The 56,902-nt window shown below is 46.5% G+C and carries 55 protein-coding genes, 1 other RNA gene and 1 riboswitch (1 of these 57 cut by a window edge); of the genes, 16 read left to right on the top strand and 40 right to left on the bottom strand.

Going from position 1 to position 56,902, the window contains the following annotated elements; all coding sequences use genetic code 11:
- On the top strand, positions 1-1,172 hold the 3' portion of the coding sequence (locus ACQ4M5_RS03130) for a glutathionylspermidine synthase family protein (protein ID WP_430674140.1). It extends 76 nt beyond the left edge of the window; the window shows 1,172 of its 1,248 coding nt (coding positions 77-1,248); its start codon lies beyond the left edge, outside the window; its stop codon occupies positions 1,170-1,172.
- Here ACQ4M5_RS03130 and ACQ4M5_RS03125 read toward each other — a convergent pair.
- Positions 1,169-2,161 carry an ABC transporter permease gene (locus tag ACQ4M5_RS03125; protein WP_430674139.1) on the bottom strand — a complete coding sequence of 331 codons (993 nt, stop codon included), beginning with the start codon at positions 2,159-2,161 and terminating at the stop codon, positions 1,169-1,171. The two genes, ACQ4M5_RS03130 and ACQ4M5_RS03125, sit on opposite strands and share 4 nt — an antisense overlap.
- A 118-nt stretch (positions 2,162-2,279) precedes the next feature.
- Between ACQ4M5_RS03125 and ACQ4M5_RS03120 the strand changes: the two genes are divergently transcribed.
- The 3 genes from ACQ4M5_RS03120 (at position 2,280) to ACQ4M5_RS03110 (ending at position 10,931) form a co-directional block, all read left to right on the top strand.
- Positions 2,280-4,706, top strand: coding sequence for a filamentous hemagglutinin N-terminal domain-containing protein (locus ACQ4M5_RS03120; protein ID WP_430674138.1), 2,427 nt, complete (start codon positions 2,280-2,282; stop codon positions 4,704-4,706).
- Between the two features lie 150 nt (positions 4,707-4,856).
- On the top strand, positions 4,857-8,363 hold the full coding sequence (locus ACQ4M5_RS03115; RefSeq protein ID WP_430674137.1) for an FG-GAP-like repeat-containing protein: 3,507 nt from the start codon (positions 4,857-4,859) through the stop codon (positions 8,361-8,363).
- A 393-nt stretch (positions 8,364-8,756) separates the two neighbouring features.
- Positions 8,757-10,931 carry a SulP family inorganic anion transporter gene (locus ACQ4M5_RS03110; RefSeq protein ID WP_430674135.1) on the top strand — a complete coding sequence of 725 codons (2,175 nt, stop codon included), beginning with the start codon at positions 8,757-8,759 and terminating at the stop codon, positions 10,929-10,931.
- Here ACQ4M5_RS03110 and ACQ4M5_RS03105 read toward each other — a convergent pair.
- Together ACQ4M5_RS03105 and ACQ4M5_RS03100 are read right to left on the bottom strand one after the other, a co-directional pair.
- The gene (locus ACQ4M5_RS03105) at positions 10,917-11,081 is read right to left on the bottom strand and encodes a hypothetical protein (RefSeq protein WP_430674134.1); all 165 of its coding nucleotides are present in this window, start codon (positions 11,079-11,081) and stop codon (positions 10,917-10,919) included. The two genes, ACQ4M5_RS03110 and ACQ4M5_RS03105, sit on opposite strands and share 15 nt — an antisense overlap.
- 103 nt (positions 11,082-11,184) lie before the next feature.
- On the bottom strand, positions 11,185-11,745 hold the full coding sequence (locus tag ACQ4M5_RS03100) for an HdeD family acid-resistance protein (protein WP_430674133.1): 561 nt from the start codon (positions 11,743-11,745) through the stop codon (positions 11,185-11,187).
- Positions 11,746-11,961: 216 nt separating this feature from the next.
- On the opposite strand from ACQ4M5_RS03100, the gene ACQ4M5_RS03095 reads away from it, so the two are divergent.
- A complete protein-coding gene (locus ACQ4M5_RS03095) occupies positions 11,962-12,330 on the top strand; it encodes a response regulator transcription factor (RefSeq protein WP_430674132.1) in 369 nt (122 codons plus the stop codon).
- Positions 12,331-12,393: 63 nt separating this feature from the next.
- On the opposite strand, the gene ACQ4M5_RS03090 is transcribed toward ACQ4M5_RS03095, so the two are convergent.
- Positions 12,394-13,101 carry a response regulator gene (locus tag ACQ4M5_RS03090; RefSeq protein WP_430674131.1) on the bottom strand — a complete coding sequence of 236 codons (708 nt, stop codon included), beginning with the start codon at positions 13,099-13,101 and terminating at the stop codon, positions 12,394-12,396.
- 308 nt (positions 13,102-13,409) lie between these two features.
- Here ACQ4M5_RS03090 and ACQ4M5_RS03085 point away from each other — a divergent pair, with 308 nt between their 5' ends.
- Positions 13,410-14,990, top strand: coding sequence for a hypothetical protein (locus tag ACQ4M5_RS03085; RefSeq protein WP_430674130.1), 1,581 nt, complete (start codon positions 13,410-13,412; stop codon positions 14,988-14,990).
- Between the two features lie 165 nt (positions 14,991-15,155).
- Here ACQ4M5_RS03085 and typA read toward each other — a convergent pair whose 3' ends face one another.
- Together typA and ACQ4M5_RS03075 are read right to left on the bottom strand one after the other, a co-directional pair.
- Positions 15,156-16,952, bottom strand: coding sequence for a translational GTPase TypA (gene typA, locus ACQ4M5_RS03080; protein ID WP_430674129.1), 1,797 nt, complete (start codon positions 16,950-16,952; stop codon positions 15,156-15,158).
- Positions 16,953-17,031: 79 nt separating this feature from the next.
- A complete protein-coding gene (locus tag ACQ4M5_RS03075; RefSeq protein ID WP_430674128.1) occupies positions 17,032-17,484 on the bottom strand; it encodes an EVE domain-containing protein in 453 nt (150 codons plus the stop codon).
- Positions 17,485-17,641: 157 nt separating this feature from the next.
- Here ACQ4M5_RS03075 and ACQ4M5_RS03070 point away from each other — a divergent pair, with 157 nt between their 5' ends.
- Entirely contained in the window at positions 17,642-18,463 is an 822-nt protein-coding gene (locus tag ACQ4M5_RS03070; RefSeq protein ID WP_430674127.1) for a squalene/phytoene synthase family protein, read from the top strand.
- 272 nt (positions 18,464-18,735) lie between these two features.
- Here the strand turns inward: ACQ4M5_RS03070 and ACQ4M5_RS03065 are convergent, their stop codons facing one another.
- The 6 genes from ACQ4M5_RS03065 to uraH all read right to left on the bottom strand — a co-directional run bounded on the left by ACQ4M5_RS03065 (position 18,736) and on the right by uraH (position 24,584).
- The gene (locus ACQ4M5_RS03065) at positions 18,736-20,211 is read right to left on the bottom strand and encodes a hypothetical protein (protein ID WP_430674126.1); all 1,476 of its coding nucleotides are present in this window, start codon (positions 20,209-20,211) and stop codon (positions 18,736-18,738) included.
- Between the two features lie 199 nt (positions 20,212-20,410).
- Complete coding sequence (locus tag ACQ4M5_RS03060) at positions 20,411-20,626, bottom strand: DUF2281 domain-containing protein (RefSeq protein WP_430674125.1); 216 nt, start codon at positions 20,624-20,626, stop codon at positions 20,411-20,413.
- 27 nt (positions 20,627-20,653) lie between these two features.
- The gene (locus tag ACQ4M5_RS03055) at positions 20,654-21,562 is read right to left on the bottom strand and encodes an AAA family ATPase (RefSeq protein WP_430674124.1); all 909 of its coding nucleotides are present in this window, start codon (positions 21,560-21,562) and stop codon (positions 20,654-20,656) included.
- Positions 21,563-21,630: 68 nt separating this feature from the next.
- On the bottom strand, positions 21,631-22,548 hold the full coding sequence (locus tag ACQ4M5_RS03050; RefSeq protein ID WP_430674123.1) for a bifunctional riboflavin kinase/FAD synthetase: 918 nt from the start codon (positions 22,546-22,548) through the stop codon (positions 21,631-21,633).
- Positions 22,549-22,689: 141 nt separating this feature from the next.
- Positions 22,690-23,940: a glycoside hydrolase family 10 protein gene (locus tag ACQ4M5_RS03045; protein ID WP_430674122.1), complete on the bottom strand. Its 1,251-nt coding sequence runs from the start codon at positions 23,938-23,940 to the stop codon at positions 22,690-22,692.
- Between the two features lie 290 nt (positions 23,941-24,230).
- A complete protein-coding gene (gene uraH / locus ACQ4M5_RS03040) occupies positions 24,231-24,584 on the bottom strand; it encodes a hydroxyisourate hydrolase (protein ID WP_430674121.1) in 354 nt (117 codons plus the stop codon).
- Positions 24,585-24,625: 41 nt separating this feature from the next.
- On the opposite strand from uraH, the gene ACQ4M5_RS03035 reads away from it, so the two are divergent.
- Together ACQ4M5_RS03035 and ACQ4M5_RS03030 are read left to right on the top strand one after the other, a co-directional pair.
- Positions 24,626-25,291 (top strand): endonuclease domain-containing protein, encoded by a 666-nt coding sequence (locus ACQ4M5_RS03035; RefSeq protein WP_430674120.1) that lies wholly within the window; start codon positions 24,626-24,628, stop codon positions 25,289-25,291.
- 312 nt (positions 25,292-25,603) lie between these two features.
- Complete coding sequence (locus ACQ4M5_RS03030) at positions 25,604-27,064, top strand: PP2C family protein-serine/threonine phosphatase (protein WP_430674119.1); 1,461 nt, start codon at positions 25,604-25,606, stop codon at positions 27,062-27,064.
- On the opposite strand, the gene ACQ4M5_RS03025 is transcribed toward ACQ4M5_RS03030, so the two are convergent.
- Positions 27,031-27,207, bottom strand: coding sequence for a hypothetical protein (locus ACQ4M5_RS03025; RefSeq protein ID WP_430674118.1), 177 nt, complete (start codon positions 27,205-27,207; stop codon positions 27,031-27,033). The two genes, ACQ4M5_RS03030 and ACQ4M5_RS03025, sit on opposite strands and share 34 nt — an antisense overlap.
- 166 nt (positions 27,208-27,373) lie before the next feature.
- On the opposite strand from ACQ4M5_RS03025, the gene ACQ4M5_RS03020 reads away from it, so the two are divergent.
- The 5 genes from ACQ4M5_RS03020 to ACQ4M5_RS03000 all read left to right on the top strand — a co-directional run bounded on the left by ACQ4M5_RS03020 (position 27,374) and on the right by ACQ4M5_RS03000 (position 29,413).
- Positions 27,374-27,610: a helix-turn-helix domain-containing protein gene (locus ACQ4M5_RS03020; RefSeq protein WP_430674117.1), complete on the top strand. Its 237-nt coding sequence runs from the start codon at positions 27,374-27,376 to the stop codon at positions 27,608-27,610.
- Between the two features lie 235 nt (positions 27,611-27,845).
- Complete coding sequence (locus tag ACQ4M5_RS03015) at positions 27,846-28,064, top strand: type II toxin-antitoxin system HicB family antitoxin (RefSeq protein ID WP_430674116.1); 219 nt, start codon at positions 27,846-27,848, stop codon at positions 28,062-28,064.
- A 62-nt stretch (positions 28,065-28,126) separates the two neighbouring features.
- The gene (locus ACQ4M5_RS03010; RefSeq protein WP_430674115.1) at positions 28,127-28,711 is read left to right on the top strand and encodes a hypothetical protein; all 585 of its coding nucleotides are present in this window, start codon (positions 28,127-28,129) and stop codon (positions 28,709-28,711) included.
- Positions 28,712-28,802: 91 nt separating this feature from the next.
- Positions 28,803-29,054: a hypothetical protein gene (locus tag ACQ4M5_RS03005; RefSeq protein WP_430674114.1), complete on the top strand. Its 252-nt coding sequence runs from the start codon at positions 28,803-28,805 to the stop codon at positions 29,052-29,054.
- Positions 29,051-29,413 (top strand): aspartyl protease family protein, encoded by a 363-nt coding sequence (locus ACQ4M5_RS03000; protein ID WP_430674113.1) that lies wholly within the window; start codon positions 29,051-29,053, stop codon positions 29,411-29,413. The genes ACQ4M5_RS03005 and ACQ4M5_RS03000 overlap by 4 nt, the downstream gene beginning before the upstream one ends.
- A gap of 34 nt (positions 29,414-29,447) precedes the next feature.
- On the opposite strand, the gene ACQ4M5_RS02995 is transcribed toward ACQ4M5_RS03000, so the two are convergent.
- The 23 genes from ACQ4M5_RS02995 to ACQ4M5_RS02885 form a co-directional block, all read right to left on the bottom strand.
- Entirely contained in the window at positions 29,448-29,921 is a 474-nt protein-coding gene (locus ACQ4M5_RS02995) for a hypothetical protein (protein WP_430674112.1), read from the bottom strand.
- Between the two features lie 148 nt (positions 29,922-30,069).
- Positions 30,070-30,480: an ATP synthase F1 subunit epsilon gene (gene atpC / locus ACQ4M5_RS02990; RefSeq protein WP_430674111.1), complete on the bottom strand. Its 411-nt coding sequence runs from the start codon at positions 30,478-30,480 to the stop codon at positions 30,070-30,072.
- A 62-nt stretch (positions 30,481-30,542) separates the two neighbouring features.
- On the bottom strand, positions 30,543-32,000 hold the full coding sequence (gene atpD, locus ACQ4M5_RS02985) for a F0F1 ATP synthase subunit beta (protein ID WP_430674109.1): 1,458 nt from the start codon (positions 31,998-32,000) through the stop codon (positions 30,543-30,545).
- A gap of 241 nt (positions 32,001-32,241) precedes the next feature.
- The gene (locus tag ACQ4M5_RS02980) at positions 32,242-32,610 is read right to left on the bottom strand and encodes a clan AA aspartic protease (protein WP_430674108.1); all 369 of its coding nucleotides are present in this window, start codon (positions 32,608-32,610) and stop codon (positions 32,242-32,244) included.
- Positions 32,607-32,879 carry a hypothetical protein gene (locus ACQ4M5_RS02975; RefSeq protein WP_430674107.1) on the bottom strand — a complete coding sequence of 91 codons (273 nt, stop codon included), beginning with the start codon at positions 32,877-32,879 and terminating at the stop codon, positions 32,607-32,609. Before ACQ4M5_RS02975 ends, ACQ4M5_RS02980 begins: the two co-directional genes overlap by 4 nt.
- 77 nt (positions 32,880-32,956) lie before the next feature.
- Positions 32,957-33,547, bottom strand: a complete 591-nt coding sequence (locus ACQ4M5_RS02970) for a DUF3885 domain-containing protein (RefSeq protein ID WP_430674106.1) — start codon at positions 33,545-33,547, stop codon at positions 32,957-32,959.
- A gap of 143 nt (positions 33,548-33,690) precedes the next feature.
- Positions 33,691-34,083: a type II toxin-antitoxin system VapC family toxin gene (locus tag ACQ4M5_RS02965; protein WP_430674105.1), complete on the bottom strand. Its 393-nt coding sequence runs from the start codon at positions 34,081-34,083 to the stop codon at positions 33,691-33,693.
- The gene (locus tag ACQ4M5_RS02960; RefSeq protein WP_430674104.1) at positions 34,084-34,326 is read right to left on the bottom strand and encodes a DUF2281 domain-containing protein; all 243 of its coding nucleotides are present in this window, start codon (positions 34,324-34,326) and stop codon (positions 34,084-34,086) included.
- Between the two features lie 143 nt (positions 34,327-34,469).
- Positions 34,470-34,841, bottom strand: coding sequence for a DUF433 domain-containing protein (locus ACQ4M5_RS02955; protein ID WP_430674103.1), 372 nt, complete (start codon positions 34,839-34,841; stop codon positions 34,470-34,472).
- Positions 34,842-34,984: 143 nt separating this feature from the next.
- Entirely contained in the window at positions 34,985-35,548 is a 564-nt protein-coding gene (locus tag ACQ4M5_RS02950; RefSeq protein ID WP_430674102.1) for a hypothetical protein, read from the bottom strand.
- A 14-nt stretch (positions 35,549-35,562) separates the two neighbouring features.
- Positions 35,563-36,231: an urease accessory protein UreF gene (locus ACQ4M5_RS02945; protein ID WP_430674101.1), complete on the bottom strand. Its 669-nt coding sequence runs from the start codon at positions 36,229-36,231 to the stop codon at positions 35,563-35,565.
- Positions 36,215-36,703: an urease accessory protein UreE gene (gene ureE, locus ACQ4M5_RS02940; protein ID WP_430674100.1), complete on the bottom strand. Its 489-nt coding sequence runs from the start codon at positions 36,701-36,703 to the stop codon at positions 36,215-36,217. The genes ACQ4M5_RS02945 and ureE overlap by 17 nt, the downstream gene beginning before the upstream one ends.
- 11 nt (positions 36,704-36,714) lie before the next feature.
- The gene (locus ACQ4M5_RS02935; RefSeq protein ID WP_430674099.1) at positions 36,715-37,698 is read right to left on the bottom strand and encodes a Gfo/Idh/MocA family protein; all 984 of its coding nucleotides are present in this window, start codon (positions 37,696-37,698) and stop codon (positions 36,715-36,717) included.
- A 37-nt stretch (positions 37,699-37,735) separates the two neighbouring features.
- The gene (gene rnc / locus ACQ4M5_RS02930; RefSeq protein WP_430674098.1) at positions 37,736-38,452 is read right to left on the bottom strand and encodes a ribonuclease III; all 717 of its coding nucleotides are present in this window, start codon (positions 38,450-38,452) and stop codon (positions 37,736-37,738) included.
- Positions 38,453-38,512: 60 nt separating this feature from the next.
- On the bottom strand, positions 38,513-39,121 hold the full coding sequence (locus ACQ4M5_RS02925; RefSeq protein WP_430674097.1) for a hypothetical protein: 609 nt from the start codon (positions 39,119-39,121) through the stop codon (positions 38,513-38,515).
- Between the two features lie 252 nt (positions 39,122-39,373).
- Positions 39,374-39,852, bottom strand: an RNA gene (gene rnpB / locus ACQ4M5_RS02920) — RNase P RNA component class A.
- A gap of 31 nt (positions 39,853-39,883) precedes the next feature.
- Positions 39,884-40,576, bottom strand: coding sequence for a hypothetical protein (locus ACQ4M5_RS02915; protein ID WP_430674096.1), 693 nt, complete (start codon positions 40,574-40,576; stop codon positions 39,884-39,886).
- 115 nt (positions 40,577-40,691) lie between these two features.
- Positions 40,692-42,098 carry a pyridoxal phosphate-dependent decarboxylase family protein gene (locus ACQ4M5_RS02910; RefSeq protein ID WP_430674095.1) on the bottom strand — a complete coding sequence of 469 codons (1,407 nt, stop codon included), beginning with the start codon at positions 42,096-42,098 and terminating at the stop codon, positions 40,692-40,694.
- A gap of 46 nt (positions 42,099-42,144) precedes the next feature.
- Positions 42,145-42,840, bottom strand: a complete 696-nt coding sequence (locus ACQ4M5_RS02905; RefSeq protein ID WP_430674094.1) for a Crp/Fnr family transcriptional regulator — start codon at positions 42,838-42,840, stop codon at positions 42,145-42,147.
- Between the two features lie 48 nt (positions 42,841-42,888).
- The gene (locus ACQ4M5_RS02900) at positions 42,889-44,541 is read right to left on the bottom strand and encodes a hypothetical protein (protein ID WP_430674093.1); all 1,653 of its coding nucleotides are present in this window, start codon (positions 44,539-44,541) and stop codon (positions 42,889-42,891) included.
- Between the two features lie 2 nt (positions 44,542-44,543).
- Positions 44,544-45,515: an ABC transporter ATP-binding protein gene (locus ACQ4M5_RS02895; protein WP_430674092.1), complete on the bottom strand. Its 972-nt coding sequence runs from the start codon at positions 45,513-45,515 to the stop codon at positions 44,544-44,546.
- A gap of 18 nt (positions 45,516-45,533) precedes the next feature.
- Complete coding sequence (locus ACQ4M5_RS02890; RefSeq protein WP_430674091.1) at positions 45,534-47,177, bottom strand: dynamin family protein; 1,644 nt, start codon at positions 47,175-47,177, stop codon at positions 45,534-45,536.
- Between the two features lie 5 nt (positions 47,178-47,182).
- A complete protein-coding gene (locus ACQ4M5_RS02885) occupies positions 47,183-49,237 on the bottom strand; it encodes a dynamin family protein (protein ID WP_430674090.1) in 2,055 nt (684 codons plus the stop codon).
- Between the two features lie 255 nt (positions 49,238-49,492).
- Here ACQ4M5_RS02885 and ACQ4M5_RS02880 point away from each other — a divergent pair, with 255 nt between their 5' ends.
- On the top strand, positions 49,493-49,972 hold the full coding sequence (locus ACQ4M5_RS02880) for a hypothetical protein (RefSeq protein ID WP_430674089.1): 480 nt from the start codon (positions 49,493-49,495) through the stop codon (positions 49,970-49,972).
- 410 nt (positions 49,973-50,382) lie between these two features.
- Here ACQ4M5_RS02880 and uca read toward each other — a convergent pair whose 3' ends face one another.
- The 4 genes from uca to ACQ4M5_RS02860 all read right to left on the bottom strand — a co-directional run bounded on the left by uca (position 50,383) and on the right by ACQ4M5_RS02860 (position 56,485).
- Positions 50,383-53,976, bottom strand: a complete 3,594-nt coding sequence (gene uca, locus ACQ4M5_RS02875) for an urea carboxylase (protein ID WP_430674088.1) — start codon at positions 53,974-53,976, stop codon at positions 50,383-50,385.
- A complete protein-coding gene (locus ACQ4M5_RS02870) occupies positions 53,976-54,617 on the bottom strand; it encodes an urea amidolyase associated protein UAAP2 (RefSeq protein ID WP_430674087.1) in 642 nt (213 codons plus the stop codon). The genes uca and ACQ4M5_RS02870 overlap by 1 nt, the downstream gene beginning before the upstream one ends.
- A gap of 13 nt (positions 54,618-54,630) precedes the next feature.
- Positions 54,631-55,332, bottom strand: coding sequence for an urea amidolyase associated protein UAAP1 (locus ACQ4M5_RS02865; RefSeq protein WP_430674086.1), 702 nt, complete (start codon positions 55,330-55,332; stop codon positions 54,631-54,633).
- A gap of 63 nt (positions 55,333-55,395) precedes the next feature.
- A riboswitch (guanidine-I (ykkC/yxkD leader) is annotated at positions 55,396-55,497 on the bottom strand.
- A gap of 223 nt (positions 55,498-55,720) precedes the next feature.
- Positions 55,721-56,485, bottom strand: a complete 765-nt coding sequence (locus ACQ4M5_RS02860; protein ID WP_430674085.1) for an SDR family NAD(P)-dependent oxidoreductase — start codon at positions 56,483-56,485, stop codon at positions 55,721-55,723.
- Positions 56,486-56,559: 74 nt separating this feature from the next.
- Here ACQ4M5_RS02860 and ACQ4M5_RS02855 point away from each other — a divergent pair, with 74 nt between their 5' ends.
- Complete coding sequence (locus ACQ4M5_RS02855; RefSeq protein ID WP_430674084.1) at positions 56,560-56,778, top strand: isochorismatase family protein; 219 nt, start codon at positions 56,560-56,562, stop codon at positions 56,776-56,778.
- Positions 56,779-56,902 lie beyond the last annotated feature (124 nt).

Genomic DNA, 56,902 nt, shown 5'->3' with positions numbered 1-56,902 from the left:
TGGTGAACGACCTCTCATCTGTTCCTAGTCCTTACGCGCTCTATCATTGTCATCCGGTCACAGAAAGTCAGATTGCTGAGATGAATCGATCGGCGAAACGGGTCGGAGAAGTTCTTTTATATCTCTGGTCGGTCATCCGAAAATTCGATGCGGAAACTTTGCTCGAATATGGCTTTCCAGAGGAAACAATTCGAGTTGTGAAATTCGACGGATTAGCTCCGTTTTGTATGCGATTGGATTGGTGCTGGAATGAAACGACAGGTGTTCACAAAGTCATCGAAGCGAATGTTCAGACACCGAGCTTTTGGTTTGAATGTATTGAAGGAAATGCCAGAGTTGCAGAACATTTCGGGATGAAATCTCCTCAAGTTGGAATGAAATCGCTGCTCAGTTTGTCGATCAGTCAGCAACTCCAACGGGCTGCCGATTGGCTGAAAAAACCGATCGACAACTGCAAAATTGGCTTAACCACGCTGGATAATCTTGAAGATATCGGAACGATGCGCTGGTTGAACCAATTCGTTTCTCCAGAACGGTGTACGTTTCCCCTTGAAGAACTCCGCATCAAAGATCATCAATCTCTATTTCACGAAGAAGAACAGATTGATATTCTCTTCATGTGGTATCCGGTAGAATGGGCGATCAACGATCGAGATTCTACCGGTGCGAAACTTTGGGATGCGCTGGAAGAATTGATCTTGAAAAGAAAGATTGCGATCGTAAATTTCGCTTCGGCTTTCTCACTCCAACCCAAAAGCATCTTTGCATTAATCAGCGATTTAGGCTTAGATTTCTTTCCCCCAAATCTTGCTGAAACGGTCTACGAATTCTTTCCCAAAACGGCTCAAACTGTCGATGAAATGGGTGATACTTACTTTGCAAAACCCGTTTTAGGAAGACAAGGAGAAGGCTGTTTTTCAATGGTTAACGGCGAAATGGGTGTTCAAAGTGCAAATCAAGATCCTTGGTACACTGAGCAAGATTATGTCTATCAAGAATTGCTCGACTTTCCAACGCTTGAAATTGAAGATCGATCGATGACTGCACTTTGGAGTACTTGGCTGTTCAATGATGGAACTGAATTCGCTCCGGGCGGAGTTGGACTAAGACTATCTGAAGGCAAAATTACCGACGATTATTCCTACTGGTGTCCGATCGGGATTTGCGCTTAATCCTGCTCAAACACTTTTCCCAATGCCGCAGGAGGCGTACTACGAATCATTTCTGATGCTGTATTCTCGATCGAGGAAGGCAACAATTTCAACAATCGCTCTAAACCATCACTCGAAGTCAGCACTAATAGTAGAATCATCAACAAAAACGGAGCTACCGTAAACACCTGAGTTGGTACATCCGGGATTGTACTTTGAGCCACACCCGCCAACGATTGCAGAATTCCGAAGAGATAACAGCTAATCGCAACTCTTAAAGGATTCCAACCGCCAAAAATGACGATCGCTAATGCAATCCACCCATATCCCGCTGTATGTAACTGACTCCATCCCGCTTTGAAGTTCAGCGAAAATGCTGCGCCTGCAATTCCCATCATCGCGCCACCAATCAGCGTGTAGACGTATCGCATCAAAACCACATTCGTCCCTCTTGCAAATGCAGCATTCGGTTGTTCGCCGATCGCTCTTAACATCAATCCAGCACGAGTACGATAGAAGTAGATCCACACAAACGCGATCGCAAAATAGCTCAGATACACCAATAAATCGCTCTGAAAAAACAGCCGTCCAATAATCGGAATGTCTTGCAGCAGCGGAATCCTAAAACTTGGAACTGTTGGACCTGGAATTCTCACAAACGCATTTCCAAGAAACGAAGATAAATTCGCTCCTAATAATGCTAAGACAAACCCGATCGCGACTTGGGACTGCTTTAAGGTCAACGCTCCAAACGCCACAATGAGAGCAAATGCGGCTCCGACTAATCCTGCTCCTGCAAATCCCAAAACTAAACTCGGAACTGTTCCTGTTGCTTCGAGTGTTTTGGCGATCGCAAATCCCGTCATTGCACCCATCAAAATCGTGCCTTCAGCAGAAAGATTGATTACGCCTGCTCGCTCTGTGATTGTTTCACCTAAAGTCGCGAATACGAGTGGAGTCGAAGTTGCAATCGCAGTCGCAAAAATCGGAATCAGTTGAACCAGATCCATAGATTTATCGAGTCTTTCTGCCTCACTCTATCAGATCAATTGTTTGTTGGTACACATAGAAAAATGAACTTTACTTTCTCTGGGGAACATTAAAACTGTTCTGTGCTCGGAGAAACCTATGCGATCGATTGCAGGTGTTGTACTTGTCGGACTCAGTTCACTCAGCGCTGTCACAGCGGTTGAAGCTCAATCCATTATTCCCGATCGTTCAATCAATACGACTGTGAATAGTTCGGATGGACGTAATTTCACCATTACAGATGGAGCGACTGCACGATCGAATCTCTTTCATAGTTTCCAAGAGTTCTCAGTTCCAACAGGCGGATCTGCAACATTTGACTTAATCAATGCTCCGAATACCAGAACGATCTTTAATCGAGTCACAGGCAGCAATATTTCCAACATTGATGGCTTAATTCAAACTGTAAATCATCAACAGCCTGTCAGCCTGTTTCTTCTCAATCCGAATGGGATTGTTTTCGGTTCAAATGCTCAGGTAAATATCAGCGGCTCTTTTATTGGAACTACTGCAAATACAATTCAGTTTGAAGATGGGACTCAGTTTAGTGCAACTCAGTCGCCATTGTTAACTATCAGCGCTCCAGTTGGTCTACAGTTCGGACAAGCTCCAGCAAACATTACGATTCAAGGAACTGGACATCGACTCACTACAGCAAATCCTGTCTTTGCTCCCTATGTTCCCACACAGCCACACGATGGATTAGCTGCCTCCTCGATCGCGCTAATTGGTGGTTCAATTCGCTTAGAAAATGGCATTCTCACTGCACCCGAAGGACGGATCGACCTCGGAGGGGTTCAGCAAGGATTCGTCGGACTTACGGCAACGGGATTGAACTACGATCGCGTTTCTAGCTTTGGAGATGTAAGCCTCACAGGTCGATCGCTGATTGATGTAAACGGCAGCAATTCCGGTTCAGTTCAGATTGCAGGACGAAACATCACAGTTTTAGACGGATCAGCAATTTGGCTGCAAAATCGAGGAACTCAAACAGGCGGAAACCTCAAAATTTCAGCTTCCGACTCTGTTCGTGTGATTGGAACTGCACCAGATATCAGTATTCGCAGCAGCATTATCAATGAAACGGTGGGGATGGGGGCAAATGGCACGATCGACATTTCGGCTCCGCACCTATTGGTTCAAGCAGGTGGAATCATTGGCAGTCGAAATTATGGTAGTTCGATCGGGGGAACCGTCACGGTCAATGCAGAACAGATCGAAGTCGATGGATTTGTCGCAGTTGCACCGAATATTTTTAGTACCCTTGGATCGTTTTCCTTTTCGACTGGCAATGCTGGCGATGTCACACTTTCGGCTCAACACATTGCGGTCACAAACGGCGGATACGCGGCAACTACTACGCTGGGAACCGGGTCGAGCGGAACCATTCGAGTCAATGCCAGTACGATCGAAGTTAACGGCTATACACCCTCATTGATCTCCAGTGGAATCGCAGCAAGCTCGGTAGGATTGGGCGGGAATGCAGGCAATCTCATCGTGAACACTCGCACCATGATGATCCAAAATGGCGGCACAGTTGCTTCTTCGAGCATTGGTCAAGGATCTGCGGGCAATGTGACCGTGAACGCCTCTGAATCGATCGGGATCGCGGGTCGGGTTCCGGGCAGTTATTCGAGCGCGATCGCGTCAACGGTCGATTTTGCCAATCTCGATCTTCAACGCTTGTTTGGCATCCCGGTTCAGCCGCAAGGAAATGCAGGCAGCGTCACGATCAATACTCCTGTTTTGAGACTTAGCAATCAAGGAACGGTTACAGTCTTGAATCATGGAATTGGCAATGCTGGAACGTTGAGCGTTCAAGCCCAGCAAATTCTTCTCGATCGCGGAGGTCAGATTGGTGCGCTTACGACCGCTGGAAACGGTGGCAACATTGCGCTTCAGTCTCAACTGGTGAAGTTACAAACCGGAGCAACGATTACAAGTACTGCTCTAGGACAGGGAAACGGCGGGAATATCAACCTCAAGGTTCCCGTCATCCTAGGCTTGGAAAATAGTGACATTGTGGCAAATGCGATCGACGGTCGCGGCGGCAATATTAATATCACGACTCAATCGATTCTAGGATTGAACTATCGAACTCAACTCACACCCGAAAGTGACATTACTGCGAGTTCAAGATTTGGAATAAATGGAATTGTGCAAATCAATACTCCAGACATCAATCCTAACTCTGGTTTAGTTCAGCTTCCGGTCAGTGTAATCAACTCTAATCAGCAACTCACAAACGGTTGCGCTACGACCGGAGAGAGTCGATTTATCATCACTGGGCGCGGTGGATTGCCGATGAATCCATTAGAACAAACTGGGTTGTATTCGGTCTGGGCAGACTTGCGCCCGCTCACTGCTCAGAAAGATGCGGTTTCTCCGATCGCATTGCAATCCATGATTGAAGCAACGACTTGGTATCGAGATGCAACGGGAAACATTGTCTTAGCCGCAGGTCAACCTGCTCACAGTCCAGTTACAACTTGTGCAGTGCAATCAAAATCTCCTGTGATCCCATAACAGTACAATCGTGATAACGCTCACATCACAAGAGAAACATCAGGTTGTTTATTTAGAAACGATAAAGATCGATCGGTGTCATGAGAAAGTGAAAAATCAGAGAAACATAAACGGGCACTCTTCATAAAACTTCTTGAAGAGTGAACTGCTGTGAGCTTCAATACTTTTGATACTGCTCGATCGATTAACCTAACTGCAACCTCTCAGTCATTTGCTGGAACCGTTAATCTAACTGATCCAGTTGATTTTTACCGCCTGCAAATCAATAGCAAAAGTAGTATACAACTCTCGCTAACCGGATTAAGCGGCAATGCCAATCTCGAACTGATTCAAGACCGCAATCGCAACGGTGTGATTGACACCAATGAAACGCTACAGCGATCGACAAATGCAACTGCGATCGCAGAACTCATCAATACGGTTCTCAATCCCGGCACTTATTTCATCCGCGTCGCTGCTTCCAACAGCAGTACGAACTATCGGCTCGATGTTTCAGGACTGAGCGCTCCCACCGCTGATATTGTCTGGCGACATTCTCAAGCCGGAAGCAATCTGACTTGGACGATGGAAAGTTCGACTCCGGTTTCGGCTCGATCTTTACCTACAGTTGCCGATCCAAATTGGCAGATTGTTGGGAGTGCAGATTTCAACCGCGATAGTCAAGTCGATTATGTTTGGCGCAATGCTCAGAGTGGGGAAAATCTCGTTTGGTTGATGAATGGCGGCAATCCGATTGGGATGATTACTCTGCCGCAAGTTGCCGATCGCAATTGGCAATTGGTGACGGTCAATGATTTCAATCGCGACAGTCAACCGGATCTCCTCTGGCGACACATTCAAAGCGGGGAGAATCTAGCTTGGTCGATGAATGGAGCCACACCATTTGGGGTCACAGTCTTGCCGCAAGTCGCCGATCGCAATTGGCAAATCGTTGGGTCTGGAGACTTCGATCGTAATAACAGTCCTGATATTGTGTGGCGACATGCGGCTTCAGGAGAGAACTTAATCTGGTTCATGAACGGCAATCAAGCCATCTCTTCAGCCTCACTGCCGACGCTTGCCGATCGCAACTGGCAAGTCGCTGCGGTGACGGATTTCAATGGGGATGCTCAACCGGATCTACTGTGGCGGAATGCACTAAGTGGAAACAATGTCATTTGGTTTACTCAAGGCGCAACCGTTACATTGGGAATTGAGATCGCTTCCGTTGCAGATACCAACTGGCGAATTGTTGCAGCTAATAGTCGGAGCGATGAACCTGCGACGATCGATAGTGTTGGCAATTCTCGATCGACTGCTTTTAACATTGGAACCCTCAACGGCGCGGCAAGCTTTTCAGAAAACTTCACGTCCACGGATACTGAAGACTTCTATCAATTCACGCTGAATGAAGTCACTGAACTGAACGTTGGACTCTCCAATACCGCTGTAAACGTTCAGATTCTAGATAGCAATGGCAATGTACTATCACCACCCACAGGTTCATCAAGACTACTGGGGGCTGGCACTTATTTCCTTCGGGCTTTCGTCAGTTCACCGACTGCAACGGCTTACACACTGTCGTTAAATCCAACTTCACGCCCGGTTGTTCAATATGATTTCATCTACTACTACAACGGGCAAAATACCTCTGGAGACTACTACAGCGGCACAGTAACCGCGTTCAATGGAACTTACGCAGTCGGACAGTTCTTTGATCTGACAAACACCAACAATGAAACGGGCGCAAATGGTCGTTATTTAATCACAGGAAGTCGAACTGGGGGCACGATCGCAGATCTCAACCGCGTCACCATTCAGTCCTATTACGACTCAGAAACTACGACCTTCTTCACGCCCGCTGCTCTTGGGCAAAATGCGAATGGATTAGGTAGCGAAGTCGGATGGATTCGCGATCGCGTGGATTCCCAATATTTCGGAGCGGATTTTTTTGAAGCCGATTGGCGATCGATCGCCTTGGTTCAGATTCCAACCTCGGTGCGTCAAGGAACGACACCCCTCATCACTTGGCGCGACACGATCAGTGAAAATGTCAGAATCGATGTCTTCAGGAACGGTGCTCGACTTGGCACACTGAACGAATCGACTGAAAGTGATGGAGAATTTCAGTGGTCTGTGCTGAGAACTCTCGCAGTTGGTAGTAACTACCAAGTTCGCGTCACCAGTCTTGCCGATAGTAATCTCTTTGCAGAAAGCAATCCATTCGACATTATTCATCCCGGCACAATCAGCATTACTTCTCCGAATGGCGGCAATCTCTTCCGTCCAGGTTCCACTCAAACCATTACTTGGATGAGCAATGTCCAAGACGGTGTAACGCTTCAATTGTTCAAAGGAACAACACTGCACAGCACGATCGCAAGTTCAACCGAAAACGATGGGGTCTTTCAGTGGATACTACCAACGAATTTGGTGGATGGAACAGACTATCAAATCCGCATTTCAAGCGTATTGAATAGCTTAGTTTGGGATCTGAGCGATGCTAACTTCACCATCCAAGCTCTAGGCGATCCAGGAAACACACTCACAACGGCTGAATCGAGCAATGTGATCTTTAGTCGCACCCAACAAGTGAGCAGCAGCGACCAAAACGACTTCTATCGGTTTAGCATTGGTCAGCCTGGTGTCTTTACGGCAAGCCTGGCGGGACTTTCCGGAGATGCAGATGTGCGACTGATTCAAGACTTCAACAACAATGGACAGATTGATACTGGAGATGTCCTCGCTTGGCAGTGGGAGCGAGGTGCAACGAATGAATCCATTCGACGCTTTATCTCGTCTGGAAACTACTTTATTCAAGTGATGAGCTATAACAATCAATCTGCCAACTACACGCTTTCGACCAATTTCACAGCACAAGCAACAGACGATCGACGATTTGACATTCAGTTAGACTACAGCGATGGTTCAACTTCTATGCTCTCCAGTAATATGAGAGCCGCGATCGAGGAAGCCGTTCAGTTTTGGGAGCGCATCATCACGCACAGCAGTCTCCAAGGTGTACACAACCTCGTGATTCGCGTTAAAACAGGCGCACTCGACTGGAACAATGGAGTGGGCACTCTGGCAAAAGCAGGACCTGATGGCAGTGGATTGGTCAATGTCAACGGATTGTTCTTACCCACAACGGGTGAAACCGTGATTAACTCTGTGTGGCAAGCATTCAGCACAATGCAGAATAATCTGCCGTACTTCAAGCGGATCATGATTCATGAGATTGCTCACATTCTAGGGATTGGCACACTTTGGGATGTGGGAAATCTCAGACTCACGAACTTTGGTACGTCTTCTTATAGCGCCAACACTTATGCGGGTTGGGCGTATGGTGAAATGCTCGGAGTCGGAGGACAGGTTGCAGTTCCGGTGAGTGAAGGATTTCACTGGAGTGAAGCAGTATTTGGAAACGAGTTGATGACTCCGGAGATTAGTGAGACTCAGACAACATTTCCGACCAGTGTACTGACGATCGCTGGATTGCGCGACCTCGGTTGGAATGTGAATTTTGGAGCCGCAGAAGCATTTAATGCGTTGACTCGATCGCTAACTACACCTTCTGAGCTAACTGGAATGAGAATTGTTTGTGGCTGTCAAGGATGCCTGTCAAATCAACTCCCAATGATTGGTGAAACAAGCTTACTTTCGCAGATCATCGGCTAGATACCGAGATTGCAAAATTCATCAGGGTTTCATGGAGGTTTTCTATGAAACCCTTTTTTATTTGTCCTGAAGTCAGTTCTATAGCAATCCTAAGTGAGTTGTGAAGTAGGGAGGGTTGTGAAGAAGTGGGGTGTGGGGTGTGGGGAGTTGCTCCCGTTTTGATTTCTTACTCCCTACTCCCTACTCCCTACCCCCCACTCTTTCTAATGTTTACGACTCAATTAGGATCGCTATATATACCCCAAGTAGGATATTCTCCGCTGAACTGCATCAAGCGGCGTAGAGTTCTATACGATAAGCAAAGCTAGAACTATTTTCTATTTTTATCTTTGTATTACAGTGGCTTCCATTTTAGAGTCTAAATCCAGCATAAACCCGGTTCTCTCGAACATAATGGCAGGCGCGATTATGGGTCTGCTGACGGTAACGAGTGCCGTCGCGTTTGGTGCGCTGATCTTCTCTGGAGAACTGGAACCGTATTTGCCGCTTGGCATTGGGCTATTTCTATTTAGCTCTGTGATTATTAGCGGTGTTGCATCTGCGCTCAGTTCATTTCCACCGATCGTATCAACGATCGCAGAAGTAACGGTTCCGATTTTTAGCTTGATTGCGCGGCAGGTTGTGGCAGCAATGCCCGATGCACCTGTGGAACAAAAGTTTCTAACGGTCGTTGCCACCTTGGTCGTGAATAGCTTTGTGACAGGGGCAATTTTTCTGGGGCTTGGCTGGTTTCGTCTTGGAAGCTTTGTGCGATTTATTCCTTATCCAGTCGTAGGCGGATTTCTGGCGGGAATTGGTGCATTACTTTTCACTGCCGCATTACAGTCGGTTTCAGGCTTAGACTTACAGCCGTTCTCGATCGCGAATTTTTTCCAGTCAAATGTGTTTTGGCAATGGTTTCCGGCTGCATTGTTCGCGGCTGCGATGTTTGTGTTACCTCAGCGGATTAAGAGTGTCTTAGTCTATCCAAGCATTATTCTGGGATCAGTTGCACTCTTTTACGCAGTGTTGGCATTGACCGGAACTTCGATCGCAGATGCGAATAGTCGTGGATGGTTACTGGGCAGTGTTCCCACAGGTGGGCTGTACCAGTTTGTCACGATTAATGCCGTTCAGCAGGCGAACTGGAGCGTAATTGCTCAGCAGATTCCAACCTTGGCAGCATTGTGGTTAATTTCCGCGATCGCGCTTTTACTTCACGCGAATGGCATTGAGCTTGTCGCTTCCCGCGATCTCGATTTGAATCGGGAATTAAAGGCTGCCGGAGTCGCTTCTATCGTTTCAGGCGTGGGTGGCGGTGTAGGTGGCTTTCCGAGTGCTGGAGAGAATGCGCTGTCTTATCAATTGGGAGCAAGAGGACGATTAGTCGGTGGGGTGATTGCTGGAATGTGTCTCGCGATGGTAATCGGTGGGGCAACGGTGCTGTCATTCTTTCCGAATTTTATTCTGATTGGAATGCCCTTGTTAATTACAGTCGAGTTCTTTAATGAATGGCTCTACGAAGCTTGGTTTAAGTTCGATCGAGCAGATTACGCCATCATTGTTCTGATTGTTTTAGTTACTGCAACAGTCGGATTTCTACAAGCGATCGCAGTTGGATTGGGAGCCGCGATCGTTCTGTTTGTGATTAACTACAGTCGATTAACGGTGACTCGTCGAACCAGTACAGGCGCATTTCACCATAGTAATGTTCTCCGGACTTCTGAGGAGTTAGAGATCTTGGAATCCCAAGGAGAAGAGGCGTATATTGTGGAATTGCAAGGACTGATCTTTTTTGGAACAGCGAATAAGCTGTTAAATCAAGTCCGCGATCGCATTCATAATGATCAGCTATCTCCGGTTCACTATGTAATCCTCGATTTTCGATTAGTGAGTGGACTTGATGCTTCAGCAGTTCTGAGTTTTGCTAAACTCAATCAGATTGCGCGTCAAAGACAGATTCATCTGATTTACACTCATCTTTCAACTCAAGCCAAACAGCGGTTAGAACAAGGTGAATGTTTAGAAGAAGATGATTCGTTTTGTCATGTCTTTGCGGATCTAGACCGAGGCTTAGAATGGTACGAGCAACAGGTTTTACTACAACACCGACCGCTGAGTGAAAACCCATCTCAGTCTCCTAAAACAGCTTTAGCCACTCAGCTTAAAGCGGATTTTTCTGATTCCAGTCAAGTCGATCGCTTAATGGACTATCTAGAAGTCTGCGAACTAGCAGAGGGTGAATACCTCTTTCATCAGGGCGATCCCTACGATGGACTGTACTTTGTTGCATCTGGGCAAGTGAGTGTGGTGCTGACACTAAGAGATGGGCAACTCAAACGAATTCGCACCTATACGATCGGGAATACGATCGGGGAAATGGGACTCTACCGCCGAACTGATCGAATGGCTTCGGTTGTCGCGGACAAGCCCAGTACTTTGTACTTTTTACCGACTGCAACGTTCGAGCAGCTTGAGAAGACGAATCCAATGTTAGCCGCAGGGATTCATCGCTTTATTGTTGTTTTACTAGCTGAACGGCTTCAACATCGGGAAAAGGAACTGAGCCAGCTTTTAGAGTCGTTTTAGCGGCTGTCTTAGCAGTAATGTTGATTCGCCTAGCCCGATCGTGGTTTTCAATCCTACTTTCACAGGTTCTTTCTGCCTACAGTTCAGGCGACTTGTGCCCCCCAAATCCCCCGTTCTGAGCAGTAAAAATTCCTCAAGTTTAAGAATCATTCAGTAGACTTCCTGCACGAATCATAAGTGCCCACTGAGTCGAAAGCAGCAAAAAGCCCCCAACCCTGAACAGATTGGAGGCTAAAAATTGAACAGTACTAACCTATGCAGAAGTCGCAGAACTATCTGACTGAATTTGAGGATTGAGCGAGAACATCACGCGCGATAAACCGCTTGCAAAAATACTTGCACCCACCAACGTACCCAGCAACCAAGGTGCATTAGACGGATATTGGAACCAAATAAATGCGCCAAAACCTGCGGTCACGATCGCGTTTCCAAGCAACCATAGCCAGTTGTTCTTCTGCTCACGCAAACGGAGCGCTAACACCAATTCAAATCCACCTTCTGCTAGTAGAAAGCTACCTAACAACAACGTCAGCGTCAACACACCCGTCAAAGGAGCAACCAGCAACATAACCCCAGTTGCAATGTAAAGCGCGCTCAGTAAAATCTTCCAGAGAAACCCACCCTGTTCACGAGTTTGCACCGCATATACTAGCTTCGTAAAACCTGCGGATAAAATAATCAATGCAATCCACGTTTCGCTTACTAAAGTCGAGAAGACAGGCGCGATCGCACAACCGATTCCTAACGCAATCAATAAAATACCCGACCACAATGCACCATTTCGGTTCTTGGGCTGTTCAATAGTGGTTGTCATAAAATATTCTCCATTTCATAGGTTTAGAACAACCACTAGCGTAGAGAATCTGTTCTAAACCGATAAGCCCCAAAAGAGAGAAACCAAAATCCCCTCGCAGGATTGCAGCAAAATCTTTCTAGAGTATGACTGCTTTCGCGTGAAGAAAAGCAACCATAAGAGTAACCAGAAACACAACCGTAGACGAATTATTAATCTCAGTAAAGGGTTATAGCCGTGTTAGAACGAAAAGGGCGCAAAATATTAGCAGTCGATGATACAGCCGATAACTTGCTACTCCTGCAAGTTTTTCTAGAAGCAGAAGGCTTTGAGGTTGAAGTCGCAGAGAGTGGCATCACTGCACTCGATCGATTACAGCAATGCCTACCTGATCTAGTGTTACTTGATGTAATGATGCCTGGAATGAATGGGTTAGAAGTAACCCAAGAAATTCGATCGAACAATCGCACCCTACCGATCTTGCTGATCTCTGCTCACGACAGAATGCAGGTACAGCCAGGACTTGACGCAGGTGCGAATGGATATATTCAAAAGCCGATCGATTTTACTCAACTGCTTACACGCATTGAAGCTTTGACCGCTTAAGGGGTGTTGCTCGAATGAATCGAAAACCCGATCCAACTCATTCGGAATGCACCCTAGCTCAATCTATTGAACTAAACCAGTTCTTAAAGCACGAACGGCAACTTGTGTTCGATCATCTGCACAAAGCTTATTCAGAATGTTCCGAACATGGGTTTTAACTGTTCCCACCGTGATGTAGAGTTTTTCAGCAATTTGAGCATTACTACAACCATCTACGATCAGCTTTAAGACTTCTAATTCTCGTTCGGTCAGCGGATAAGCTGGAATAAAATCTTCGTCCGATAATCGATTGATCGAAATCGTCGCAGCTTCAGGCGATTGTTGATTAGACGTGTAAGCCTTCTGGGTTTGATGAAGTACCACACGTGCGATCGCAGGATCAATCCAAGCATTTCCGCCCGCTGTGGTCTGAATCGCTTGAGCAAGCTTATCAATGCTTGCATCTTTCATACAGTAAGAATCTGCCCCCGCAGCAAACGCCGCTAGAACAGTGTCCTCACTATCTTGCATGGTCATGATCAAGATCTTGGTATTGGGATTTTCTCCCGCTGCCTGTGCTTGTTTGAATTGCTGAGTGAGATCAATTCCAGTAGAATCTGGAAGTCCGATGTCCACGATCGCGACATCGGGTTGAGACGTTTTGAGTAATCTTAGCCCTGACTTCGCATCACGAGCATCTCCAATCACTTCAAACCCTTCTCTTTGTTGTAGAGCCGCTCGTATGCCTACGCGGGTCAAATCGTGGTCTTCAATCAAAATGACTCGAATCATGCGTCCTGCCAAGCCTCAATTTATTATTAGTGTCTGTCGCCGCTGTGTGATGCCACTCCACGTGATGCCACTACGGGTTTTTATTGGTAAAGAGATTCTAGGGTGAATCTTCAAGCAGAGGGATCTATCTTGAGTAGTCTCTATTTGGAGAGACCCTCTGCCTCCGGAGAGAGAGAGATTACGATCAGTTTGAGTGCAACTGAGGCGGAAACAATCCGGTAAATATAAGTTGAGAAATTGGTCAAAAGGGAACATTATTTGTTTACTTAAAGAGGTTATCCGAGTTTTAACGTGTTCAGGAGACGATAATGGTAAAAACCGTATACTCAGCGATGCTTGATGACAAAACTCCCCCCGATGTCATCATTCAAGCAGAACCGCGTCAACCTGAATCTGATCCAACTCTCGGAATTCCAGTACAAGTCGATCGACAAAGTACTCCAAAGCACCGATTAGTCACGATCGGCGATTCGCTCACTCACGGTTTTCAGAGTGGCGCAATCTTCCAAACCAACCTTTCTTATGCCGCGATGATTGCTCATGAACTGGGCTGGAAAGACTTTCGCTATCCAACTTACAACAGTCCAGGTGACGGGCTTCCACTCAACCTAGAATCGCTCTCTCGAAGCTTAGAGCAGCAATTCGGCAATGAATTGAAATGGTGGGAAATTCCATTCGCGTTATTGAATTTGCGAAGCTTTCTCGATCAGAGCGAAGACTATTGGGAGCGCGGTACAGGTTCTCAGTTCTCAGAGAAAGGCGAGATTAACCACAACTTAGCGGTGTATGGATGGGATCTACGAAATACCCTCTCTCGCAATGCAGATATTTGCTTAGAGATTCTAAAAAATACTCCATCTAAAGATAACTTTCTTAGACAAGTCGTTGACCACCACAATGAACGGGCTGCGGTTCGAGTTCTGAATACAGCGCGAACTGTAAATCGAAAAGCATTAACCCCGCTTCAAGCTGCTCAAACACTCTCTGATGACGAGATCGAAACTTTAATTGTTTTTATCGGAGCGAACAATGCACTTGGCAGCATTCTAACCTTCAACGTAAAGTGGTCAGATGTCGGTTACGATGACATGGATATCAACGATCGATATACGGTGTGGCGACCGATCCATTTTCAGGCAGAGCTTGATTTGATTGTTGAACAAGTCAAGCAGATTCGCGCTCGTCATGTGATTTGGTGTACAGTTCCGCATGTCACGATCGCGCCCTTTGCTCGTGGTGTCGGCGAAAAAGTCGTATCACAATCGCGTTACTTCCCCTACTACACTCTGTTCTGGCTCAAAGATAAGCCATTCAATCCTGCAAAGCATCCTCATTTGACAGCAAACGAAGCAAGAGCGATCGATAGTGCGATCGACCAATACAATGACTCAATTGCAAACGCAGTTCGAGAAGGACGTAAGCAAGGACGAGATTGGTACTTATTTGAAATGGTAGGATTGCTCGATCGTTTAGCGGCTCGTCGCTTTTTCAATCAACCCCAGGTACAACCGGAATGGTGGACTTACTACGAATTGCCGCCTGCACTTCAAGCCCTAAAACCTGTCCCCGATTCGCGCTTCTTCCGCTCCAATGCACAAGGACGAATCGAAGGCGGACTGTTCTCACTGGATGGCATTCATGCAACAACGATCGCCTACGGCATCATTGCTCAAGAATTAATTAAAGTAATGGAGCTTGCTGGAGTCGAGTTTTATGATGCCCAAGGACAAAAGCGATCGGGAGAAGTGCAGATTGATTTCGATCGCTTAATTACGCTTGATACTTTAATCTCCCGACCGCCTCGACTCGTACAAGACCTGATTAATACCGTCGGATGGTTCGATAGTACCTTCAATGGAATGAACAATCTGCTGCGATCGAACTACTGATGCGACCAAACTCTCACATAGCGAACTTCTGAGAGACAGATCGACAGGAGCAGAAATCGCTTGAGGCGATGAGTCGGGGCTGCGCTGAATGAAGAATTGAGTTTGCGCGTCAAAAACAGCCTAAAAAGACGGGAGACCGAAACTGTTTCAATCTCCCAACTTATGTTACTTCTTCGCTAACTTCTTCGCTTTCGCCACCTTCCGCAATCGAATCGATTGGGGGGTGACTTCAAGCAGTTCATCGGGTCCGATGTACTCAAGAGCGCGTTCCAAACTCATGTCGATCGGTTCTTTCAACTGCACTAATTCTTCGCCGCCTGATGCGCGGTGGTTAGTCAATTGCTTCGTCTTACAGACATTGAGTTCGAGATCTTGGGGTCGATTGTGTTCGCCCAAAATCATGCCCTTGTACACTTTTGTACCCGGACGGATGAAGAATACACCGCGATCTTCAGCGTTTTGCATCGAATAGAAGGTTGCAACTCCTTCTTCAAACGAGATCAGAACGCCGTTTCGACGCGCTTCAATATCACCGCTCATTGGACGATACTCTAAGAAGCTGTGGTTCACGATGCCCGCACCGCGTGTCAGTCGCATACACTCACCCCGGAAGCCGATCAGACCTCGTGCCGGAATTACAAACTCTAGGTTTGTGCGCCCGTTGGTTCCGACCTGCATATCCTGCATTTCACCTTTGCGCTGTCCGAGACGCTCGATACAGCCTCCCACCGATTCCTCTGGCACGTCCAGCAGCAGGGTTTCAAACGGCTCACAAGGTTGACCGTTGACTTCACGGAAGATCACTTGTGGCTGAGACACTTGGAATTCGTAACCTTCACGACGCATCGTTTCGATCAGAATGCCTAAGTGCAATTCACCCCGACCTGAAACAGCAAGCTTATCGGGTGAATCGGTATCTTCGATTCGCAGAGCCACGTTTGTTTCGAGTTCGCGATATAAGCGATCGCGCAATTGCCGAGAAGTAACAAACGTTCCTTCCTGACCTGCAAACGGCGAATCGTTGACCGAGAAGGTCATTTGCAAAGTCGGCTCATCCACTTTGATCAGTGGTAACGCTTGAGGATCGTTGGGATCAGTGATTGTTTCACCGATGTTTGCATTGGCAAATCCGGCTACCGCAACCAAGTTTCCAGCAGTTGCTTCTTCGATTTCGATGCGCTTCAGACCTTCAAAGCCCATCAGCTTCGAGATCTTCGACTTCACGATCGCACCTGTTTCAGTGACGATCGCGGCTTGTTGCCCGATTCTGATCGTACCGTTGTGAATCTTACCGATCACAATCCGACCGAGGTAATCCGAATAATCAAGCGTTGTCACTTGCAACTGAAGCGGCTTGGTTGCATCTCCAACTGGCGGTGGAACGTGGCGCAAAATCGCATCAAAGAGCGGCTGCATATCGCTCGACTCTTCTTCTAGCGTGTTTTTCGCAAAGGCGGACAAGCCAGAACCGAACAAGTAAGGAAACTCGCACTGGTCATCATCTGCACCGAGTTCGATGAACAGATCCAGCACTTTATCAACTGCGATCATCGGATTGGCGCGAGGTCGATCGATCTTATTCACAAATACGATCGGGCGAAGTCCCTTTTCCAGAGCTTTCTTCAGCACGAATCGCGTCTGCGGCATCGGACCTTCGTTGGCATCGACAATCAGCAGACAGCCATCGACCATTCCTAGAACGCGCTCAACTTCGCCGCCGAAGTCCGCGTGTCCAGGAGTATCCACAATATTAATCAGCGTGTCTTTGTAGCGAACCGCTGTGTTTTTTGACAGAATCGTAATCCCGCGCTCACGTTCGAGATCATTCGAGTCCATGACGCAGTCCGGAACTTCCTCTCCCTCGCGGAACGTTCCCGCCTGCTTAAGAAGAGCATCGACAAGTGTAGTTTTACCGTGGTCAACGTGAGCAATGATGGCAACGTTGCGAATGGGAAGAGTCATAAATAGACCGTTAGGGTGGAAAGAAATCGTAAAAACGCTTAACAATTCTATCCTAGCGGCTTCACCTTTAGTTGGGAATTTATTGACAACTTAGCGCCAAAATTCGATCGACCATTTCAGTTGCCACAGGCAAGACCGATAATCGATTGCCTGGTCGCACCACCGTCAATTCTTCTGGAGTAAAATTCTCTCGTAATTGATTTAACGGGATGAACGGTATTGTTTGCAAAAATTCAACGCGAACGGTCTGCCAGCGGGGAGAATCAGGAGCCGATTTCGCGTCGTAATATTTGCTATCGGGATCAAACTGGGTCGGATCTGCGATATTAGATTCCACAATCTTCATTAAGCCAGCAATGCCAGGAGGGTTTGCATTGGAATGATAAAAAAACGCGACATCTCCCGATTTCATCGATCGCAGATAGTTGCGGGCTTGGTAGTTGCGTATCCCGTCCCAGACGGTGGCGCGATCGCGTTCTAAATCGGTAATTGAGTAGACATCTGGCTCAGATTTCATTAACCAATACTGCATTACATCGTCCTAATTCTGCGGGAAGTCTACCGCATCAGTGCTATGAATTTGTGAACGGAGCCGTAATTCGTTCTGAGTTAGCAGCATCGAATCTGGAGAAACAGTTTTTCGAGAACGCAACCTGTTATAAAAGTTTCGAGAGAGGAGTGAATATCGCATGAATTTAAATAGAACCGCGTTGGATTTGCTAAAGGAAACGAGTCGAACGTTTTATATTCCGATTAGTCGGTTGCCGGGTGGATTGCAGGAAGCGGTGGCTTCAGCATATCTTTGCATGAGAGCGATCGACCAAATCGAAGATCATCCTACGCTAGATAACGCTGTGAAAGCTCGAATGCTGCGGCAGATTAGCTTGGTGTTACAGGGGAGCGATCGCGGATTTACCGCAGAAGATTTTCGCCCGATTTTTGAACCGCAGTTGCCGCATCTCGAAGAAGTGACGCTTCGATTAGATGAATGGTTGTCGTATGCTCCGTCTGAGATTGCGCCACGGATTTGGGAAGCGATTTCGACGATGAGCGATCGCATGGCGCACTGGGCGGATTGCAATTGGTCGATCGAGACCGAAGCCGAGTTGAATCAATATACGTTCAGTGTGGCAGCTTCGGTGGGATTGTTGCTCTCGGATCTGTGGGCTTGGTATGACGGAACGAAGACCGATCGCATTCAGGCAGTGGGATTTGGGCGCGGGTTGCAATCGGTGAATATTCTCCGCAATCACGGTGAGGATTACACTCGTGGGGTCACGTTCTATCCGAAAGGCTGGACGAATGATCAGATGCAGGCTTATTCTCGTCGTCAGCTTGAACTTGCAGATGCCTATGTCGCTTCACTTCCAGAGATGAGTCCGGCACTAGATTTCTGTCGAATTATTTTGATGTTGGCTCACGCGACCTTAGAAGCGATGGAACATGGAGCCGAGAAATTAACGCGATCGGAAGTGATGCAGTTAGTTCAGCAAGTGACTCAGGCAGGTTAGAACTTCAGAGGGTGTTTGAGAAGTATAAAAAGCAGCTTTGCTGCGTTGCCAGTTCGCCCGGAAATGAATCTCCGGGCTGATAGAGGAAACCCCGCTGAAGCGGACTGGGAGCGTAATTCGGAGTTCTTAGCCCAGTTTAGTGGGCTTCCCCCGATCAGCCCGGAGATTTATTTCCGGGCGGGTGAATGCGATAAACGATGACTTTTCAAACACCCTCTCAGGTTAGAACTTTCTGGGGGTGAACTGTTTGTTCACCCCTTTCTGTTTTGAATCTACTGAGCTGATTTTGGGAAGCTCGGCAATTCTACCGCTGCTAGGGATTCCCGTTTTTTCTGCGATCGCTGCGGATAAACCACTGGCGACGGGCTACCCTCTGTGGGCGGCGCAACGTAAGGTTCTTTTACCCGATCGTCTTCATTCAGGGTGATAAACGGTGACGGAGTTGAAACGGTCGGCTCTACTGCGGGCGGCAACGCTAGATTAAACGGATTTGCGGCAATTTCCTCGCGAGTTTCGATCAAGTTTGAGTCCTCGATCGAAACCGTCTGAATCTCGGTCACTTCAGGTTCTAGAGCGGCGATCGGGGCTTCGACTGCTGGAGGCTCAACAGGCTTACTAGCAGTTGGGACAAACAAATCGATGTTATGGCGAACGGCTGGAGCTTCTTCAGTAGAACGAGCGATCGTATAGCTCAAAGGCGGATGAACGACGATTGGTTCCGGTTGGGGAAGTTCAGCGAACTCGATCGCGCTTTCATCGAACTCGATCGCTTCTGGCATTTCAAAGGTTTCTGCTGCGATCGGCTCTTCTTCCTCGAATAAGCTGGCATCATCAGGAGCCGTTGCCCAAACGCTATCAGATGGCACAGCGATATTAGTAGAAACGGGTTCGAGTTCCCAAGGTAGCGGATCGAGTGTGGTAGACCAAGGTTGAACAGGCTGCGCTTTGACAAATCCAACCGATTCACACTGCGCTTCACTTGCTGAGATCTCTTGATCGACCGATTCTTCGATCTTCTGAGTTGCCGTGACATCAAGACATTTTTCGAGTGCGGCTTTGAATTGCAGCGTGTACTGTTGCTGGCGATGGAGACGCGATCGTAAATCTCGACAAGCATTCTCTGATTGCCGTAAGTCTTGAATTTGCTGATCGTATTGCTGCTTGGTCAAGGCACAATCCCGTTCTAGCTGTGCGACTTGAGATTGACTCGATTCAAGCTGTGCAGTCAAAGTCTCAATCAAGATTTGCTGTTTCTGTTGAGCTTGATGCGCTTGGTCTAATGCTTGATTGAGTTGGGCGACTTCTGCTTGAGTTGCAGCGATCGTTTCTAACTGTTGAGCAATTTGCGTTTCTTGATCTTGCAATCTTTGGCGAGAAGCATCCAAGGCTTGACGCTGTTTAGCAATCATCGCGGCTTGTTGTTGAGTCAAATGCGTTTCTCGCATCGATCGCTGTTCGGCTTCTGCTTGCAATGTACTGAGTTGAGTCTCTAACCGTTTGGTTTCGCCTCTGAGGGTCGCATTTGCTTCACCGAGCGAGAATTCTAATTCTGAGACTCGCGATCGCAGTCGTTGATTTTGTTGTTCTAAATCTTGGATGCGGAGTCCGACTTGAGAAGGTTGCGGATCAGCTTCAGGGATTGTGTTGATGTCGATCGCATTCGGAAAATTCACCGTTGTCCAACCGTCTTCGGGCTGATTCGATTCAACGGGTTCGGAAGGGAGATTGGGGTTTTCAGCTTCACTCATGGGATAACCTGCAAGACGGGATCAACTCAGCACAGCAGCGCTTCTAGAATCAGAAACATTTAATGATATTTAGTTATACCGACTGTTTGGAAGAATTGAACGTTTTCTTCTGAATTTTTGCCACACAGCGTACCACAATTTACTACACCTCTGAGAGAAAGCTGTGTTCAATTTGTCGCTCAAGAATAAGAAATTGTGATTACAAACCCAGTTCGGATAGGAGCGATCCCCAAGAAATGGTTCCTTCCTGCTCAATTTCCTGAAGGACTGCACGAGCTTCTTCTAAATCAAGCTGATTCTCCAATACTTCCTGTTGCTGTTTTGCTTTTAGAAATCTCAGAAAATCCAGAACTTCATCCAAAATCGAATCTGGTGCTTGATCAATTTCTTGAAGCAGCAATTCTTTCGTATTCATTCTTTGCTCGATCGCGATAAGAATATTCTACGGAATCGCGATCGTTCTCAACAGTCGATCGACAATCATTCGTGCTCGACTGCCGCTGGCTGTAATCATTCGATGCGACAGAACATAAGGCGCGATCGCTTTGACATCATCTGGAATCGCATAGTCTCGACCTTCTAAAAATGCGAATGCTTGAACGGCTTTTTGTAGCGCAACGGTTCCGCGTGGACTAACTCCGAGCAAGATTTCTTCGTCTTGGCGAGTGGCGCGGACGAGGCTCAAAATGTATTGCTGGAGCGAAGATTCGACTCGCACTTGAGCACAGAGCGCTTGCAATTCTCGAATTTCTTCAACGCTAATACAAGGCGGTAATTCTTTAGCGCGATCGCCAGATTGCAGTCGCTCTAACATCTGAAGTTCTTCAGATTCGGTCGGATAGCCCAATGACAGCGACAGAGCAAATCGATCCATCTGCGCTTCTGGAAGTGGGAATGTACCTTGATATTCGGCTGGGTTTTGAGTTGCAATAACGAAGAAAGGACTGGGAACTTTGCGGGAAACACCATCGATCGTGACTTGCTGTTCTTCCATCACTTCGAGCAGTGCGGATTGAGTTCTCGGAGTGGCGCGATTGATTTCATCTGCTAAGAGAACGTTGGCAAAAATCGGACCTGCCATGAATTCAAATTCGCCCGATCGAGGATTCCAAATATTCGTCCCGGTGACATCGGTGGGAAGTAAATCTGGAGTGCATTGAAGCCGCTGAAATTTGCCGTTAATCGATCGGGCGAGTGATTTCGCTAGTAGAGTTTTTCCCACGCCTGGGACATCTTCTAGCAGAGCATGACCGCCAGAGAGTAGCGCGACGAGAACCAGTTGAATGGCTTCTTGTTTTCCAACGATCGCTAAACTCAAATGTTGCGTTAGTTGCTCGATCCGCTCTCTCATAGAAAAACGCTCCTACCGGGTTAAGACCAGTAGATCATACCCACGGTTTCTCAGAGTGGCGAAAAAACTCAGGAAATTGCGGTGAGTGCGGTTCTTGCAGCTTCGCAATCTAGGTGAATTTGGGCTTTGAGATCCTCTAAAGAGGCAAATTTCTGCTCTGGTCGAATGAATTCTTCGAGTTCGACGGTGATCGTTCTACCGTACAAATCGCCTGACCAATCCAGTAAATGAACCTCGATCGTTTGACTCATTCCGCTCACAGTCGGACGATTTCCAATGTTCATCACACCCAGAATCGGATCAGTTCCAACGCCTGAAACTCTCACTCCATATACGCCACGACAGGGAATTAACTTATCCGCAAGTAGCTGTAAGTTTGCAGTCGGAAACCCGATCGTGCGTCCGATTTGTTGTCCCGTTACGACTTGTCCGATCAATCGATACGATCGACCTAACATTCGATTAGCAGTGTGCAACTGTCCTGATAACAGTGCCTCTCGAATTGCAGAACTACTGATGCGAGTCCCGTGGAATTTCAATAACGGTACGATCGTCACTCCAATGCCAAAAGTCGCGGCAATTTCTTTGAGAACTTCAGCATTTCCTGATCGCTTATGTCCAAAGCAAAAATCGGCTCCGACGCTAACTTGTCGTGCCTGAAGTTGATTGACCACAATCTCTTCGACGAATTGCTGTGGAGTGAGATTCGCTAACTCTCGGTTAAACGGAAGTAAGACGAGTTGTTCCACACCGATTTCTTCGAGATAGAGAACTTTTTCCTCTTGAGGCGTGAGGAGCGATCGCGGCTCTCCACTAAAAAATTCTTTCGGATGCGGGCTGAATGTGACAACGGTTGCACGAGATTGCCCGTCGTTATCCAGAACAGGCGTGATGACCTGTCGATGCCCTAGATGAATGCCGTCAAAGTTTCCTAGAGCAACGGCGGTCGGAGTTAAAGCAGTAGTCGGAGAAGAAGTAATCCACACGCTTTACATTTTGACATATATCGATTCATAAAATTCAGAAGACACTCTAAAGAAAAGTGGGGAGTGGGGAGTGGAGGAGTGGGAAAGATGATTCTTTACTCCCTACTCCCTACTCCCTACCCCCCACTTCCTACCCCCACTCTAGCGAAGGGACGATCGATAAGCGGGTTCTGGAAATAGCGCCTGGAATCCTGCTTGTCGAAAACTTGCAGGTTCAGGGGCAATATCCCAGAGGCTTTCGTAGTAGAAATAGGCGACTCCTAAACCGCGATCGCGGGCTGCTTGAGTCTGCTCCTGAATTTGGCGAATCGAAACTGGGTTCGTTCTTTGTCCGGTAAAGATGCCAATTCCAGTCGGAATCCGCTGCTGGGCAATTTGCACTTCAGGACGAGTTAGCTTTTGAATAAAGCTTTGTAAGTCCGATCGATACACCTGCATGATCAGTTCGTCTGCAATTCCTTGCTGCACCCAAGCCACCCAGTCTTGCAGATGGAACTTGTAGGCGAAATCGAAATAATTCGGAGAAATAGATACGATCGCATTCGGTTTACGATCGCGAACTGCCTTTTTCAATTGCGCCATAAACGCGGTAATTTTGTTCGCTCTCCATCGCATCCAAGCCTGATCAGCGGGATTGTTCGGGACATCCTTCTTGGTTTCCCTTTTATATAGAGCGCGAGTGTACGCATCGTAGCCAAACTCACGCGGCAGGCTCATATTGTCATCGAACTGAATTCCATCGACATTATATTGAGTCACCGCTTCGACGACGAGCGAAGTGATGAACTGCTGTACTCCAGGGTGGAAGGGATTGAGCCAAGCGACTTCACCCGCGCCACTGATGGAAGTCTGATCACCGTTCCGTTGCTGAGTCAGCCAATCGGGATGATTCACCGCGAGTTCAGACGTGAGCGGAGTCATAAAACCAAACTCGAACCAGGGCATAACGAGTAAGCCTCGACCATGAGCACGATCGACAACATCCGCGAGAATGTCATGCCCATCGGAGCCACGATAGACGAAGGGTTGAATTCCTTGTTGTTGAGCGATCGCACTTGGATAAGTCACATACCCCGAATTCCAAATCACCGGGTAAATCGTATTAAAGTTCAAGCGACCGAGTTGATTCATCGCTTCTTGAACTTTCGTACGGTTTTTCATGACATCGAGATCGTTCAAAGTGAGCCATACGCCCCGGATCTCTGGGCGAACGACTGGAACTGGAGCCGGAACGATCGGAGAAGTTACCCTTGGGGTTTCGATTTGCGGCACTCCAATTTGAGCCATTCCAGGGGTTCCAATGAAGACAACGGTGAATAATGACACCAAAAAGAGCGGGACGAGAACCGCTTTTCTCCAGTGCTGGAACCGAACGCGAAATTGAGTCAGCATGAGAAACTCTATCAACCTCAGAACAAATAAGCGGGCTGCAATAACTAGCCCTACAGTGTACAGGCATCGTGCCCCCGCATCGGGACAGGACAAAAAGACAAGTCGAATCTTTATCTAAGTGAGTGACATCGAATCGTCACTATTCTGAAATACGATCGATATTTTGGCTGACGCAAAATTTAGCGTGTAAGTGCCCGATCGCTGATTACGCAGAATCCGGACTTGTACAAGGCGCTTGTTCCATGATTTGTTAGCAGATTAATCCGTTGAATGTTCTGAACAATATTGCGTTAACTTCCTCGATAGGTACTGTACGACCACGGGGAAGCGAGTAATGGAACATGATAATGAGCGTTTGTATCCGAGATTCCAAATCGAATCGGAACGCGATCGAGAAATCTTGGCTCAGTTGCATTCGTGGATTTTGTAGCGAAATAATCTCCGATCGCAAACACCAACTCATACGTTCCAATTTTAATTTCTGACTCATTCAGCATCGGGCTATCCGTTCGACCATCAGAATTGGTTGTCACCGTTTTCAGATGTGTTTTCTGATCCGAATCGATCGACCAAAGTTCAATCTTCAAATTTGCTGCTGGACAGCCGTGAGCCGTATCGAGAACGTGAGTCGTTAACTTACCCATGAGTGCGCCACAGATTTAGAGTTCAGCGGCAAAATGGAAGAATGGAGAAGCTGCCCACGATTTTATTTCCGAGCCTCGATCGACTTCCATTGCCGCCAGTCGGAACTCATCATAAAGCACGACGCGGACGATCAGAAAGTCAATTCGAGCGCGACTTATGGCAATATTTTCCCGGCAAGATTCACACAGAATTGCTGGTGAAACGCCCAGAGTTGAATCAGCCTTATGTTCCCGATTTTGCTTACCTCGATCGAGATCTTGCGATCGACATCGAAATTGATGAACCTTATACGATCGACACTCGCCAACCGCTGCATTTTGTAGACTGTCCCAAAGATCGATCTCGTAATCAATTTTTCACCGATCACGGCTGGATTGTGATTCGATTTAGTGAATCGCAAGTGATTAAAAGTCCTGAAAGTTGTTGTAAAACGATCGCATCGACGATCGCCAAAATCTCTGGTGACAACGCGATCATGAATGCCTTTCGCCAAGTTCCGACTCTAAAGCTCGATCGACGTTGGACGATCGAACAAGCCCAACACCTTGCCACTCAAAATCATCGCGAACAGTTGCAACTCAAAACCGATTCCAACAAAAAGCCAAGCGACCTGAGCTTCCACTGTCCAACCTGCGGCGAATTAGTTCGGTGGCGAGGACACTATATCAACTGTGCAAACTGCGGATACGACCAATTCGTTCTTTGATTTCGTCCGGTTTTTCCTACCGTCTCGTGAATACATCAAACACAGATGCGACCTGACAAAAATTGACAGAATAGACGAAAGTTCTAGGTTGCAAACATCCGCAAAATCGAGGAACTGTGTATAATCAGTGCCAACCGCTCGGATAAGTTCGATACGGCTGATGGATAAAGACTTCTGATGGGAAGGTTTGAGAAATTAGCTGCGATCGAAAAGTCGTAACGAAACTGCCACTTTTTAGCAATCTTCGCTAACATTGGTGTTTCGCTAGATTTGATCGGTGAGCTATCCTCCGTTCTTTACTCTCTAGTTTGAATGACTGCTGTGCCCCTTCCTCGTCCCTCTTCCCAACCTCCTGAGCGCAATAACTCAGGTTCCCCAGATGTTACGCCAGTGTTCGCCCTGAAGGAACTGGTGGCACGTCTGAATCGGGAGCAGCATAAAATCCAAGATTTATTAAGCTCACTCGGTTTCGCGCTTCGCAGTTTCAGCAATCTCAATCAATTTCTGGAACTTATCCCCCTGATGGCAAGTCGTGTTACTGATGCTGACGGCGGTGCATTAATTTTGTTCCGCCCGAATGGTCAAGTGAAATTAGAACGGCTGCATTGTCAGGATGCAATGTGGGGTCAAGAACTCCGAAAAGGTTTAGAGATTGCGACTCGTCAAATCACCGCATCATTAACCGGATTGCCACCCGGAGAAGCTTTGGCTCGATCGTCTCAAGTCGTGGCAATGCTCGATCACCAGATCACGCGACATTTAGGCGGAGAAATTCAAATTTTCGGCACTGGAATTTTAGTTAAAAACAACGAACGCGGGCGACTTTACGTTTTTAGTCGAGAACCGGATTACGCTTGGACAGAAACGCGCCAGAAATTAGTTCGGCTTGTGGCAGATCAAACCGCAGTCGCGATCGAGAATGATGAACTCACGGTCGAACTGAAGAAGAAAGAACGACTCGATCGAGAACTCGAAATTGGTGCAGATATCCAATTACGTCTCTTACCGCGTCAATGTCCCGCGATCGATGGCATCGAACTTGCCGCGCTGTGCAAAACCGCGAATCGAGTCGGCGGCGACTATTACGACTTTATTCCTGCTGATTATGGACAAACTCGAAAAGCGAATCCGAACAATTCGGATGGCAAATGGAGTTTAGCGATCGGGGATGTGATGGGCAAAGGTGTCCCCGCAGGTCTAATTATGACCATGACACGCGGAATGCTTCGGGCTGAAGTCTTAAATGGTCACTCTCCTGCCCGAATTTTGCAGCATCTCAATCAGGTCATGTATGCCGATTTAGAAAACTCGAATCGGTTTGTGACGCTGTTTTATTCCGAGTACGATCCGAAAACTCGCCTTCTGTCCTATAGCAATGCGGCGCACAATCCGCCGTTACTCTGGCAAGCTGCAACTAATACGATCAAACGATTGGATACTCATGGAATGTTGATCGGTTTAGACATCGAAACTCAGTTCCAAGACGCTCAAGTGCAACTAGAACCAGGAGACACGCTGATCTATTACACCGATGGTTTTACCGATGCTGCCAATCAGTACGGACAGCGATTTGATGAGGAAAATCTGATCAGTGCATTCCGTTGGGCGTGTCAGCATTTTGACGATCCACAGCATATTCTCAAGTACCTATTCGATTGTGTGCAGCAGTTTATCGGCATGGGTAATCCGAATTCGGATGATATGACGCTCGTAGTCATGCGAGTTAAACTGATGAAAGATCAACTTCCATCAAACAGCAGCACAAATTCGTAGTGCGGTAACTGTCGTTGTAATACGGTCAAATGTCCTTCAGCATCCGATCGACTTCGATACCTTCCGCGCACTACTCGCTGCATTTTCGGTAAAAGTTGCACCACGATCCAAGGAGCAATCCGCTCCTGATAAGGCATAATCATACCTGTCTCCATCTTTGTATGGTGATTTCAAGCCAGTGCTGAGAGTTTGGTCGCTACTAAGCACTGGCTTTATCGTGTTTCCGATTGGCAACATCGTATCGAATTGGCGGTTTTGTTGTCAATCGGAAACATCTTTAACTTATGGAACGTTGACACAAACTAAAGCATGGGACGGGCAGGAAAAGCACTGGGACTGGTTTTGAAGAATTACGGCATCAACCAAAATCAATTGGCGATCGCAATGGATATCGATCGCTCTAATATCAGTCGCTGGATTGCTGAAACTCGTGAACCTTCTGCGGAATCTGTTCTAGAAATTCGAGATGCACTAGAAACGCTCGATACAGTCGCAGCAGCAGAATTTACGCGGTTGTATTGGGGAAAAGATGAGATAAACGGATGAGTTTAACTTAACGACTTTGCAGAACAATTGCTTTCAATGACATAGTTACGCTGTTGGAAGCTTTTGATTTTCGCCAAGTTAGAATTAGCGATAGTCATCATATTTTCGACCACTCTGATCTCTCTGAAATTGTGAATCTTCAGAATCGTGAGGGATAAGCAAAACCTTACTAGGTGCGACAGTTTCTAAGTTTGGTCGAGCAATACAATCTGACTTTGGAAGACTTTGAGGAAGAATGAAGGACTATGACATTAATCTGTTCTACAGCGAAGAAGACGAGGGATATATTGCTGATATTCCTGATTTGAAGTTTTGCTCTGCGTTTGGGGAAACGCCTGAAGAAGCCGTTCGAGAAGTCTTGATCGCAAAAGCCGCTTGGATTGAAGCCGCAAAAGCATCAGGAAAACCTATTCCAGAGCCTCAGTATCGACCTGTCATTTATCAAGTCAGTTAAGCGATCGCACTTAATTTATCGATCGATCAAGTTCAAAGTTTTATACAGCGTTAGCAAAAGTCGTGACAGAGCATCAAGAATTAATCAAATCCTTACTACAAGACCTAAACGCTGCGAGTCAGTTAATCGATGGATTGGCAGAAAAAGTGCAAGCCTTGGAGAACAGTTTTGATCGATCGCGTTTTATTGGTGAAATAGGAAAGACATTGGCGCATATTTTTGATCTTGAAGCGGATCTCTTCGAGCTTGAGCCAACCCTAGTGCCTGATCTCTTGAAACCTTCGCTCGATGCCGTTGATCTCACTGATTCACTAGAACGGCTCTTATCCAAAAATTGGGCGATTCGTGAAAGCACGATTCGAGAATTCAAAGCTTATATGCTTGATCAGGTTGAATCTGAGTTTGCATTTGCTTGTGAGTCTGAAACTGAACATGATTTTGCTCAAGAGTGGTGGTGTGAGCAACAGAAGCCATTTATTCCTGTAGTTCGGGTTTATAAGTTTCTCAAGCACGATCGACGTTTTATGCGATGTCAAAGTGCAAAACTTTTAGAAGAAAGATTTGGAGTTCAGCTTTGGGATGATGAGCGAGGAGATGTCTGTTTCGCAATCGCAGAACAATGGTTCAATGATTGGTTAGGGCGCTGAGAGATGAATAAAGTACGATCGCGCTCAATTTATCGATCGACCAAGTGAGACAACCGTTGAAATTTTGGAAGAACAGGAAGAGGTGATTGCTATGAGCCAGACTAAAAATCAAGCGGTTGACACGACACAGCTTTACGAACGGGGACGATCTATATTTGAAAAAGTATTGCCGGAATTGATGGGAATTTACTACAACTGGTTTATTTTGATCGAGCCTGATAGCGGCGATTACTTTGTAGATATGGATGAGCTAAATGCGCTGACAAAAGCCCGCCAAAAACATCCTCAATCTGTCTTTGCAATCTTCCGTCTCAATGAAACAGGGAACACGGGACGAGTATGATTCAGGGGGAATTCGATGAGCTTGGGCAACTGTTTTTTGAAATTGATTTACTTGCAGCAGATGGCGATCGTTTTACGATTAATGCGCTTCTCGATACTGGTTCTACAGAATGGTTAGCAATTAACGAACAAGATTTAGACGCGCTTGGTTGGTCATTCTACGGAACACGACAAGTCGAAACGGCTCAAGGTGAGATACTTTTCCCGACCTATCTAGGAACGATTTCTCTAGATGGACAAACATTCAGCGTTCCAGTTGTTGCGGGTTCTGCTTTTCAGCAAGTATTGCTTGGTGTTCCTTGGCTTAGAACTAGACGTTTGATTGTTGACCTACCAAATAGCATCTTGACACTAGGTTAACTTAGCTTCTGTCTTTTTAAGATAGTTTTCTAACCTAGATGTGCGTCTCATCATGTTCGGAACTTGATTTAGAAGTTGTTGCGAAATGCTGTTGCCAAGTCGGTTTACAGCGCCGACAATACTCGTTGAAATTCGATAAATTGTAGCCGCGTCGAATAGGCATCCAGCGCGTTCGCAGTGCATCAGCTAAGGAATTAGTAGAATGCCAGACATCTTCAAAATCGCCACCTCTAGCATGAAGTCTTGTTGCATACTCAAGAGTACTGAGCATAGCAGATTCAGTATTCTGCCAGTAAGCAGCAAAAGTTTCCTGTAAAACTCGACCATTTAGCTGCACATGAATTTTGTCTAATGCTGGTTTGTAAAGCATTAGGTGTTCAGCTACACAGTCTGCTAATTCTTCGTCCAAATCTGCGTAGAACAGATACTTTCGCTTAAAGATTTCAATCTCAGAAAGAGGATTTTGGAGCTTATGTACTGCTTGACTAATTTCAGAAACTCGGTACATCACTTCATCTACCAAATCAGTGGACGTTATTTTACCAGTACTTTAAATTTAGTTCAAGCGTTCTATGCAAATTACAGTTAATTTGTAATGAATCTCAAAACAAAAAGAGGGCACATTGTCCCTCCTTTCCAATCTTCTAAATCCAACTCTAAACCTGACCGCCAGCCGCTTGAAGACGAGCACGAGCGCGTTTCAGAGCTTGAGTTGCCTGCATTTGTTCTTGTTTCGAGCCGCCTTGATCCGCTTGAGCGAACTTCGCTTCGGCTTCGGTGTAGGCAGTGCGAGCCGCGTCGAGATCGATCGATTCGCCGCGCTCCGCTCCGTTCACCAGAATCGTGACTTCGTTCTTTTCCACTTCTGCAAAGCCACCCATAACCGCGATCGGTACCCAGTTTTTATCTGAGCGAACGCGCAAGACACCCGTTTCGAGTGCTGTTAACAAAGGAGCGTGACCGGACAAAATGCCAAGCTGCCCTGTAGTGCTAGGAAGAATCACTTCCTCAGCCGATGAATCCCAAACTGTTTTGTCTGGCGCAATGACGCGAACCGTTAAAGCCATAGTAATTAAGGATGAATAATGAACGAGGGTAAGGGTGCAGAATCATCCACACCCTTTGAGAGTTACTTGGCTTCAGCCTTCATTTTTTCAGCTTTCGCGATCGCTTCATCAATGTCGCCGACCAAGTAGAATGCTTGCTCAGGCAGATCATCAAGTTCGCCTGCAAGAATCCGCTTGAAGCCTGCGATCGTTTTTTCCAACGACACATACTTACCCGGCGATCCGGTGAAGACTTCTGCGACGAAGAACGGCTGAGACAAGAAGCGCTCAATCTTCCGCGCGCGAGACACCGTTAAGCGATCGTCTTCCGACAATTCATCCAAACCGAGAATTGCAATGATGTCTTGCAGTTCTTTGTAGCGTTGCAGCGTCGATTGGACTGCGCGAGCCGTATCGTAGTGATCGTTTCCTACGATCGAGGGTTGGAGCATCGTAGAAGTCGAATCCAGCGGATCAACGGCGGGATAGATTCCTTTTGAAGCCAAACCGCGAGAAAGAACGGTCGTTCCGTCCAAGTGAGCGAAGGTGGTTGCCGGAGCGGGGTCAGTCAAGTCATCCGCAGGCACGTAAACCGCTTGAATCGAAGTAATCGAACCTTCAGTCGTCGAGGTGATCCGCTCTTGCAAGTCACCCACGTCCGTACCCAAAGTCGGCTGATATCCCACCGCAGAAGGCATCCGACCGAGCAGCGCTGATACTTCAGAACCCGCTTGCACAAATCGGAAGATGTTATCCACGAACAGCAATACGTCTTGCTTGTTCACATCGCGGAAATATTCCGCCATCGTCAAACCTGACAGACCGACACGCATCCGCGCTCCCGGTGGTTCGTTCATTTGACCATATACTAGTGCAATCTTGGACTCGTTGAGGTTGTCCTTTTTGATTACGCCCGATTCAATCATTTCATTGTAAAGGTCGTTTCCTTCGCGAGTACGCTCACCCACACCAGCGAACACCGACACGCCACCGTGATTGGTTGCGATGTTGTTGATCAATTCCATCATGATCACGGTTTTACCCACACCCGCACCACCGAACAAACCAATTTTTCCACCGCGACGGTAGGGAGTCAGCAGGTCGATCACCTTAATTCCGGTTTCAAACACGGAAGGCTTGGTTTCGAGTTCGGTCAATTTGGGAGCGGCACGGTGAATCGGGGAGGTTTCGGTGTTGTTGACGGGACCTTGATTATCGACGGGTTCGCCCAAGACGTTGAAGATGCGTCCGAGGGTTGCGGTTCCAACGGGAACGCTGATCGGTGCGCCTGTGTCGGCAACTTCCATGCCGCGCACCAAGCCATCGGTGGTACTCATCGCCACCGCTCGGACTTGGTTGTCTCCAAGGAGTTGTTGCACTTCGCAGGTTACAGAGACATCTTGACCGGATTCGGTTTTGCCGGAGATGGTCAAGGCGTTGTAAATCTGGGGCATTTTGCCGTCCGGGAATCGCACGTCCAAGACTGGACCGATGATTTGTGTGATGTAACCGATGTTTGTTTTCTCTGCGGTGGTGACCATTATCGGTGCCCTAAAATTGATGGTTCAACGATTGTGTATGCACGAATTGCGCTTATTCGCCACAAGTTAGCTTATCACCGAAGGGTTACAGATGATTAAGCAATTTTTCCTATTGAAGAAGGGTGTGTTCTCTATGACACGCTATGGAATTTTTATAGGTTGTCGATCGTGGATTTGTCGATCGCTATTCCAGAAATCACCTTTTGATCCACTCATGCGTCATGCTGGCGATCGCTCAATTTCACAAAGTCTCGTCAATCACAACTGAGCCACCTTCATAAAAATCGATACTGAGGTGATAATCTTCCATTGAGGCAGTTCCAATTAATGGACGGCGACCCATCGCAAGTACGATAACCTCGCGCCTCACTCCATGCCAAACGATCGTTGCTAAATGCAGTCGTGTCATCACATTAGAATCGTCAGCAAGATTTGCTCGAATACGAGTGATATACGGAAGATTAAGCGCGGCAACAGTTTCAGGCGGCAAGGTTAAAGCTCCTTCAAATCCTGTATCTACGACGCACTCGATTTGTACTTCTGATCGCCCTGGCGGACAAAGGGTAAGGTTGACTCTCGCTTGATTTCCAACAACAAACCCCTGGATCACGGTGCAGTCCTTGTTAACGTTCCTCCAACTGCATAGACCGCGTTGAATCCAATTCTTTCTGTCCAAAGGATAGGGCGTTTACGACGTTCCTGCAAACGGCGACAGGTAGTCAGCAAATCATCGTCAATCTCGTAATCACCAGATTCGACATCGATCGAGATAATTTTACCGATGTTTTCTGCCGTCTCGACTTTGGAACGAAGTTGTTTATCGTAAAACTCTTCGCCTCGTTGAGTGATTTCTTGATCGCTGAAATTGGGGTAGGACATAGTTTGTGATCTCGATCGCTAACTCACTGGCTTCTCCATCCTAACGTACAAGCTGATTTTGGCTTGCGCTCGCTCTTTCACAAACCTTCTGGATGCAATGAAAGCCAGTCTTTGTACTTTGCCCTGAATTTGTCGCGCTCTTGTAAGTTCCTTAGAATTACGTCAACGCCACCATCGTATGGGGCAAAGATACGTTCGCGATTGCAATTCAGAACAAAGAAATTAACAATCTTCCAATCTGCTATGCAAAGTAAAACATCGTTTAATGAGCCGTATTTGAGATCATGTGTTCCGCAAAATAAGCTTAAATAGACAGGCTCTTCATTTGGTTCTAGTTGTTCAGGATCAAAATCTTGTTTGGACAACTTCAGAAACTCTTGAAACTCAAAATTGCTCAATGCAGAACACTGCTCCTCAAGAGAGGGTGAAGACGAGTAATTTCCGGAGACTAAAACACACTTGCCCTCTCCAATGATGTCAAGTAAAGCAGTGTTCTGGCGCTGTAACAGTTGCTCAACTTCTGTCTCATCCTTGGCATATCGTTTCGATTCAGATAAGCTGTGGAAACGAAACCAACGGTCTGTTAAGCGATGCCTGAAAAGGTATGAAACGGGTGGACAATTAGCAAAATGTTGTTCCCAAAAGTAGCGAAATTGATTTACATCCAAATCAACTATCCTCCATCGCAACCATCAGAATAGCCTAACTGCGAAAGAGACGACTGTACAGCGTTTCATGCGTCATGCTAGCGATCGACAAACCCCACCCGCAACTTTCAAGCTCCGAATCTTCAAGTTGAGCGATCGTACATTTAATACCAGTCCACGATCGTAAGTCCCGAAACTCTAGAAAATTCAGCAGTGTTGTGAGTCACAAGCGTTGCCTGAAGCGAGACAGCTACTCCTGCAATCAGAACGTCGATCGCCCCAATTGGTGTGCCTTGTTGCTCTAATTGAGCGCGAATCGTCGCCGCAGCCAAAGCAGCATCTCGATCGAACAAAACCAAATTCACTCGACTCAAAAGTTGCTGAAGTTGTTGAATTCGCTTTGCAGGAGATGTTGATTTCAAAATGCCAACCTGCAATTCGTAGAGAACGATCGTAGGAATCACAATGTCTTCAGAAGGAATGCTTGCAAGAGTTTGAGCGACCTGCCCTTGACCTCTGAAGTAGTAGGTCAACGTATTCGTATCCAAAACGTACACTTAGAGGTTCTCCCGTAAAGCATCTTGTCCTTCTCCAGCACGAATCTCTTCTAGAGTCGGAAAGTCGTCTGCCCATGCTCCAGATAAAGATTGAACTAGGTCTGCCCAAGGTACTGAATCGAACGCTTGATCATCTTTAACCGAGTTCCTAGACCGAATGGATTCAGCAAAAGCAAGAATCTCGCTGGCTTGATCCTGGGGAAGCGTTTTGACAATGGCGTAGATTTGTTCAGCGATCGACATTCCCGGATCTCCTCAATAATTGCTCAGTCTAACTCTGAAGTAGGCAATTGTAGAGCGTTTCATGCGTCATGCTAACGATCGCTCAGTTTCAAGGAATATAAATTCGTCCCACTCCTTTGTAATTCTCGGTATCAAGAAGAATCTCAACCAACCGACTTAAGCCTGTCCTTCCAAGCTTGAAGTTTAGCCCGGATAGCTTCTTGACCCGATTTCGGAGGCATTGCAGCAAGACGGGCGAAGTGTTCTCGATTGCGTTCTTCCCGATATTGTCGATCGTGTTCTGCAATTTGCAAAACTTGTTGATACTCGGCTTCTACTTCTGCCCGATGCGCTTCGATGTAAGAAATGGCAGCTTGAACTTGAGCATCTGTCAGGCACAGCTTTTCACGAATGAGTTTTGCAGGATAGCCAGCCGTAAAGTAGTCCATCACATCGTAGAGAGTGATACGGGTTCTAGCGATCGTTAACCCTCGATCTGTGCGAATAATTATCGGTTGCTCATCGGATGTTGTCATATATGAAACCAAGCGATCGCTAACTCACTGACTTCTTTATCCTAACGTACAAGCTGATCTTGGCTTGCGATCGCTTGGTTTCACACTAGAGATAAGCAGTTCCAGTTCATCTAGATTGATGCAGTATACGAGCGCAGTTTAGCTTAGATTTCGCCAAAAAGCTGAGTCAACACTGTCACTTCACCACCCAATTCATTTCGCCCATCAATATGACGATCGAGAAACTCATCAGGAATTTGAATCAAATCATTCTTAGTCAAGAAATTAACAACTTGATCACAGATTTTAAGTAAGTGCTTAGGCTTTTCCTGAGCAAGAGTATGAAAAACACCATCGTCAGAGCGGGTATAAGAACGAACACAGAAGAATCCACCTTTGCGACTAATATCAACCCGCATTTCAAATTGGCTTGCTTTTAGTGCAGTGTAGTAGTTGCGCTCTTTCGGCATTGCTGGTGCTTTGCCTTTTGCATCAATCAGAATTCTTAGATTGTGTGCAGTACGATAGTTACAATCGAGGTCGCAAAAGACGACTACGCCAAGCTTTTTCGCCATTAATTGACCTAATTCAGCAACCCGTTCTTCTTCAAAAAGCTCAATTTCTTTAGATTGCAAATTACAGATCCATTGAAGGACGCGATTCAGAAAAATAGTTGCTTCACCTTGTCTCTGAATTTGATTAATGGGATTGGGCTGTTTTTTGTTCATTTAAACTAAGTCAGCTAACTTCTGAATAATCGGCTATACAGCGTTTCATGCGTCATGCTAGCGATCGACAAACCCCACCCACAACTTTCCAACTCTGAATCTTCAAGCTGAGCGATCGTACTTTTCCCAATCTCATCGCCCAATTTCAACAAAAGCTGCTGCCCTGCGGTTTGTCCGAGCGGAATGAGTTTCACGCCTGCACTGACTAAATTCGTTGCCCAACTGTGGAGATAGGCAACTAAGGCGGCGGATTCATCGATTTTCCAGAGAGCGGCGACGAGTCCGAACGCGATCGCGAAATTACAACCGTCTTCAAAGTTCGGAATCGGATCGGGGTGGAGCGATCGGAATAATCGGAGTAGGGAACCGCCCATTTGGAGAGATTGCGATCGTAGTTCTTCGGTTTCTCTTGCAGCGGTAAACCATTGATTCCAGTAGAGGAGTTGATCGAAATTTTGTGCGATCGTAGCTCGATGCGATCGAATTAACATTGCTGCTTCTAATCGAGCCGCTCCATAGTGCAATTCTTGAATGATCCAATGTTCTAGGTTAGCTACATTCTGGATCACACCTGTATGCACCAGTGTTTCTAATCCTTCTGAATAGCTGTATGCACCGACAGGTAAAGCCGGACTTGCTAACTGTAATAGTCGTAATAATGCTGGATTAGTGAGCGTGTCCATAAGCGCCAGATTCAGGTTGGAATGGAACGGTTTCAGATATGATTTCTAGTCCGCGATGCTCTAGTAGATCTTGTAAGACTGGATCGGGTGATAGTCTTAGATACGAGTCTGTAATCTCTAGTGGAACGTGACGATTACCTAAATGATATGCAGCTTGTAATAGATCTAACAGTGCTGAAGTCGTGACTGTTAAAACAGGTTCGGGTTTGGCTTGGATTTTAAGAAATTTACCTTCATCGGACTCTAACCAATCGCCATCTCTTAGCGTTGTGCCTCTGGGTAAATTTAGGTACACTTCTCGTCCGTCGTCGGATTGGAAAAGGAAGCGCGATCGCATTCTCTCTTCAGCCGTCAGCGACAAAATATAATCTGGCTCAGATTTAGGATCGATTCGGCGCGTAAAAGTCGGAGTCACAAGCAAATTCAGAAATCTACCGTACTCAAAATATCGCGCCTTTTTGAATTGAGGCAATTTTTAGAGGTTTATTTAATGTCGATCGCTTTCCCCTGCCGCATCGATTCCGACAACGCAACTAAGATTTGAACCAGTTCCGCACCAAGCCAACCTGAAGAAATCTCAGAAGCTCGATCGTTCTGAACGCACTCTAGAAAATGATTGCAGACTTCTTGTAATGGTTCTTGTTTGGAAAGCTCAAGAATTTCGCGACTTTGTTCGATCGGCTTAAACTGCGGATCGAATTTACCCCATTGCATTGTTAATTGCTCTGATGCAAGTTCATCGAAAATCAGCGTACCGTTTTCGCCCACAATGCACGATCGACGTTGCTTATCCGGATTGAGCCAACTCAGATGCAGCGTTGCCCGAAACCCGCTCGGATAAGTTAAAGTCGCCCACACTGTATCCGGTAAACCTTCCTGTAACCAAGTTGATCCTTTTGCTTCAACCAAATGTGGGCTTTCTCTTAACCAAAAATTCAAAATCGCGATGTCGTGAATTGCTAGATCCCAAAGTGCATCGACATCAGAGCGAACCGGACTGAGATGCGATCGCGTTGAATATCCATAATGCAGCTTACCAAGTTTCTGAACTGCTTCCCGTCCTTGAATTACCGCAGGATGAAACAGATAAGTATGATCTACGATTAATTGCCGCTGTTGCTGTTGTGCAAGTTGGCAAAGTTGAATCGATTCCGAAAAGCTTAGAGTTAATGGTTTTGCTGCCAGAACGTGAAGATTTTGTTTGAGTGCGGCTGTGATAAGTTCATTGTGAGTTGTTGCAGGTGTTGTAATCGCTACTGCTTCCAATCCGCTCAACTCTAAAGCATCTTGCCATTGTGTTGTGAGGAAAATCCGTTGATTTAGGTCAAACCGTTGGGCAACGGATTCTAATTGCTCTAGACACGGATCAACGATCGCGATCACTCGCGCTCCGGGATGCTGCAAAAAATTCCGTAACAAATGAACGCCCCAGCGTCCAACGCCGAAAAGTGCGATCGAAACTGACATACCAGGCTCCTTAAAAGGTTCGGCTGGCAAGTCGAGATTATGACTCCTGACCGCTCAGCACGATAAACGCTTCTTGTGCGGCTGCTTGTTCGGCAGCTTTACGCGATCGACCCGTCCCTTGTCCCATACAGCGTCCTTGAATCCAGACCTCTGCGACAAAGCGATGGGGATCGTTGTGAGTATTCCCGGTTTCTTGAGTGCGATATTCAGGTAGCGTTTTCTGATGCCCTTGTGTCCAATTTTGTAAAGCGGCTTTGTAGTTTTGACGGGCGGGATCAGCAAGGATCTCTTCAGCAAGGGGTTGGAACTGTTCATCGAGCCAGGGACGAACCAGGCTGAGATCTTGAGTGCTGAGATAGAGAGCGGCGAGGACGGCTTCGAGAGAATCGGCAAGACGAGAGGCACGTCCAGCAGGATCGGATTTGGCACTGGGAGCCACGAGAAGATAGCGATCGAATCCAAACGAATCTGCAATCTGAGCCAGAATACGATCGCTGACAAGTACCGATCGCAACGCGGTGAATTCTCCGACTTTCAAATTCGGATAAATCTTAAGCAAAAATTCCGCTGCGGCTAATTTCACGACTGCATCGCCAACGAATTCGAGTTGTTCATAATTGCGATCGGCAGAATACGTCACATGAATCAGCGCCAAATCCATCAGATTCCAATCGATCGCGTCAAGTTGCGAAATCCCTAAGCGTTGAATGAGGGTACGAAGTTCCTGCTGGCGGCGCGGATAAGCAATAGTCATCTGTGCAATCAAAAAATCAGGCTGATTCCATCGTAGGGGGTGAATCGGCTCTCAGACAAATTACGCAGATTTCAACACAGCATACGTGCGCTCAATTTCGCTGACGGTGGCGGTCGTCAGAAGCGGAACAGCGGGAATTTCTTCAGGGTTTGGTGAAATGGTTGTGACTTTTAACTGATCGGAACCGGGGAGGAAAGCCATCGTGCCGATCTTGGTGCTGCGCCAATGTTGCGATCGTACTTGTTCGATCGTGCCGGGAAAGACTCCTGCCAGTAATGCTAAAACTTCGTTGGGTAAGCCAACTACGACTTGTCGCCCAAAGAATTCTTCAAATCCAGCCAGTAATTTCTCTGCACGAATCATTGGATCAGGTTGCTCAACAATTCTTTGTAACCAGCGTCCCCACTGAATTCTCCGTCCGTAGGCGCGGCGACGATCCTCGACTGTGGTTGTGGCGATGAGTTCGGGAGAGCCGATCGCAATCACTGCTCGATAAGCAGGTTCAACAGCGCAATTGACCGCAGCACCAGGACCTGCAAACTCCGCGTGATATTGCTTACAGAGAATTAATCCGCTTTTCTTGTGTTCACTAATAGCAAACAGTGGCTCCTGCGTTCGGGGAAGTTCACAGAAGGTTGGGGGTTCGAGAGTAGAAGCTTGGCTTTTCACGGACTGACCCTACTCGGCTGTAGGTGAGAAGTTTCTTGACATCGGGCGCTTAATTCCCTACATCCTAGACCGGGGAACCGGATCGGATTCGGTCAATGACACCCACTTTGCTGAATCTACACATTGCTTCGTGCAGTTTAAAGCAATGTCGAAAGTAAAAGAGGCGTGTTTCTAGAATTGAAAGGTCGATCTTGCAAAAAATTCCGTGTTTTCCGCAAAGTTTTGGTGAAATCTCCGTGTTTTTGCGAAAAAGAGAAGAGTTAGACATAAGCCGGATTCTGTTCTCGCGCTGCAAACTGCAACGGAGGGCAGTTATCTATCTGGGATCGAAGTCACCTTCAACCTCAAGCGGTTCACGCTCACCTCGCTTCCGAAGAAGTCTGTGAGCCGTCGAAACAGGGAAAAACCCAACCCTTGTTTCGTCCGACCTTGCTCCCAACCGGGGTTTACCGAGCCAGTACCTCTCGATACTGCTGGTGCGCTCTTACCGCACCTTTGCACCCTTACCGGAGAGGGAGTGGGGGGTAGGGGGTAGGGAGTAAGAGAACACAAGAAAGTTTCTCGCATTTTCCACTCCCCACTCCCCACTCCCCACCTCTTCTCTGGCGGTATTTTTCTGTGGCACTTTCCTCACGCTCACGCGCACTGGGCGTTATCCAGCAAGCCTGGGTTTTTGGGAGTCCGGACTTTCCTCAGATTCTGATCGAATCCGCAACCGCCTCGCTCACTCTTCTCCAATCTAGAGTTTAGCCGATCGCAGGTTCAAGGTCTCCTAGGATTCCAGGGAAGTCCGGCTGTCCAGTCGAGTTTACGCACGTTCAGGCGGCAGACGATCGACACTTGGTTGCCGCCTGCTGAAGCGCCAAATCCCATAAACCGCAGTACCAAATAAAGATCAAATTTGAAGAGCGCTTCACCGTTCATGAATTGCTGGTAGAGCTTTTTTTTCGCGGCAGGAGCGATTTTAGGCGGTTTTTTGAAGTTGAGGACGGTTGCATCTCCTTGGAGGGCGCTATCACCATCCTTACGAGACAGCGTATCTTCAGCGAAGATGTCCTCCATCAAGGTTTTACCGGGAGCGACCGCGCTAAAGGCTTGACGCGGAAACACATCAGTTGGATTTCCGGCGACTCCGCGAGCGATCCGACGCGATCGAGGAGGTTCATATTGGTCGGTCATCGCACAGTAATCCCAATCCACATAAATGGCTTGCTCTTTGGATTTATTGGCGATGCGGATCTGGAGCTTCTTAAGTTCATCAAATTCGTATCGGTTCTCAAATTTGAAGCTGATTGCAACAGCGTCTTGTAGATTGAGGGCTTCGAGTTGCTCATTGAGATGGGCTTGATCCAGCCAGATCGTAAATTCATCGTTGAACGAAGTCACCATCTGGTAGAGCACATAGGTGACGCACAAAAAATAGACTGTTAGTAGAACAAAATCGAGTTCAGTCATTTCTTTCGAGCCGATACAGCTTTAATTCTGTCCTTATACCATCTTGCTGTAAATTGTGTTGAGGAATTTTAGGAAAACTTCGATCGAGATTAGAGTACGATCGCAAAGTCGCAATTTACCCGGCGATTTCTAAAAGGTTGTCAAAGAAGCGATCGATATCCACGGGTGTAATTTCAGGGTTAGCAAGAATCAGGCGAAGAATGGTTTTGCCATTAACTGAAGCATAATTTACCAGGCTTTTTCCGCTTTTGACTAAGCGATCTCGTAACTCTAGATTGAAGTGATCAATATCCGATCGATCTTTTGGAACATAGCGAAAACAAATATTGAGAAATTGTGTCGGCGCAACTAATTCTAGTGCTGAACAATCCATTACTTTCTGAGTTGCATACTGAGCTAGTTCTAACAATCGATTAATTTGCTGCTGATAGCCTTGTTTTCCATAGTATTGCCACGCTAACCAAAGCTTCACAGCATCGGCTTTCCTGCCACATTGCAGCGAGGTTAGACCCAAATCATAGTCTGAGTTTTCATGATCGTGAAATAGATAATCAGTGCCCGTATTAGAAACTGTTTCAGAGAGAATCCCTTGATGATTGATCAGAATTGCAGAACAGATTAGAGGAAGCCCCATGAGTTTGTGAGCGTCCCAGGTGAATGAATCTGCTAACTCACAACCTTGGAGCAGAGAAGAAGCCCGAACGCCATGCGCGGTATAACCATCGCTAAAAATTGCTGCTCCGCCCCAAGCTCCATCCACATGAAACCAAAGCTGGTATTTCTGAGCAATCTGAGCAATTTCAGGAAGTGGATCAAAGGCTCCAAGCACAGTAGTACCCGCAGTTGCAGCAACGAAAAAGGGAGTTTGACCGGATACGAGAGTGAGCGCGATCGCACGTTCAAGCTCATCGGGAATCATGCTCCCTTTAGCATCAGTTTTGACTTTGATCACATTGTTCAATCCGATTCCGAGAACATTCGCTGCTTTGAGAAAAGAATAGTGAGCTTGGTCTGAAACAAACACAGCAGCACGCTGAGAAAGTCCTTGATACTTCGCTCCTGGAAAGGCTCGATTTCTTGCACATAACATTGCAACTAAGTTTGCATTACTGCCACCTGTAACAAATGTTCCTTCACCGTGAAAGCCAATCCATGAATTCATTTCCTCGATTAATGCTTGCTCGATCAATGTTGCGACAGGAGCAATTTCATAGGTTGCCATTGAGGTGTTCGTTAAGCTTGTGAAGACCTCGCCGATAAATCCAGGGAGATTAAAACCAGAGAATAGCTGATTGAAAAATTGGCGATGTCCAGTTCTGACGCTGTAGTGAAGGTAAGTTTCTAGAAGGAACAGGAATTTGTCGATCGACACTCCTTGATCAGGGATCGATAAATCAATTTTGGTTTTAAGTAATTCTGGCTTGAGGTAATTCACCACAGGAGTGGCTGTATCGGAATTGTCCTCTAAGTACTGATTGATTAGATGGAATGCTTTTGATAACAATTCGTTCTGGTCGATCATCTTCGTGTGAATTTCTTGCGGTAGGGTTAAGCGTATCAAGAAATTGCTAACCGATCGAACCGTGGGCAATCTGGTCTAAGGCTTGCTTGTTGAGAATTGTGATTTTTCCGCCTCGATGATAAGTCACAACGCCGTGAAGCTGTTTGAATAGCCGAACGCATTCTTCATAGGTAATGCCGATTCTTCGGGCAATGTGATAGTGAGATTGAAGATCAATGCGAGATTCAGACGGGTCTGAGCCAATTTGCTGCTCGATCGCGGTTTCTTGAATCAATCGGGCAAGACGCACGATCGCCCGTTCGGAGACTAAACCATGCACCGTTTCATGAAGTTGTTGCAGGCGTTGATTGAACACTGCCATCATGCTGAATGCAATTTCTGGGTTAGTTTGAATTGCTTTGAGCAAGGTTTCCCGCTTGATTTTCAGCACCTCAGTCGAAGTTTCTGCGATCACGGTTGCAGGCGCGATCGCATTTCCAAATAAAGCAGGGGCGGCGAAAAATTCTCCAGCGTTCAAGGTGCGAAGAATCGTTTCTTTTCCGGTCGTGGCAGTTTTGATTACGCGCAGTTTACCGTCGATCAGAGCATAGAGGGCGGCAGAGAGACGATCGCCCTCCTGCATAATCGTTTCACCTGTTTGAAAGCGCTGCACATCTGCATCAGGTAGCAACTGGGCGAGTTGTTCTGATTTGAGATTGGCGAGTATCGAAACTTGGGCAAGTTGCTCGATCGTGGCTTTCATCAGAAGAGTTGCGTCTCAGATCGGTTTTCAGACTCACAGTAGCGCATTCTATTTTTCAAGAGTTGAGAGTAATTTTGTCGATCGACTTGCTTTCAGTTCAGATGCTCCGATGTGATGGACTTGTCGAGCAATCAGCGCATTGATTCCAGCAATTAAACTAAATTGAGCAATCAACGAACTCCAAATTGACGTTGGAATTTCGCTCGTTACAAGCGTCCAGAGAAACGGAGATGTGAGAATCACAGTGTCTCTCAATGAGTTTGAAATCAAATCTCTTAGCGACAATAGTGAGGCGAAGAGGGCGGGAACGAAAGTGAGTAGAACAATCACGCCGATCGCAATAAAGTTACGATTGCGGGTTCTTTGAATCACAATCCACTGCACGATCGACGCATACAATGCCATCAATGTGAGACTTAGAAACACTAGCATAATTGCAGTTTCTTCTCGACCCTCAACCCATTTCTGCTCGAAACTGAATACAAATCGCCACATCCCGAACGCGATCGCTAAGTTTAGCGCGATCGACAATCCGACTGGACTCTGATCATGCAGCAATAGATCTTTGAGCAGAGATGATCTTGGAGATTGACTACGGCGATATCTTGCCCAATCCATCACAGCTTGTCGCTGAGGAGTGAGAATTGCGATGAGTGTGAGAAAAATTAGCAAATTCATCGCGATCGCCATCCAGATGAGACCAAAGGCTTGGTCGGATGCAAGTGGAGATCTTTGATCTTGAACACTAAGTCCTAAAACAACGATCTGAAGATACAAGACCAATCCATAGCTTTGACGTTTCCGCAGAATGGTTGCAGTGGGTTGATGGAAACATCGAATTAAACCTTGCCAAATCCATGCACATAGGATTGCAACGTTCGTCAGCGTGAATAAATGTGCGATCGCGATATTTTTGCTAATCTGCAATCCGTACCATGTCCAGTACGAATCGGCATAGTTTGTGAAATAGGTGATCGGCTGTTGTAGCAGAGCTTTCCAAGTGGTTTCTGAATTCCATATTAGATAACCCCATACATACAGAGAACTCACAATCAAAACATAAGCGATCGTGACCCCAAGCGCTTGAGCGGAATGTTTTAGAATCGATTTGCTAAAAAACCCGAACAGTAAAGTAAAGCTAAAGATCAAAAATGCGCCTGCTGCAATGACCAAGTAAAAACTGAGCAAGAAGCTCACTGGTAGTTCTGCTTTTAGCGTGATGAAGAGATGAAAGGGAATAAGAGACGCGATCGCACAATACACCAAGATCGGAACACCCAGAATTTTACCCAGTAAAATCGTTGTTGCCGATTGTGGACTTAATCGCACAAAATCAAGAGTTCCGTGGCGTTCCTCGTTCTGCAAATCGCTGAGTAATAGATACGTTCCCGGAGCAATTAGGAGAAAGGGGATGGCTGTGTAAAGCGTTTGTGCGATCTGCTGCCACCAAAATACCCAATCGATCACAAATGTCTTGGGATTGTCATAGCAACCACGTGTTAAGACACCATTGATGATTTGAGCGCAGTACCAAGAGTATCTGAGATCTTCTGAGGTTGGAAGCTGTGTATAAAAGGACAGAAACAAAAGCACTTGAGCCACGATCGACAAAGCCATCACTGTGAGAAAACTGCACCAAGTCAGTCGCCCTTTCAGTTCCCGGAGCAGTTGAGGATTGAGATTTCCAATGTGATCCAACATAGTTATGATGCCTGTTGATGTCCAAGTTTGAGAAAGATGGTTTCGAGATCGTCTTGTGTACAGTGAAATTCAGTCAGCGGAATTCCAGCTTGAATCAGCGATCGTAGTAAGTCCGCACACGTCGCTTGATCTCCTGTAAATTCAACTTTGAGTTGCTTATCTGACTGTGGTTCGATGCCCTGAATGAATGAAAACTGTTGAAGCTCCCGTTTGAGATTATCTAACGATCCCAAGGTCGAAATTAAGATTTGCTGCCGACTGAGGCGACCATACAATTCCTGAAGTGATGCACTTTCAACGAGGTAGCCAAGTTCCATAATGCCGATCGAGGTGCAAAGTTCTGCTAAATCGCTCAAGACGTGCGAGGAAATTAAAATCGTCATGCCAGCGGATTGCAGCGTTTTGATGATGTCACGGAACTGCATTCGGGCGATCGGATCGAGTCCTGACACTGGCTCATCCAAAAGCAAAATCATCGGTTCATGAAGCACAGTTCTGGCTAATCCCAATCGCTGTTTCATCCCACGTGAAAGGGTTGCAATTCGAGCATTGCGTTTCTGTGTAAGTTGAACGAGTTCGAGGACTTCGTACAATCGCTGCGATCGATGGGGTTCTCTCAGGCGATACAGTCTCGCGAAATAATCAAGATAGTCCCAAACATTAAGATCGTCATAGAGCGGAAAATCATCGGGGAGATAGCCCAGATAACGCTTGATCTCCGGAAATTTACGCGGGTGAAAGCGCTGACCGTTAAAGCTGATTTCTCCGATCGTGGGTTCTTCGATCAGTGCCAACATCCGAATCAGAGTCGTTTTTCCGGCTCCGTTGGGACCGATCAAGCCGTAAACTTCGCCGCTTAGAATGTCGAGATGAACATCACTAACAACAGCGCGTCGGTCGAATCGTTTCGTTAATTGTTGGGTGGAAATCGCAAGCGATCGAGGAGATGAGCAAATCGGTGAAGGACTTTGCATTGGTGAATGCTAGTAATTTCACTGATAGCTTAACCTCGAATTTCTGGAATTTGAAATCTCTTTACAATTTGCGAATGAGTCGAATCGCTCTAAGGTCGATCGTAATAATTGCAGTTGATAATTTTGATGGAGTTGAGGTTGGGAAAGGTCGATCGCGAATGTTCGCTCTGCAACTTTTTGATAGTCTGTCAGTGCAGCGAGATTGAGACGGCTGAAGTGTATTAGATATTCTTTCGCCAATTCTTGATAGATCTGAGCATTCGTCTCGGATGTGCTAGAAAACTGATCTAAAGCTTTGTCCAATAGATAAGAAGCACCACCAAAAACAGCCGCTCCAATGGGTCCACCGAGTACCCATCCGACTCCGGTTGCAACTGCGATCGGGACTTCATCTGAGAGTCCAGTTTGCTCTGTAGAAGAAGGAGGCTCAATTTCTAAAGTTGGAAATGTAACTAGCAATTGATGAGGTCGATCGCGCTCAAAAATTTCACAAGCTTGATGAACCCATTTGACGATCGCTTGTTGATAGTCGATCGCAGTGCGCTTAAATTCCCCAGTTTCCCAAGTTCTAAAAGTCTGAGACTGAAGCGCCGTTGCTACTTCAAATTGATAAGTCGCAAGCAGATTATCAATCTCTAACCAGGTATGAAATTCTAGAACACTCGCTGCAAATCCTTTTTCGATTAAGGCTTTTGCTTTTTGTTGAATCTCAAATCGCTGTTGTGCGACAGTTGTTTCAGAGGCGATTTGAGTCTCGATCGTATCAATCTTGACTTGTAATGCTTGTCTAACTTGATCAATCAGCCGTTGTACTTTTGTGGTTTGCGGGGTCTGTTTCAATTGATAGTGAGCCGCGATCGTATGAAGTGCCGTTTCAAAGATTGGTAATCCTGAACTTTGAGCCGCTGCTTGATCTCCTTTCAATCGACTTCTCAAAGCAGGTAAAGCATCGACGCGATACAGGTTACTCACTCCATCAGGCAACTCTGCTCGAAAGCTCTCCGCCACAAATCGAAGCCGCTGATAGACTTGCTTTTGATCTTCAGGCTCAAGCAAATTGAGAAAATTCACCACAAAAATAACGGTTGTGATTCCTCGATCGAGCAACCAATCTCGCAAGTGTTCTCGCTCACCCAAAGTCATTAATTTTCGTCCATCTAGGACTTGGATGACTAAATCTGCTTTGAATAGCTGTGATCGAACTAATTCGTCTTGGGCTTCGCGATCGTTCGTTCCGGGTAAATCGATCAGTTCCACACCAGATTGCAGTAAAGGGTGTGGACAAAAGACTTCAACCGAACTTACATCGTCTCGCATTCGTCGATCGTCGTCCAGAATCGCGAATTGTTTCAGCACATCTGTGCCTGCCTCCACAACTTCACGCCCATCTGTAAATCGAATCTTTGTTGCAAGCATTTCACCGTAGCAGACTCGAATAGCGGCTCCGGTTGTCGGAATTAGAGCGATCGGCAAAGCCCGTTCTCCCAAAATGGCATTGAGTAACGTGGATTTGCCATAGTTAAAGGGACCAAACACCGCAATTTGAAAAGCAGATCGGGAGTCGTAGAGTGCTTCAATTTCGCAGCGTAGAGAATCACGCGACTCTAACTCTAAACTCCCGATCGCGCAATTAAAAGCATCGATTAGCTCTTGAGATAACATTGCAATTAATTGGTAATGAGTGATTGGTAAGTCGTTTCTAAGCTGTCACATTCAGATGCGATCGCACGTTCCACCGATTGCAGTCGATTCAATTCAACAGTGCGATCGATTTCGCGTGATTTCTTTTGTTCTAGTAGATTATCCAACTCAGCTTTGCGCGATTGAATGTCATCATCAATGCGTTGAACGACTTCTTTTTCGTACACATCAAAGCATTCTTGCACAGCATTGTAAATCGGTTGCCATTGTTCCTGAACGACTCGCGGCAAGTATTTCACTAGCTCTTTTTTCACCGATCGTGCAAACTGCTTCCGAGCATCTTCGGCTTGCAACAGTCCCACACCTAGTCCAGCCAGCAAGATACCAAACGGACCCAGAATCGGCGCAAACAAGAAAGCAATGCCCCAAGTTGCAATTAAATTAAGCAGAATGCTCTTGAAGTCAAATCCGCCTGCTGCTAGTGCCGCTCCTGCAATGTTGCCACGAGCTAGAGAAAACAATCCCATCGCCCATTTTGCCCAGCTTGGAGTATCATCGCCATCGGAGTTTAAACGCGGCTGAATCTTCTGCCCTGTCAGCCTTTGAGTAATCTGCTGTGTCACTTCTCCGTAAGATGCTCCATGTTTAGCCGCACTTTGAGAAAGCTGTGAAAAAGCAGCATTTAATTCTTGCTCTGCGGTGAATGTCCAAGCAAAGAACTTATCATTGACATAGCGTTGAAAACCAGCTTGTGCCGCTTGATTAAACTGTTCGCGCTTTGTTTCACTGAAGAAGTCGAGGAACTGCAATTCGGGCGGCTGGTACTGGAGAAAATCTTGCTCAAAGGTGTTCTCTAAGTTCAGGACATAAGTGCGAAAGGAATCTGCAATCTGTCTCGATTTACGATCGCGCAAACTCCGAATCTCGTCTCGAAATCGATCGCGAATTTCGGAAAGCTGCTGGAACTGAGGTTGCACTGACTCTAATCGCTGCTCCAATTCATTAACCGATTGATCTAACAATGGAATCCGACGAGCGATCGCATCATTCACCCGAACCTGAGTTTGTCGCGCCAAAGTTCTTACCTGTCGCAATTCAGCGATCGCTCTTTCTTGGGTGAGAAAGACATTCAGCGATCGTAAAAACTCAGAAAATCCCGTACCTTCTAATGCAGCATTGCTATCTTTGATTCGTTTTCTCAAAGCTTTCAAGGCTGAGATTTCAAAGACTCTTTCATCATAGAGATCATAGCCATCAATCTGACAGTATTCAGCTAAATTTGCTCGAAACACTTTACGCAGTTTCGTTTCTGCTTCAGTTAGTTCTTCCGAATCATCTGGATCAATTAAGCTCTCCTTCACCTGATCCCAAGCATTGATCAAGAAAAAGATGGATAATCCTCGCCCTTTAATATAGTTCTCCAGGTAGCGTCTTTCACCCAAAGTGCAAGGTTGCGTGGCTCTGAGAACAAATAAAATCGCGTGACAGTTGTTGATATAGCCCAGTGATAGTTCATTTCGTGCTTCAGTATCATTCAATCCTGGACTATCAACAATCTCGATTCCTTTTTCTAGAAGCGGCAGCGGATATTCCACGATCGCATGACTCACATCCGGAAAGGCTTGTTGTTTCTTCTGCTCCAAGTCTTTTGCTTCTTCTGGGCTGATTGTATATCGCACTTTGAAACTCGCAAAATCGATCTGTTCTGGTGCTTTGCCATCATTGAAATGCACCGTCACTCGCTTTTCTGCTCCATAAGTTAGCACCGTGAGCAATGCAGTACAGGGATTAACATCGCTAGGCAGTAGATTTTCACCGATTAAGGCATTGAGAAACGTACTTTTACCGCGCTTCATGTCTCCCAATACCAGCAAGCGAAACACTCCCTGCTTGAGCGTTTGAGCCGCGATCGACAAATCTTCAATTTCGCGCTCTAAGCCCAACTGTCCAGAAGCTTCTTTGCCCTGAAGTTCAGCGTTGGATAGCGTTTCAGACAGGGTATTGAGATGTTGAGCAACAGATCGGCGCATCTGAGCAACACGATCGAGATCATCGAGAAAGCGATTGGTTTCAACTTGCATAGTTCAAGCCACTAAAGATTGAGCGAGAAGGCTTCCGTTTGCCAGAGTGTAACATCGTCCTTGAGAAGCGATGCTCGGACTGTGACACTGGATATTTCCCACTCCAGTAAGCCCGAATCCTGTCGCTGGCTAACCTCGTGTTATTTGAAGAATTGAGCTATTTTGCGGAATTTTAGAATCGATGGCGAATTAGTAATTATTATCTCGTCGTAGAACTGTGCTAAAAGTTCGATCGCTAAATTTGGAGTATTCCTGATGAAACGTTTACTGACCCTCTCTTTGCTTGGAATTTTGCTGAGTCCAACTCTCCCAGCTTTGAGCCAATCTGCTCAACCTAACATTCGCTCCTACATTGGGCTAGGCTATCGAACTCTGCCTCAAGGCTTCAAAGACACCGGGGGCTGGGTCGTGAAAGGCGGTCGATATCGGGCTGATCTTGTGCAGCGAGGAAACACCAGAATGGTTTGGTTTAACAGAGCACTTCCATGGAATCGGGGCGGCGCGGTTCCAGTACGAGTGGTGGATGTGATGGAACTCCCGACATTTCCCAAATCACAAGCCTTGCACTTTGCCTTCTGTCGGCTGAATGGGGTCAACGATCGAGAAATTTTTGCGATCGCAGAAGCGACTGACGATGATATTCGGACAAACATTGTTCAAGCTTGGAGAGCGAATACGAAAACTGAAAAAATTGAGCCAATTAGCACGAAGGGAATTTCTTGTCCACACGTCTAAGAGGATGTTTGAACCGTATCGTTGATTGCGTGATCCGCCCCCGGAATGAATTCGGGGCTAACAGAACGAAGTCCACTGAAGGGGACTAATAACAAGATTAGGTTCGGTCTTCAGTCCTTTTAGAGGACTTCGCAGCGTTAGCCCCGACTTCCAGTCCGGGGCGAAATGGAACGAAGCGAGGAAGCTTTTTATACTTTTCAAATGCGCTCTAAGCGTTCTATCAATTTGCATAAAACACTTTAGCGATCGTGCTGGAGAAATTTCGATCGCCTTCTAGTAATCTTTGGCTTTGTAACAAATTTTTCAGATTGCCCCAAAGCTGGTAAACCGAATTAACCCTTCAGTCGATTTCCAATCACGGGATGGACTACAACGCATCGAAACCACTTTTTATACCTTTAGAGCGTTCTTCAAGCCTGCTGGATTACACATAGCGTTTGTCCAGTCGATACCATTTGCCCTTGACTACAAAAGACTTCGGAAACAGTCCCATTGGTTGGAGCATCTACGGTGATTTCCATTTTCATCGACTCTAGAATGATTAAGCGATCGCCTTCTTTTACTGTTGCGCCTTTTTCAACGACGATTTGCCACACGTTCGCGGGCACTTGTGCGATCACAGCTTGACTATTCGGAGGAAGCTCGAATGATTGCGCTTCTATTGTTGCTTCTGGATCTTCAGCAACTTGAGCTAGGAGAGGATTCGCTGCCCAACGTTCGCGTTCTGCTTCAAAGGCGGCTTGCTGAGTCGCTTTGAAAATTGCGGTTTCGGTTGCAATCGATCGAAGAAATTCGTTGTATTGTTTCAAATTAAAAGTCGTCTCTTCAATTCTGAGATTTGCTCTGCCTTGAATAAAGTCTTTGCGGAGTTGTAATAGTTCATCGGCAGTGACCGGATAAAAGCGAATCTGATCAAAGAAGCGGAGTAACCAAGGCTTTCCAGGCTCAAATTCTGAAGTCTCGTGAAAGGTATTCCACATCTGTACGGTGCGCCCTACAAACTGATAGCCTCCAGGTCCTTCCATGCCATACACACAGAGATAAGCGCCTCCGATTCCAACAGCGTTCTCCGGTGTCCAAGTTCGGGCGGGATTGTACTTCGTTGTGACCAATCGATGACGAGGATCGATCGGGGTTGCAACAGGAGCACCTAAGTAGACATCACCTAAACCGAGAACTAAGTAGCTGGCATTAAAAACGATTTCGCGAACTTGTTCAATTGTTTCTAGTCCATTGATGCGACGAATGAATTCAATGTTGTTCGGACACCACGGAGCATGAGGATTCACCGATCGCACATATTTCTCGATCGCGAGTTGGGTCGATTCGTCATCCCACGACAGCGGAAGATGAACAATGCGGGTCGGGATTTCGAGATCGTCGATCGTAGAAAGTTCCTGTTCTGCTGCGATTAGAACATCGAGCAACTGATCTAATGATAAAACGCGGCTGTCGTAGTGAATTTGTAGCGATCGTATTCCTGGTGTTAAATCTAAAATTCCAGCTTGTGGATGCTCAAGTAACCAAGTCATCAGAGCATGAACATGGAAGCGTAGATTCAGATCAAGTACTAAGTCACCGTATTCTACTAATAGATACTTATCTCCAGAGCGGCGGTACTTCACGGCAAGCTGTTCTGAAGATGCTGGAATCTCATGCAAAATCGCACGATTTGGGAGTTTAGAACTTGGAACTTCAATGGGTGTAACTGGCTTTAGAGTGCTGATTTCTTCGTCTTGGATTCGCTCTTTTTGAATGGCTTCTGTAAGTATCAAACGTTGAAATCGAACCTTATCACCGGGTTTAAGCTGTCCAATTTTCCAGAGTTCAGCTTGTACGATCGTGGCAGGACAGACGAATCCTCCTAAACTGGGACCATCAGGACCAAGAATGATCGGCATATCCCCTGTAAAGTCGATTGTCCCGATCGCATAAGCATTGTCGTGAATGTTCGAGGGATGCAATCCTGCTTCACCGCCATCTGAACGCGCCCACTTTGGTTTTGGTCCAATTAATCGAACTCCGGTTCGAGCCGAGTTGTAATGCACTTCCCAATCGGTTGAGAAAAGCATTTCGATGTCTTCGTCGGTAAAGAAATCGGGTGCGCCATGAGGTCCGTAGAGAACACCAATTTGCCAATGAGAGCTATAGTTTGGAATTAGTTCAGGGGCAATTGAACTTGGATTGATTGTTTCATCTGATGAATTGAGCTTTAGAATGTCTCCAATTCGTAGAACTCTACCGCAATGTCCACCGAACTGCCCTAATGTGAATGTTGACTTGCTTCCCAGATAGTCAGGAACATCAAAGCCATGTTGTACTGCAAGATAAGTTCGCGCTCCAGCACCTTGAATTGTAGTGAGCTTTAGAGTGCTTCCTGCTGTTACAGAAATTGCTGTCCAAAAAGGAATTGGTACTCCATCCAGTTCTGCTTGCATCGGCGCACCTGTTAGGCAGATCACAGTGTTGCAATTAAACCGCAATGTTGGACCTGTGACGGTAAGTTCTAGTGCCGCACAAAATTCTGGATTTCCTAAGATACGATTAGCAAGTCGAAACGCGAGATGATCCATCGGTCCTGATGGCGGGACTCCCACGTTCCAATAGTGCATTCGTCCCGGATAGTCTTGAATCGTGCTGAATGTGCCAGGGGAAAGCACTTCGATCGAGTTCGGTGAATAGTGAAAAGAGTCGAGAAACCGAGTACTGAGATTCGCGATCGCAAATTCCGAACTTGCCAAAACTTGCTGTAAATAATCTAGATTCGTCTCAATTCCCGCAACGGTTGAACGCTCTAATGCTGTCGTTAATTGAGCGATCGCACTTTCTCTCGAATCTGCATGAGCAATCAATTTTGCAATCAGCGGATCATAGTAAGGTGTAATCTCAATCCCCCGTTTGATCCAACTATCACAGCGAATCGAGTCGGGAAAAGTGACTTCGGTTAATGTTCCAGAACTCGGCTGAAAGTTCTTACCCGGATCTTCAGCATAGAGACGAACCTCGATCGAATATCCTTGAGTTCTAGGCTGATGTAGAAAGCTACTATCTCCCGATGCTAACCGAATCATCCACTCGACTAAATCAACTCCGGTGACTGCTTCTGTTACACCATGTTCGACTTGTAGACGAGTGTTGACTTCTAGAAAATAGAAAGATTGTCGATCGACATCAAACACAAATTCGACTGTGCCTGCCGATTGATAATTTACAGCTTTCGTGAGTCGCAATGCTGCATCGTAAAGCTGTTCGCGAAGTTCATCACGAATTCCAGGTGCGGGAGTTTCTTCGATGACTTTTTGATTGCGACGTTGGATTGAACAATCTCGATCGCCCAGTGCAATTACTCGCCCTTGTCCATCCCCAAACACTTGCACCTCAATATGACGTGCTTTTTCTACATAGCGTTCTAGATAGATTCCACCCTGCTTAAAATTGTTCTGGCCAAGGCGTTGTACGGTTTGAAATAGTTCAGCCAGTTGGTCTTGACTCCGACAAAGCTGTAGCCCGATTCCACCTCCTCCGGCTGTACTTTTCAGCATGACCGGATAGCCAATTCGCTCCGCCTCAATTTGTGCTTGTTCAACACTCTCTAATAACGAAGTTCCTGGTAGTAAGGGCACTTGATTTTGGGCAGCAAGTTCTCGTGCCGTGTGTTTTAGTCCGAAGCTTCGCATTTGCTCAGGAGTCGGTCCAATGAACACAATTCCCGCTGCTGCACAAGCTTCCGCAAATTCAGCATTCTCGCTCAAAAATCCGTAGCCCGGATGAATTGCTTGTGCTCCTGTTGTTTGAGCCGCTTCGAGAATTCGATCCCATCTGAGATAGCTGTCTGATGCCAATGCAGACCCGATCGCGATCGATTCCGTTGCCATCGACACGAAAGGAGTGTACTGATCCGCCTCAGAGTAGACGGCAACCGAAGCAATATTTAATCGATCGAGTGTCCGAATAATCCGACAGGCGATTTCTCCACGATTGGCAATCAGAACTTTCTCAAACATTAGATGCTATCCCACACAATCAATTGAATCGGAGTCGGATTGTAGCCATTACACGGATTGTTCATCTGAGGACAATTGGAGATTACGACTAAGGTATTCATTTCAGCCCGCAAATCAACAATGCTACCCGGATCAGAGATTCCATCAACAATCTCAAGCGTTCCATCTTCACTCACGGGAACATTCATGAAAAAGTTGATGTTGCTCGTCATGTCTCGCTTACCCATGCCGTAATCTTTCAGCGCATAAAGAAAGTTTTCCACGCAAGCATGTTGCCATTTTTTATCTAAGCCAAATCGAACTGAGTTACTTTCGCAGCTACAAGCTCCTCCAGAGGTATCATGTTTGCCACAAGTATCATTTAGCACCGTCATCAAAACATTTCCGTCATTTGAGTAAAGCTTTGTGCCCGTGGTGATAAAGATGTTTCCCTGTGCACGGATTGTGTCGGGGGCACTGTAGCGCTCGCTCGTATCATCGGCATTGTAAACGAGAAAATCAACGGCTTGATTGCCACCGAGATCAACAATGCGAAGAACTTGTCCTTTTTTGATCACTTTCGCCCAAGGCTTACGAGCAGGCAGCACTTGATCATAAATCGCTAACTTTGGATCAAGCTGAACATCGATCGTAGTCATCATTCACACTCCTAAATTAAGCAAAAATCGCATCCGTATTTTGGAAGCCTCGCAGCACTTCTGGATTCGCAGTCCGGCAGGGATCATCCGAGGTGGGGTCTGGAGAATTCCATACGATCGCACGAATCGGTTTCGGATCATAGTTCGGATCGAGCGGATGCGGACAATTTGAGAGAACAACTAAGACATTCATCTCTGCTCGTAAATCAATGAAGTCTCCAGGCTGTGCGGTTTTGCCTGACCATATCAAGTTCCCATTCCGCTCAACGCTAATCCGAGTAAAGAGATTGAGGTTTGGCATGATATCTTTTTTGCCAAGATTGCGTTTGATCAAGGCAAGCATAAAATTATCGCGTGAATTCTTATAGTCCCCGTCACCATACTTTGCATTGGTTGCAAGGTTACTACAGCCACCTAAAGTATCGTGATAGCCACAAGTATCTTCAGTAATGGAGAACAGAACGCGCCCCATGTCGGAGTAAAGCACCATGCCTTTTTTCAGAAACGCATTGAACTGAATTTTTGCAGTATCAGCAGCGTTGTATCGCTCGATCGAGTTATCCGCGTTGTAACAGAGCATTGCTACGCCGCTCGATCCTTCTGGAGCCATGATTCGCAGTGTTCGCCCGCGTGGAACAATCTGCGACCAGTAAGCACCGCCTGGAATCGTTTCATCACGAGCAATTAGGGCTGCATCAATCGTTGTATCTGGGGACATCACCAACTCCTTTTTGAAACTGCAAAAGCCCAGGAAGCCTTCAGCGATCGTCCTGCTGGTTGGCTCTCCCGGGCTTTTCTCCCTCCGTGTAGCTGTCCTGTTCAGAACAGCGGCTTCTCTCGGACCAGACATTCAAACTGAATCGGAACCCTAGAAGCAAATTTGTAGTGTCTTGAATCTGTCTGCCAAGACTTCTAGCATGAATCAGAGACAGATGTAAATATGGACAAAGATAGAGCATAAAACTGTATTAAAAGCTACTAAGTAGGAGAGCCAAATTAAACCGCTCGTTGGGTTTGGGTTTCGACTGCGCTCAACCCTCGAAGAATCGGGTGTTGCGCGTTGAGCGGAGTCGAAACGCATCTTACGATTAATCTCACCCATCTACTTATATGATAGTTTTTCCACCATCGATTAGTAGGGCGGCTCCCTGCATTAACTGAGGTGCATCACTCGCCAGAAATAATGCGACTTGAGCGATTTCTTCGGGTGTTCCCAATCTTCCGATCGGCATAGAGGCAACACTCTCGGCTTTCGCTTTGATTGGGTCAGCTTCTTGCTCAAATTCTTGATTTAGCAGTGCTGTGTCGATCGGTCCTGGACAGAGTGCATTGATCCGAATGTTTTCTCGTGCATATTCTAGCGCCAGCGCACGAGTCAGAGATAGAACGGCTCCTTTCGTAGCACAGTAAGCAGAATATAAAGGTTGAGCTACGATCGCAAGCTCAGAAGCAGTATTGATAATTACACCGCTTTTTTGTTGCTGCATGTGTGGAATGACTTGCTGACACAGATAAAAGGTTGCCATGAAGTTGACAGCAAATAGTTTCTCTAGAGTCTCAGGCGTGACAGCGGTGAAAGGCTCGATCGATGAAATTCCCGCATTGTTGTAGAGGATATCAATTCGGTTGTAGCGTTGATAACACTGTTCTACCACTGCGATCGCGGTTTGTCGATCGGATAAATCTGCGGCAAAAAACTCAAACTTTAGCCCTTGTTCGTTGAGTTCCTTGGCTAATGTCTGTCCTGCTTCAACAGTTCGATCGACTCCAAACACAAATGCGCCTTCTGATGCAAACAATCGCGCGGCAGCAAGTCCAATTCCTGCACTTACACCAGTGATTAAAGCAATCTTTCCACTTAATCGCGCCATGATTGATCTCCTGATCTTTAAATTCAGTATCGCGGATTGCAACTTGATCGCAATCATTGTTCTACGTTCAAAGTATGATGACTAAAAGAACAGTTCTAACTCGACAGCATCCATTTGAATTTGAAGTATCACAGACGGCACTGCTTGTGATTGATATGCAAATTGATTTCTGCGATCGTACTGGTTTTTGTAGTGCAAATCTTAAGGCGGATGTGTCTGCAATTCAAGCCATGATACCAAGATTACAGAACGTGGTTGAATGGGCACGTCGCCAAGGAATTTGGATTATCTAGGGCTTGCTGAGGAAGTCTAAGAAGCTTTCTAGGACTGAATTTCAGCGGGATAAATTGCTGATAAAATGCAAGATAAAGCACTATAAACCGTGCAAAAACCTTGCATCTGATTTTACTATGTACC

Origin of the sequence: Leptolyngbya sp. AN10 (genome assembly GCF_050565645.1) — a bacterium.
GTDB lineage: Bacteria > Cyanobacteriota > Cyanobacteriia > Leptolyngbyales > Leptolyngbyaceae > Leptolyngbya.
This window is presented reverse-complemented; position numbering and strand designations above follow the sequence as displayed.

Excerpts from the sequence above, each read along its gene's own strand:
- ACQ4M5_RS03125 (WP_430674139.1), bottom strand. The coding sequence starts at position 2,161 with ATGGATCTGGTTCAACTGATTCCGATTTTTGCGACTGCGATTGCAACT.
- ACQ4M5_RS03120 (WP_430674138.1), top strand. The coding sequence starts at position 2,280 with ATGCGATCGATTGCAGGTGTTGTACTTGTCGGACTCAGTTCACTCAGC.
- ACQ4M5_RS03110 (WP_430674135.1), top strand. The coding sequence starts at position 8,757 with ATGGCAGGCGCGATTATGGGTCTGCTGACGGTAACGAGTGCCGTCGCG.
- ACQ4M5_RS03105 (WP_430674134.1), bottom strand. The coding sequence starts at position 11,081 with ATGATTCTTAAACTTGAGGAATTTTTACTGCTCAGAACGGGGGATTTG.
- ACQ4M5_RS03100 (WP_430674133.1), bottom strand. The coding sequence starts at position 11,745 with ATGACAACCACTATTGAACAGCCCAAGAACCGAAATGGTGCATTGTGG.
- ACQ4M5_RS03090 (WP_430674131.1), bottom strand. The coding sequence starts at position 13,101 with ATGATTCGAGTCATTTTGATTGAAGACCACGATTTGACCCGCGTAGGC.
- ACQ4M5_RS03085 (WP_430674130.1), top strand. The coding sequence starts at position 13,410 with ATGGTAAAAACCGTATACTCAGCGATGCTTGATGACAAAACTCCCCCC.
- typA (WP_430674129.1), bottom strand. The coding sequence starts at position 16,952 with ATGACTCTTCCCATTCGCAACGTTGCCATCATTGCTCACGTTGACCAC.
- ACQ4M5_RS03075 (WP_430674128.1), bottom strand. The coding sequence starts at position 17,484 with ATGCAGTATTGGTTAATGAAATCTGAGCCAGATGTCTACTCAATTACC.
- ACQ4M5_RS03070 (WP_430674127.1), top strand. The coding sequence starts at position 17,642 with ATGAATTTAAATAGAACCGCGTTGGATTTGCTAAAGGAAACGAGTCGA.
- ACQ4M5_RS03065 (WP_430674126.1), bottom strand. The coding sequence starts at position 20,211 with ATGAGTGAAGCTGAAAACCCCAATCTCCCTTCCGAACCCGTTGAATCG.
- ACQ4M5_RS03060 (WP_430674125.1), bottom strand. The coding sequence starts at position 20,626 with ATGAATACGAAAGAATTGCTGCTTCAAGAAATTGATCAAGCACCAGAT.
- ACQ4M5_RS03055 (WP_430674124.1), bottom strand. The coding sequence starts at position 21,562 with ATGAGAGAGCGGATCGAGCAACTAACGCAACATTTGAGTTTAGCGATC.
- ACQ4M5_RS03045 (WP_430674122.1), bottom strand. The coding sequence starts at position 23,940 with ATGCTGACTCAATTTCGCGTTCGGTTCCAGCACTGGAGAAAAGCGGTT.
- uraH (WP_430674121.1), bottom strand. The coding sequence starts at position 24,584 with ATGGGTAAGTTAACGACTCACGTTCTCGATACGGCTCACGGCTGTCCA.
- ACQ4M5_RS03035 (WP_430674120.1), top strand. The coding sequence starts at position 24,626 with ATGGAGAAGCTGCCCACGATTTTATTTCCGAGCCTCGATCGACTTCCA.
- ACQ4M5_RS03030 (WP_430674119.1), top strand. The coding sequence starts at position 25,604 with ATGACTGCTGTGCCCCTTCCTCGTCCCTCTTCCCAACCTCCTGAGCGC.
- ACQ4M5_RS03025 (WP_430674118.1), bottom strand. The coding sequence starts at position 27,207 with ATGATTATGCCTTATCAGGAGCGGATTGCTCCTTGGATCGTGGTGCAA.
- ACQ4M5_RS03020 (WP_430674117.1), top strand. The coding sequence starts at position 27,374 with ATGGGACGGGCAGGAAAAGCACTGGGACTGGTTTTGAAGAATTACGGC.
- ACQ4M5_RS03015 (WP_430674116.1), top strand. The coding sequence starts at position 27,846 with ATGAAGGACTATGACATTAATCTGTTCTACAGCGAAGAAGACGAGGGA.
- ACQ4M5_RS03005 (WP_430674114.1), top strand. The coding sequence starts at position 28,803 with ATGAGCCAGACTAAAAATCAAGCGGTTGACACGACACAGCTTTACGAA.
- ACQ4M5_RS03000 (WP_430674113.1), top strand. The coding sequence starts at position 29,051 with ATGATTCAGGGGGAATTCGATGAGCTTGGGCAACTGTTTTTTGAAATT.
- ACQ4M5_RS02995 (WP_430674112.1), bottom strand. The coding sequence starts at position 29,921 with ATGTACCGAGTTTCTGAAATTAGTCAAGCAGTACATAAGCTCCAAAAT.
- atpC (WP_430674111.1), bottom strand. The coding sequence starts at position 30,480 with ATGGCTTTAACGGTTCGCGTCATTGCGCCAGACAAAACAGTTTGGGAT.
- atpD (WP_430674109.1), bottom strand. The coding sequence starts at position 32,000 with ATGGTCACCACCGCAGAGAAAACAAACATCGGTTACATCACACAAATC.
- ACQ4M5_RS02975 (WP_430674107.1), bottom strand. The coding sequence starts at position 32,879 with ATGTCCTACCCCAATTTCAGCGATCAAGAAATCACTCAACGAGGCGAA.
- ACQ4M5_RS02960 (WP_430674104.1), bottom strand. The coding sequence starts at position 34,326 with ATGTCGATCGCTGAACAAATCTACGCCATTGTCAAAACGCTTCCCCAG.
- ACQ4M5_RS02955 (WP_430674103.1), bottom strand. The coding sequence starts at position 34,841 with ATGACAACATCCGATGAGCAACCGATAATTATTCGCACAGATCGAGGG.
- ACQ4M5_RS02950 (WP_430674102.1), bottom strand. The coding sequence starts at position 35,548 with ATGAACAAAAAACAGCCCAATCCCATTAATCAAATTCAGAGACAAGGT.
- ACQ4M5_RS02945 (WP_430674101.1), bottom strand. The coding sequence starts at position 36,231 with ATGGACACGCTCACTAATCCAGCATTATTACGACTATTACAGTTAGCA.
- ACQ4M5_RS02935 (WP_430674099.1), bottom strand. The coding sequence starts at position 37,698 with ATGTCAGTTTCGATCGCACTTTTCGGCGTTGGACGCTGGGGCGTTCAT.
- rnc (WP_430674098.1), bottom strand. The coding sequence starts at position 38,452 with ATGACTATTGCTTATCCGCGCCGCCAGCAGGAACTTCGTACCCTCATT.
- ACQ4M5_RS02915 (WP_430674096.1), bottom strand. The coding sequence starts at position 40,576 with ATGACTGAACTCGATTTTGTTCTACTAACAGTCTATTTTTTGTGCGTC.
- ACQ4M5_RS02910 (WP_430674095.1), bottom strand. The coding sequence starts at position 42,098 with ATGATCGACCAGAACGAATTGTTATCAAAAGCATTCCATCTAATCAAT.
- ACQ4M5_RS02905 (WP_430674094.1), bottom strand. The coding sequence starts at position 42,840 with ATGAAAGCCACGATCGAGCAACTTGCCCAAGTTTCGATACTCGCCAAT.
- ACQ4M5_RS02900 (WP_430674093.1), bottom strand. The coding sequence starts at position 44,541 with ATGTTGGATCACATTGGAAATCTCAATCCTCAACTGCTCCGGGAACTG.
- ACQ4M5_RS02895 (WP_430674092.1), bottom strand. The coding sequence starts at position 45,515 with ATGCAAAGTCCTTCACCGATTTGCTCATCTCCTCGATCGCTTGCGATT.
- ACQ4M5_RS02890 (WP_430674091.1), bottom strand. The coding sequence starts at position 47,177 with ATGTTATCTCAAGAGCTAATCGATGCTTTTAATTGCGCGATCGGGAGT.
- ACQ4M5_RS02885 (WP_430674090.1), bottom strand. The coding sequence starts at position 49,237 with ATGCAAGTTGAAACCAATCGCTTTCTCGATGATCTCGATCGTGTTGCT.
- ACQ4M5_RS02880 (WP_430674089.1), top strand. The coding sequence starts at position 49,493 with ATGAAACGTTTACTGACCCTCTCTTTGCTTGGAATTTTGCTGAGTCCA.
- uca (WP_430674088.1), bottom strand. The coding sequence starts at position 53,976 with ATGTTTGAGAAAGTTCTGATTGCCAATCGTGGAGAAATCGCCTGTCGG.
- ACQ4M5_RS02870 (WP_430674087.1), bottom strand. The coding sequence starts at position 54,617 with ATGATGACTACGATCGATGTTCAGCTTGATCCAAAGTTAGCGATTTAT.
- ACQ4M5_RS02865 (WP_430674086.1), bottom strand. The coding sequence starts at position 55,332 with ATGTCCCCAGATACAACGATTGATGCAGCCCTAATTGCTCGTGATGAA.
- ACQ4M5_RS02860 (WP_430674085.1), bottom strand. The coding sequence starts at position 56,485 with ATGGCGCGATTAAGTGGAAAGATTGCTTTAATCACTGGTGTAAGTGCA.
- ACQ4M5_RS02855 (WP_430674084.1), top strand. The coding sequence starts at position 56,560 with ATGATGACTAAAAGAACAGTTCTAACTCGACAGCATCCATTTGAATTT.